Here is a 48,785-nt window from a genome sequence, read left to right on the forward strand (position 1 = left end):
GCCAGAAGGCTGCGGCCCGGCTACGACAAAGGTCGGAAATCGGGAGACATTGGCGCAAGCCAGGGCCGAAGGAGCAACCGCCCCGGTAAACTCTCAGGCAAGCAGAACCGTTTCCGAAGAACGCTCTGGAGAGTGGCGGCCGCCCCCTGGGCCAGGCCGCCCGCCGAAGGGATAACGATCTCAGGCGCCCCGTTTCGGGGTAGGGACAGAGGGGGCATCGCAGCGGCCGGGTTGGTCCGTCCGCAGGAAAGGGGATGCCCATGGCCGATTTGCGGCGCACGACGCTATACGACCTGCACCTGGCGCGCGGCGCGAAGATGGTGCCCTTTGCCGGCTGGGAAATGCCGGTGCAATATCCGATGGGCGTGCTGAACGAGCACCTGCACACCCGCGCCCATGCCGGGCTGTTCGATGTCAGCCACATGGGCCAGGTGATCCTGCGCGGGCCGGCTGCTGCCCAGGCGCTGGAGGCGCTGGTTCCCGCCGATATCCTGGGCCTGGCCCAGGGGCGGCAGCGCTATGGGCTGTTCACCAACGACAGGGGCGGCATCCTGGACGACCTGATGATCGCCAACAAGGGCGACCACCTGCTGCTGGTGGTGAACGCCGCCTGCGCCGAACAGGACATCGCCCATCTGCGCCAGTTGGAGGCGCAGGGCATTTCGGTCGAGCCGGTGACGGATCGCGGGCTTCTGGCCTTGCAGGGACCCCAGGCCCAGGCGGTGCTGGAACGGCTGGTTCCGGGCGTGGCCGCGATGCGCTTCATGGACGTGGCCGAGTTCGACTGGCAGGGCGCGACACTATGGCTTAGCCGCTCGGGCTATTCCGGCGAGGACGGGTTCGAAATTTCCGTGCCGGGGGACCGGGCGGTCGCCCTGGCCGAGGCGCTGCTGGCCGAGCCAGAGGTCGCGCCCATCGGGCTGGGCGCCCGCGACAGCCTGCGGCTTGAGGCGGGATTGCCGCTTTACGGTCATGACATGGACGGTTCGACCCCGCCCGGCGAGGTCGGGCTTGGCTGGTCCATCCCCAAGGTCCGCCGCGCCGGCGGCGCGCGCGCGGGCGGCTTTCCCGGCGCCGACCTCATCCTGAAGGGGCTGGCCCAGGGCCCGGCCCGCAGCCGGATGGGCCTGCGCCCGGAAGGCCGCGCCCCGATCCGCGAAGGGGTCGAGATTTTCGACGCGGCCGAGGGCGGCGCCGGCTTGGGCAAGGTCTGCTCGGGCGGGTTCGGCCCCTCGGTCGGCGGGCCGATCGCCATGGCGATCCTGCCCGCAGCCCTGCGGCCCGGCGCCACCGTCTGGGCCGAATTGCGCGGCCGGCGGGTGCCGGTCACCATCGCCCCGCTTCCTTTCCACGAACCGAGCTACAAGCGCTGAGAGGCCAGGCATGCTGAAATATACCGAAGACCACGAATGGCTGAAGCAGGAGGGCGACGAGATCGTCGTCGGCATCACCGCCCATGCCAGCGAGCAATTGGGCGATGTCGTCTTCATCGAACTGCCCGAGGTGGGGCGCGAGGTCGAGGCCGGCGAGGAGATCGTGGTGATCGAATCGGTCAAGGCCGCCTCGGACATCGCCGCGCCGGTGGCGGGCGTCATCACCGCGGTGAACGAGGCGCTGACCGACGCGCCCGGCGCGGTGAACGACGACCCGATGGCGGCCTGGTTCTTTCGCATCAGGCCGGCCTCGGCCGATCTGTCCGGTTTCCTGGACGAGGCGGGCTATCAGGCGCTGATCGGGTGATGGCGCTGCCGGGCCTGCCGGCCCGGCGCAAGCCGGGGGCGCTTCGCCCCCCGGACCCCCCGAGAGTATTTGGAAAACGGAGAAAGCCGGCGCGGTGTCCGGGCCGCGGCTTTCCTCAACGGCAATGCAGTATCGAGGCCTGTGATGGGTGAATGGATTCCGACCGACTATAATCCCGACGATTTCGCCAATCGCCGCCATATCGGGCCGTCCCCGGCCGAGATGGCCGCGATGCTGAAGGTCGTGGGCGCCGAGTCGCTGGAGGCGCTGATCGGCCAGGCCGTCCCGGCAAGCATCCGGCAATCCGACGCGCTGGACTGGCCGGCCCTGTCCGAAGCGGCGCTGCTTCAGCGCATGCGCGCGGTGGCGGATCGCAACAAGGTCATGACCAGCCTGATCGGCCAGGGCTATTACGGCACCGTCACGCCGCCGGCGATCCAGCGCAACATCCTGGAAAATCCGGCCTGGTATACCGCCTATACCCCCTATCAGCCCGAGATCGCCCAGGGCCGGCTGGAGGCGCTGCTGAATTACCAGACCATGGTCGCGGACCTGACCGGGCTGCCGGTGGCCAATGCCAGCCTGTTGGACGAGGCGACCGCGGCGGCCGAGGCCATGGCCATGGCGCAGCGGGTGGCGAAATCCAAGGCGCGGGCGTTCTTCGTCAGCGAGAACCTGCATCCCCAGACCATCGCCGTGATCGAGACCCGCGCCGCACCGCTGGGGATCGAGATCGTCCGCGGCAGGGAATGCGATCCTTCGGCGGTGTTCGGGGCGATCTTCCAATATCCGGGCACCTTCGGCGAGGTCCGGGATTTTACGGCCGAGATCGCCGCGCTGCACGCCGCGGGGGCGGTGGCGATCCTGGCCACCGATCTTTTGGCGCTTTGCGTGCTGAAAGAGCCGGGCGCGATGAGGGCAGACATCGCCGTCGGCTCGGCCCAGCGATTCGGCGTGCCCATGGGCTATGGCGGTCCCCATGCCGGTTTCATGGCCTGCCGCGACGAGATGAAGCGGGCGATGCCGGGCCGCATCGTCGGCGTGTCCATCGACGCCAAGGGCAACCGCGCCTATCGGCTGTCCTTGCAGACCCGCGAGCAGCATATCCGGCGCGAGAAGGCCACCTCGAACGTCTGCACCGCCCAGGCGCTGCTGGCGGTCATGGCGAGCTTTTACGCGGTGTTCCATGGCCCTGTGGGGCTGCGAGCCATCGCCCAGCGGGTGCATCTGAACGCGGCCACCCTGGCCGAGGCGCTGCGCGCCGCCGGGGCCGAGATCCAGCCCGAGGCGTTTTTCGACACCATCACCGTGCGGGTCGGCGTGGGCCAGGCGGGCATCCTGGCCGCGGCGCGCCATCGCGGCATCAACCTGCGCCAGGTCGGCCGCGACCGGGTGGGTATCGCGGTTGACGAGACCACGGATGCGGGGGTGATCGCGCGGGTGCTGGACGCTTTCGGGATCACCGACCCGGCCCGGCCGGCCGAGGCCCCGGCGATCCCCCCGGCGCTGATCCGCGAAAGCGACTACCTGACGCATCCGGTCTTTCACATGAACCGGGCGGAATCCGAGATGATGCGCTATATGCGCCGCCTGTCGGACCGCGACCTGGCGCTGGACCGGGCGATGATCCCGCTGGGCAGTTGCACCATGAAGCTGAATGCCGCGGCCGAGATGATGCCGATCACCTGGCCGCAGTTCGCCGCCCTGCATCCCTTTGCCCCCGAGGACCAGGCGGCGGGCTATCACGAGGTCTTTGCCGACCTGACCGCGAAGCTGTGCGCCATCACCGGCTATGACGCGTTTTCCCTGCAACCGAACAGCGGCGCGCAGGGGGAATATGCGGGTCTGCTGACCATCGCCGCCTATCACCGCTCGCGCGGCGAGGATCGCGACATCTGCCTGATCCCGGTTTCCGCCCATGGCACCAACCCGGCTTCTGCGCAGATGGCGGGGATGAAGGTCGTGGTGGTGAAATCGGCCCCGAACGGCGATATCGACCTGGAGGATTTCGCCGAAAAAGCCGCCAAGGCCGGCGGCAGGCTGGCGGCGGCGATGATCACCTATCCCTCGACCCATGGCGTCTTCGAGGACACGCTGCGCGATGTCTGCCGCATCACCCATGACCATGGCGGCCAGGTCTATATCGACGGCGCCAACATGAATGCGCTGGTCGGGCTGGTGCGGCCGGGCGAGATCGGCGGCGATGTCAGCCACCTGAACCTGCACAAGACATTCGCCATCCCGCATGGCGGCGGCGGGCCCGGCATGGGGCCGATCGGGGTCAAGGCGCATCTGGCGCCGTTTTTGCCCGCCGATCCGCGGACGGGTGCGGGTGCGGTGTCGGCGGCGCCTTGGGGATCTGCCTCGATCCTGCTGATTTCCTGGGCCTATATCCTGATGATGGGCGGTGCGGGGCTGACGCAGGCGACCCGCGTGGCGATCCTGAACGCGAACTATATCGCCAGCCGACTGGCCGGGGCCTATCCGGTGCTGTTCATGGGCAATCGCGGCCGGGTGGCGCATGAATGCATCCTGGACATGCGCCCGTTCCAGGCCCATGGCGTGACGGTGGACGACATCGCCAAGCGGCTGATCGACAACGGCTTTCATGCCCCGACCATGAGCTGGCCGGTGGCCGGCACCCTGATGGTCGAGCCGACCGAATCGGAAACCAAGGCCGAGATCGACCGGCTGATCACCGCCTTCCTGGCGATCCGCGACGAGATCGGCGACATTGCCGAAGGCCGGATCGGTGCCGATTCCAGCCCGTTGCGCCACGCCCCGCATACGGTCGAGGATCTGGTCGCCGACTGGGACCGCGCCTATTCGCGCGAACAGGGCTGCTTCCCGCCCGGCGCCTTTCGGGTGGACAAATACTGGCCGCCGGTCGGGCGGGTGGACAATGCCTATGGCGACCGCAACCTGGTCTGCACCTGTCCCCCGGTCGAGGATTATGCCGACGAAACGGCCGCGTGAACCCTTGCCCCCGCCCGCATCGGCGGGGGTTTCGGGGCTTGCGAAAAGCCGCGAAAGCGCCTTGACAAGCCCCCCCGCTTGCGCGAGATAGCACGCCGATGGGGCCGTAGCTCAGTTGGTAGAGCGCATCGTTCGCAATGATGAGGTCAGGGGTTCGATTCCCCTCGGCTCCACCAGAAAATCCGCACAAGTTCATGATTAGGTCGGCTTTTTCCCTGCTCTTCCTTTGCCGGCGGGTCCAGGCGGGGCGTGCCTTCGGCCGCGATGGACCTGGCCATGCGGCCCCGGCGCCATCGCTGCCCGATCGCCCGAACAGGCATCCGGCCGGGCCTGGGCCGGCTGCGACGCCGCGCCGCCGCTCGCCCCTTCCCCCCGCCGCCGGGAAAGCCTAGATTGCCACCATGCGCTGGACCTTGCCCAATATCCTGACCGTTCTTCGCCTTGCGGCTGCGCCGCTGGTGCCGCTGATGTTCTTTTTCCTCAGCCGGCCCTTTGCCGACTTCGCGGCGCTGGCGCTGTTCCTGGTCGCGGCGGCGACCGACTGGTTCGACGGCTATCTGGCGCGCGCCTGGGGACAGGAAAGCCGCTTCGGCGCCGCCATGGACCCGATCGCCGACAAGGCCATGGTCATCATCGCCGTGGTGGTGATCACCGGCTATTCCGGCATGAATCCCTGGTTGATCCTGCCCTCGACCGTGATCCTGTTCCGCGAGGTCTTCGTTTCGGGGCTGCGCGAGTTTCTGGGCGACAAGGCCCGGCTGCTTAAGGTCACGAAGCTGGCCAAGTGGAAGACCACGGCGCAGATGGTGGCCATCGCCGTGCTTTTCCTGGGCACCGGGCTGAACTATTACGAGGTCGGCCACCCGCCCCTGGTGGGCGAAACCAGCCTGCCCTGGTCCGACAACTGGTCGGATATGGCGACGCAGGGGGGATTGCTTCTGATCTGGGTCGCGGCGGTGCTGACTGCCATCACCGGCTGGGACTATTTCACCAAGGCCCGGCCTTTCCTGAGGGATGATCATGGCGCTTGACGTGCTTTACTTTGCCTGGCTGCGCGAACGCATCGGCCAGCCCCGCGAGCGGATCGAGACGCAGGCCGCGACGGTGCGCGAATTGGTCGCGGAACTTTCCGCGATGGACGAATGGCACGCGGCGGCGCTGGCCGATCTGTCGGCGGTGCGCGTCGCCATCGACCAGGAACTGGCCGAACTGGACGCGCCGCTTGCAGGCGCGCGCGAGGTCGCCTTCTTTCCTCCGATGACCGGGGGCTAGGATGGCGGCCAGGGTCCAGAGCGCGCCCTTTGACCTGGGCGCCGAACTGGCGGGCTTCGGCGCGGGTTCGGGCGCGGTCGTCAGCTTCTCGGGCCTGGTGCGCGACGAAGGCGGCCGGCTGGTGGCGCTGGAGATCGAGCATTATCCCGGCATGACCGAAAAGGCGCTGGCCGCCTATGGCGAGCGGGCGGCGCAACGCTTTGGCCTGGACGACTGGCGCATCCTGCACCGCCACGGCCGGCTGGCGGTGGGTGAGCCGATCATGATGGTCGCCACCGCCGCGCGGCACCGCGCCGCGGCCTTCCAGGCGGCGGAATACCTGATGGATTGGCTGAAATCCCGCGCCCCCTTCTGGAAGCGCGAGATCGGCCCCGACGGGCCCGGCGCCTGGGTCGCGGCCCGCGCCGAGGACGAGGACGCGCTGTCGCGCTGGTAAGGCAAAAGTTGCAATCCCGCCCCGCGGCGATCATATAGGGCCGCGAACCAGACAGATCCCGACCGGATGACAGCGCGGAGCCCTGCATGACTTACCTGGAGTTCGAAAAGCCCCTTGCCGATCTTGAGGGCAAGGCCGAGGAACTGCGGGCATTGGCCCGAAAGGGCGAAGGCGTCGATCTGGAAAAAGAGGCCGCCGCGCTTGACCGTAAGGCCGAAGAAATGCTGCGCGATCTGTATAAGCAGCTCGATCCCTGGCGCAAGACGCAGGTCGCCCGCCACCCGGAACGGCCGCATTGCCGCGATTATGTCGACGCGCTGTTCAGCGAATACACCCCCTTGGCCGGCGACCGCGCCTTTGGCGAGGATCACGCGGTCATGGGCGGGCTGGCGCGGTTCAAGGACCAGCCCTGCGTGGTCATCGGCCATGAAAAGGGCAATGATACCAAGTCGCGCATCTTTCACAATTTCGGCATGGCCCGCCCCGAGGGCTATCGCAAGGCGATCCGGCTGATGGATATGGCCGACCGCTTCCGCCTGCCGGTGATCACGCTGGTCGATACGCCCGGCGCCTATCCCGGCAAGGGCGCCGAGGAACGCGGGCAAAGCGAGGCCATCGCCCGCTCGACCGAGAAATGCCTGCAAATCGGCGTGCCGCTGGTGTCGGTCGTGATCGGCGAGGGCGGATCGGGCGGGGCCGTGGCCTTTGCCACCGCGAACCGCATCGCCATGCTGGAACATTCGATCTATTCGGTGATCTCGCCCGAAGGCTGCGCCTCGATCCTGTGGAAAGACGCCGAGAAGATGCGCGAGGCCGCGCATGCGCTGAAGCTGACGGCGCAGGACCTCAAGAAGCTGGAAGTGATCGACCGCATCATCGCCGAGCCGGTGGGCGGCGCGCAGCGCGCCCCCGCCGAGGTCTTCGCCGCGGTGGGCGAGGCGATCGGCGCCATGCTGGGCGAACTGGCCGGCAAGAAGCCGGCCGAACTGATCCGGGACCGGCGGCAGAAATTCCTGGCCATGGGTTCCAAGGCCCTGGGCTGAGCACCCAGCCGCGCCCTCGCATTTAGGAAACGGAAAAAACCGAATGACGCTACCCGCGGCGGTTGTGTCAGGATCCGGGCCTTCACGTCTTCTCTGTTGCCGAAAATACCCCTGCGACGGTGCAAGTCGGCGCTGCCGCATGGGTATTTTCGGCAACGAAGAAGCGCCGGGGAAGAAACGCCGGGCGCGCCGCGGTTTGCGTGGCGGCTTTTTCCGTTTTCCAAATACCCAAGCGACACTGCCCCTGGGCGCGGCCGCGGGAGTATTTGCGAAACGGTGAAAGCGCGCGATCAGCCGCGGGCGGCCTGGATGGATGCCTCGATGATATCGAGCGCCTCGTCGAAGACCGCGTCCTGGATGGTCAGCGGCGCGAGGAAGCGGATCACGTTGCCGTGGACGCCGCAGGTCAGCAGGATCAGCTTGCGCGCCAGCGCCTCTTCGCGGACGCGGTTGGCGAAATCCGGGCTGGGCTTGTCGGTGCCGGCGGCATTGAACTCGATCGCATTCATGAAGCCGGGGCCGCGGATGTCGACGATTTCCGGCACGGTTTCCGCGATGCCGGCCAGGCGCTGCTTGAGCCGCTGGCCCAGCCGGGTGGCGCGGTCGCAAAGCCCCTCGTCCGCGATCACGTCCAGCACCGCATGGGCGGCGGCCACCGCCAGCGGGTTGCCGGCATAGGTGCCGCCCAGGCCGCCCGGCGCCGGGCTGTCCATGACATCGGCACGGCCGGTGACGGCGCTGATCGGCAGCCCGCCGCCCAGCCCCTTGGCCATGCAGGTCAGGTCGGCGGCGACGCCGTGATGTTCCATCGCGAACAGCTTGCCGGTGCGGGCGAAGCCGGTCTGCACCTCGTCGGCGATCAGCAGGATGGAATACTGGTCGCAGATCTGGCGCAGCCGCGGGATGAAGCCGGCCGGCGCTTCGTAGAAGCCGCCTTCGCCCTGCACCGGCTCGATGATGATGGCGGCGACGCGCGAGGGGTCGATGTCGGCCTTGAACAGCCGGTCCAGCGCCGCCAGCGCGTCCTCGGCCGAAACGCCGTGCAAGTCGTTGGGAAAGGGCAGGTGCCAGATGTCGTTCATCATCGGCCCGAACCCGGCCTTGTAGGGCTGGACCTTGCCGGTCAGCGACATGCCCAGGAAGGTGCGGCCGTGGAAGCCGCCGGCAAAGGCCACGATGCCGGCGCGGCCGGTGCGGTGGCGGGCGATCTTGACCGCGTTCTCGACCGCCTCGGCGCCGGTGGTGTAGAAGGCGGTCTTTCGCGGCCCGGCGCCGGGCACCAGCCGGTTCAGCCTTTCGGCCAGGGCGACATAGTTTTCGTAGGGCACGACCTGGTGGCAGGTATGGGTAAAGCGGTCGAGCTGCGCGCGGACCGCCTCGATCACCCGCGGATGGCGGTGGCCGGTATTGACCACGGCGATGCCGGCGGCGAAGTCGATATAGCGGGAGCCGTCCTTGTCCCAGATCTCGGCATTCTCGGCGCGTTCGGCGTAGATCTGGGTGGTCATGCCCACCCCGCGCGAGATGGCGGCGTTCTTGCGGTCGGTCAGGCTGGTCATCGACCCCTCCTCGGTGCGATTCGCAACCGATGCTATACGCGGCCCGGCCGCCCGAACAGGCCCGCTTGCGCGCGCCGATGCGATGCTTCAGGCTGCGGCCATGTTCCCGATCCGCGACCATAACCCGTCCGAGCGTACGCCCCATGTCACCCATGCGCTGATCGTGCTGAACGTGGCGATGTTCCTGATCACCATGCCCTGGGCGGGCGGGCAGGTCGGGCTGTGGAACCGGCTGGCGCTTTATCCGGTGGCCATCATGCATGGCGAATGGCTGTGGGGGCTGGCCACGCATATGTTCCTGCATGCCGGTATCCTGCACCTTGCCGGCAACATGCTGTTTCTGTGGGTCTTTGGCGACAACCTGGAGGACCAGATGGGAAGCCTGGGCTTTCTGGCCTTCTACCTTGCCAGCGGGCTGGCCGCGGCGGGGGCGCAGATCGCCGCGGTGCCGATGGACGACATTCCGATGGTCGGCGCCTCGGGGGCCATTGCCGGGGTGATGGGGGGATATCTGCTGATGTTTCCGCGCGCCCGCGTCGACGTGATCGCCATCATCATCGTGATCATCCGCCGCTTTAACATTCCGGCCTGGGTGCTGCTGCTGGCCTGGTTCGGCATTCAACTGGTGTCCAGCCTCGGCGTGTCGGATGACGGGGTGGCCTATGTTGCCCATGCCGCCGGCTTCCTGGCCGGGATCGTGCTGGCAGTGCCGGTCTTTCTGCGCCGGGGCGGGCCGGATTTCTGGCGCCGCACCCATGGCCGGCCGCCCCATGCCCCGAGCTATGCGCCTTCGCGCATTCAGCGGGTCGGACGCTAGAGGTGCCCGCGGCTCATGTGGCGCTTGCCGGCGAAGCCGGGGGCGCGGCTGACCGCAAAGCCCGCTGCCGCCAGCGCCCGGCGCACATGGCCCGCCGCGGTATAGGTGGCGAATGTGCCGCCCGGCGCGGTATGGCCGGCGACCTGGGCCATCAGCGCCTCGCCCCAAAGCTCGGGGTTCCGGGCCGGCGAGAAGCCATCCAGGAACCAGGCATCCGCGCGCCCCTGCCAGCGGGGCAGCGCCTCGCGCGCATCGGCGTGGATCACCTCGGCCTCGACCATGCCGATGCGAAAGCGCGGCTGCGGCCATTCGTCGCGCAATTGCCGGGCCAGCGGTTCCAGTTCGGGAAAGGCGCCATGGGCGCGGGCCAGTTCGTCCACGCTCATCGGGAAGGCTTCAAAGCTGGTAAAACGCACCGGCAGCGTGGCGACCTGCGCCAGCGCCAGCAGGTTCAGCCCGGTGCCAAAGCCCAGCTCGGCCACATGAAAGCTTGGCCGCAGCCGCTGGGGCAGGTCGTTGCCGGCCAGGAAGACGTGGCGGGTTTCGTCAAGCCCGCCGCCCAGGCTGAAATAGGGATCGTCGAAGCGGCGCGAGACCGGGACGGTCCCGTCGCGCCAGTCCAGATCGGCACGGCTCTGGTCGGATGGCTGCATTCGCGCTAACTCCTTGCCGGTGGCTGATGCGGCGAAAGGGGTGCGGATGACAAGCGAAATCACGGTGGCGGGCGGCGGCATTTCGGGGCTGGCCTGCGCCTGGGAACTGCTGCGGCGCGGCCGCAAGGTGCGGCTGTTCGAAACCCGCCACATCGGCGCCGGGGCTTCGGGCGGGCATGTCGGCGCGCTGGCGCCCCATGCGCCCGAAAACTGGAACGAAAAGAAGCAGGTGCAACTGGACGCCCTGATCGCGGCGCAGGATTGGTGGGCCGAGGTCAAGGCGGCGGGCGGCGCCGATCCGGGCTATGGCCGCACCGGGCGCATCCAGCCCGTGGCCCAGGGCGCCGAGGCCCGCATGGCCGCCCGTGTGGCCGCCGCCCGCGCCTATTGGCCGGACTGGGCGGGGATGGAACTGACCGACCGGCCGCAGGCCGCGCTGCTGCCCGTTTCGCCTTCTGGGCTTTGGCTGGTGGACCGGCTGACGGCACGGATCAGCCCACGCCGGGCCGGGGCGGCGCTGGCCGCCGCGATCCGTGCCCAGGGCGGCGAGATCGTCGAGGGCCAGGCGGCGCCCGCCGACGCCCCGGTGATCTGGGCGACGGGTGCGGCGGGGCTTGCGCCCTTTGGCGGCACCGGCGTCAAGGGCCAGTCGGCGATGCTGGCGCTGGACCTGGGCGATCAGCCGCAGGTCTTTGCCGATGGCATCCATATCATCCCCCATACCGACGGGACGGTCGCCATCGGCTCGACCACCGAGCGCGATGTGCTGGACGACCGCACGGACGAGCAGCTTGAGGCGGTGATCGACCGCGCGCGCGCGCTATGTCCGGCGCTGGCCGACGCGCCGGTGGTCGACCGCTGGGCCGGCATCCGGCCGCGCGCCAGGTCGCGGGCGCCGCTGGTCGGGCCCTGGCCGGGCCGGCCGGGCCATTACGTCGCCAATGGCGGTTTCAAGATCGGGTTGGCCATGGCCCCGGCCGTCGCCGCCATGCTGGCCGACCTGATCCTGGAGGGGCGCGACCGCGTGCCGCAGGCCTTTTGGCCCAAGCTCAAGGCAGGGGGCTGACGCCGATCACCGGCAGGTGCAGGTAAAGCAGCGCGGCCCAGGCCAGTGCCGCAACGGCCAGGCGCTGCCAGCTCAGCCGCAGCGCCACCCCCTGCCGCAGGCTCAGCGCCAGGCCGAAAAGCGCATAGGCCAGCAACAGCCCGAACAGGATGAGATGCGCCAGGTCGCCATTGGCCAGCAGATGCGCCCCGCCCCACAGGGCAAAGCCGGCCATCAGCCCCACCATGCCGCCCAGCACCGCCATCAGCACCGCCAGCGGCATGGCCAGGTTGACCAGCCAGCGCATCCAGGGCGCCTGCGGCCAGATCTCGACAAAGGGCGCCCGGCCCGCCGCCAGGATCAGCCAGTAAAGCAGCGCCAGCGACAGCAGGCTGTAGCCGACGATATAGCCGCGCTTGCCCAGCCGCGCGATCAGCGGCCCGCGCAGCCGCGCCGGGATCACATGCGAGCCCAGGAAAGCCGCCAGCGCCAATGCGAATTCGCCCCATTCCATGCCGCAAGCCTAGCCCTGCGCCCCCGCGACGGCAATCCGCGTTGACGCCGCGGGCCGCTGCGGCATGATGGCGCAAAACGAGAGATCCATGACCCGCCTTCAGTCCGCCTTTGACGCCATCGACGCGGCCAATGCCGCCGATCCGCAGCTCGACCCGCAGGGCCGGCCCCAGGCGCTGCTTTACGGCCAGCGCATGACGGCCGAGCAGCAGGCGCTTTATCCCGACGCGTCGGACCCCCTGCGCATCGCCTGCCGCGGCCAGCATGTCGAACGCTGGACGCTGCCGCGCGACAGCTATCCCATGGACCGCGCCGGCTACCTGGCCTGGCGCACGGAACAGGGCCGCCGCCACGCCGCCCGCGTCGCGGGCATCATGCGCCAGGCAGGCTATGGCGCGGCCGATACCGCCGATGCCGAAAGGATGCTGACCAAACAGGGCATCAAGCGCGACGATCAGGTGCAGGCGCTTGAAGACGTGGCCTGCTTTACCTTCCTGCGCTGGTATATGGGACCCTTTTCCCAGGGCCGGGACCCCCAGGACTTGCAGCGCATCGTGGACCGGACGGCCCGCAAGATGTCTGCCATGGCCCGCGTCCGCGCCCTGGCGGAATTCGCCATTCCCGAACCCTTTGCCGGGGCCTTCCGTGACTGACGCGCTGATCGTCGCCCATGGCCAGCCCGGCGACCCCGCCCCCCAGCAACGGGCCGTCGAGGCGCTGGCCGCCCACATCCATGTCCCCGGTGTCCAGGTCCGGGGCGCCACGCTTGCCATGCCCGGCGCGCTGGACCTGGCCGGGAACGGCACGCTGATCTATCCGCTGTTCATGGCGTCCGGCTGGTTCACCCGCAGCGAACTGCCCCGCCGCCTGCGGCTTGCCGGTGCGGCGAATGCCCGCATCCTGCCGCCCTTCGGAGCCGACCCCGGCCTGCCGGCGCTTTGCCTTGCCCTGGTCGCCGATGCGGCCCAGGCGGGGGGCTGGCCCCTGTCGCAAACCCACCTGCTTATCGCCGCCCATGGTTCGGGGCGCTCGCCCGCACCGGCCGCGGCCGCCCGGCAGATGGCCGCCGCCCTTGCCCCGCAATTCGGCGCCACGACCTGCGGCTTCATCGAGGAAACGCCCCTCATCGCCGACGCCGCCCGCGGGCTGCCCGCGCGCAGCATCTGCCTGCCGCTTTTCGCCACAAGGGCAGAGCATGTCACCGACGACCTGCCGCGCGCGCTGCATGCCGCGGGCTTCGGCGGCACGGTCCTGCCCCCCGTAGGACTTGCCGCCCAGGTCCCCGCGATGATCGCCGAAACCATCAAGGCCGCCCTGTCCGAGCGGCCCTGATCTTCACCGTTTTCCAAATACTCATGCGGCCGCGCCACCGGCACGGCGCAGAAACCGGGTCACATCGCTGCCAGTTGCGCCAGCGCCGCGCGAATGCGGCCCAGGTCGTCCTCCAGCGCGGCAAGCTTCGCGCGGGTTTCCTCGATGACCTCCGGCTCGGCATGTTCGACGAATTTCGGATTGGCCAGCCGTCCCCGCAGGCCCGAGGCGTCCTTTTCAGCCTTGGCCGCGGCCTTTTCCAGCCGCGCGGTCTCGGCGCCGACGTCGATCATCGCGCCCACGGGCAGGGCGAAGCTTGCCCCCAGCGCCGCGACCGCGATCATGCCCGGCCCCATGGCGCCGTCCTGCGGCGCATTCACCCGCGCCAGCCGTTCGATCAGCGGGGCGTTGGCGGCCAGGGCGGCGCGCGCCGCCTCGTCGGCCTCGGTCACGATCAGGTCGGGACGGGCGCCGGCCGGCACGCCGATCTGGGCGCGGGCCGAGCGGATGGCTTCGATAAGCTGGATCACCCAGTTCATCTGCCGGTCCGCATCCGCGTCGATCAGTTCGGCGCCATAGGCGGGCCAGTCGCCATGCACCAGCATCCCGGACCGTTCGCCGGTCAATGCCCACAATTCCTCGGTGACGAAAGGCATCACCGGATGCAGCAGCGTATAGCACTGGTCCAGCACCCAGCCCATGGTCGCGCGCGTCTCGTCCCCGAACTCGCCGTCGAACAGCGGCTTCGAAAATTCGACATACCAGTCGCAGACCTTGCCCCAGACAAAAGCGTAAAGCCCCGAGGCCGCGTCGTTGAAGCGATAGGTCTCCAGCGCCTCGTCGGTGGCCTGGCGGATGCGGGCGACCTCGCCGATGATCCAGCGGTTCACCACATGCCGGGGCTGGGGCCGCGGGACGCCGCCGCGAACGCCGTTCATCTCGGCAAAGCGGGTAGCGTTCCAGATCTTGGTGACGAAATTGCGGTTCGCCTCGACATGTTTCGGCCCCAGCTTGGGGTCGCGGCCCATGGCGGCCATGCTGGTCAGGGTAAAGCGCAGCGCGTCGGCGCCATATTCGTCGATCAGGGTCAGCGGGTCGATGACGTTGCCTTTCGACTTCGACATCTTGGCGCCCTTTTCGTCGCGCACCAGGCCATGGACATAGACGGTGCGGAACGGCACTTGGCCGACCACGGCCAACTGCATCATCATCATCCGGGCCACCCAGAAGAAGATGATGTCGAAACCCGTCACCAGCACCGAGGTCGGGAAATAGCGGCGCAGTTCGGCCGTATCCTCGGGCCAGCCCAGCGTGCCGATGGGCCACAGCCCCGAGGAAAACCAGGTATCCAGCACATCCGCATCGCGCCAGACCGGATAGACCAGCTTCGTCGGATCCTGCGTCAGGTTGTAATCGGCCAGCCCCTGGGCAAAGGCGTCGACGGCGGCTTCGCGGTCCGCGACCTCGACCACGCGGGCCATTTCCAGCGGCACCGGCAAGGCGGCGATGGAGTCGCGGAACCTCTCGACCACCTCGGGGAAACCGGCCGCGGCATGGTGGATCTCGTCGCGATGGACCAGGCCCTCTTCCAGCAGGGCGAAGATCTCGACCTCGTCCAGAACGCCGTCATGGTCGTCCTCGACCTGGCCTTCCAGCCGCAGGTCGAGCCCGTACCAGACCGGGATCTGGTGGCCCCACCAAAGCTGGCGGCTGATCGTCCAGGGCTCGATATTCTCCAGCCAGTGGAAATAGACCTTTTCGTGCTGCTGGGGCAGGATGCGGGTCGCGCCGCTGCGCACCGCCTCCAGCGCTGGGCCGACGATGCGGGCGGTGTCCACGAACCACTGGTCGGTCAGCATCGGCTCGATCACAACGCCCGAGCGGTCGCCAAAGGGCTGCATGATCGGCTTCTGATCGACCAGCGGCCGGCGTTCCAGATGCTCGGCGCCGGTTTCCTTGTCGATGGACTTGTGCAGATAGGTGACGGCCAGCCCTTCGGCGGTGATCGCCTCGACCACTCGCGCCCGCGCCTCATAGCGGTCCAGGCCGCGCAGTTCCTCGGGGACCAGGTTCACGGCCGAGACGTCGCCCACATCCTCGCCGCGCGCGGCGCGGGTGGCGATCTCGGCGCTTTCCTCATAGGACAGCCCGTCGGCGCGCATCCGGCCCTTGCCGTCCATCAGCACGTAAAGCGGGATGCCGTTGCGCATCGCCACCGCATAGTCGTTGAAGTCATGCGCGCCGGTGATCTTGACCGCGCCCGAGCCGAAATCGGGGTCCGGATATTCGTCGGTGATGATCGGGATCAGGCGGCGGTGCTGCTGGGGTCCGACTGGGATCTCGCACAGCTTGCCGATGATCGGGGCATAGCGCGCGTCGTCGGGGTGGACCGCCACCGCGCCGTCGCCCAGCATGGTTTCGGGCCGCGTCGTGGCGATGCTGATATAGTCGCGCATCTCGCGCAGGGTGACGTTGCCGTCGGCGTCGCGTTCCACGTATTCATAGGTCTGGCCACCGGCCAGCGGGTATTTGAAATGCCACATATGGCCGGGAACCTCGCGGTTCTCGACCTCCAGGTCGGAAATCGCTGTCTCGAAATGCGGGTCCCAGTTGACCAGCCGCTTGCCGCGATAGATCAGCCCCTTGTCGTGCATGTCGACAAAGACCTTGATGACGGCATCGTGGAAATTGCCGTCTTCGCCCTGGGGCGCGCCGGGGGCGCCGGACATGGTAAAGGCGTTCCTGGACCAGTCGCAACTGGCCCCCAGGCGCTTCAACTGCTCGATGATGGTGTCGCCGGATTCCTGTTTCCAGGCCCAGATCTTTTGCAGGAACGCCTCGCGCCCGATGTCGCGGCGGCCGGGCTCCTGCCGCTCGGCCATGCGGCGTTCGACGACCATCTGCGTGGCGATGCCGGCATGGTCCTGGCCGGGCTGCCACAGCGTGTCGAAACCGCGCATCCGGTGCCAGCGCACCAGGATGTCCTGCAAGGTGTTGTTCAGGGCGTGGCCGATATGCAGGCTGCCGGTCACGTTCGGGGGCGGGATCACCACCGAGAAGCTTTCCGTCCCCGGCTTCGCATTGGCGCCCGCGGCGAAGGCATTCGTTGCCGCCCATTCCCGCGCGATCCGCGCCTCGGCGGCCTTAGCGTCGAAATTCTTGTCCATGGCCATGTCGCTTACCCCTTCGATCGAAAAGGGGATAGCGAAGCGCGGGCCAAAGGCCAAGAGGCGGCTGTCCTGCGCCCGGCCGGGAATCCCGGCAGGGCAGGGACGCGGCGGGGCAGGGGGCCTTGCCCGCCGCGCCGCGTTCAGGCCGTTTCATCCTTGAGACCGACCACGGCGAAATGCGCGCCCTGCGTGTCGCGGGCCATGGCGACAAATGCGCCGCCGGGCACCTGGATCGGGCCATGCAGGACCGTGCCGCCGCCGTCGCGGATGCGGGCGATGGCCGCATCGACGCCGTTCACGCCGAAATAGGGCAGCCAGCAGGGGCTGGGCGCATCGCCCAAGCCCATCATCCCGCCGATATCGGACCCCTGCCAGGCGAAAAGCTGATAGGTGCCCATTTCTGCCATGTCCATGGCGGCGGACCTGGTCCAGCCCAGCAGCCCGGCATAAAAGTCGAAGCCGGCGCCGGGGTCGGTGGACATCAGTTCGATCCAGTTGCCGTGGCTTTCCTTGCGCTGGTTCCAGGCCCCCGACTCGGCGGGCGGCTGCGGGTCCATCGGCGCGGGCTGCAAGATGCCGAATGCCGCGCCCTGCGGGTCTGCGGCCACCGCAAAGCGCCCGGTGCCGGGAATGTCGGCCGGCTCGCGGAAGACCGAGCCGCCCAGGGCCTTGACCTTGGCCGCCGTGGCATCGGTATCGTCCACGTCGAAATAGACCATCCAGAAGGGCGGGACGCCGGCGCAATCGTCCGGCATCTCCATCAGCCCGGCGACCATGTCGCCGCCGTGGCTGGCCAGGTGATAGGCAAAGCCCTCCATCCCGGCATCGGCAATGGTCCAGCCCAGCACCTTGCCATAGAAAGTTTCGGCCGCGGCCAGCCCGCCTTTGGCGGTGGACAGTTCGAACCAGCAGGGTTTTCCGTGATACATGGTCCCTCCGTCAGGCTTTCACGTCCACGATCGGCTCGAACCCGCCCCACATCATGCGCATCCCGTCAAAGGGCATTTCCGGCGGCTTCTGCATCTCGGGGTCGGCCATCATCTTTTCATAGCTGGCATCGGCGGTCGCCTTGTCGGGCCATTCGACCCAGGAAAACACGACGGTTTCGTCGTCCTTGGCCTGGGTGGCCATGTAAAAGTCGCTTACCTTGCCGCGGGGCACGTCCACGCCCCAGGCCTCGACCATGCTCAGCGCGCCGTAACGCTGGAACATGGGCCAGGCGGCATTCGCCATGTCGATGTATTTCTGCTTGTTCGCGGTCGGGACCGCCAGCAGGAAACCGGAGTAATAGGCCATTCTCGCTTCCTCCTCATCGGGCGCGTCATGCGCCAATGAGTCGCAGGCTGGCAGTTGAAGTATTAAAAAGCAACTGATAATAGTAAATCATGACTGACACCGGCAAGATCTCGCGACCGCGCTATGACGAAGGCTGCCTTGGCGCCCATGCGCTGAACTTCATCGGCGATCGCTGGGCGCTGCTTGTGGTGCGCGAATTGATGTTCGCGCCCAAGCGCTTTCAGATGATCCGCGCCGGGCTGCCGGGCATCACCGCCAGCGTGCTGACCCAGCGGCTGGGCCAATTGGTGCAGGCGGGGGTGGTGGCGCATGACGATGCGCTGGGGCTTTACGCGCTGACCGATGCGGGCCGGGCGCTGCATCCGGTGCTGCGCGAGCTGTGCCGCTGGGCGCTGGTCATGCCGGGACATGACCCGACCCGGTTCATCAGCATTTCCGCGCTGATGATTTCGATTTCGGCCACGGTGGACACGGCGCGGGCCGCGGGCCTGCCGCTGCGCGCCGGCTTTGTTTCCGGCAAGGAGGGGTTCGAGGTCGCGCTGTCCGCGCAGGGTATGCCGCTGGTCCGGGCAGCCCGCGCCCCGGCGGGCGATTTCGTGCTGGAAGGTTCGGGCAACGCGCTGGCGGCGGCGATCTATGGTCCCGGCCCGCAGGCGCTGGCCGCGGCCGGGCTTGTGGGGCTGCGCGGCGACCGTGCCGCCGCGCAACAGTTCAGCGCATTGTTCCGCCTGATCCCTCAGACCAGATCCAGCAGCGATTCGCCCGACGAAACCGAACAGGCGCTGGGCGCTTCTTCGACCTGAAGCGCTTCGACCTTGCCGTCATTGACCAGCATGGCATAGCGTTTCGAGCGGCCGTTGATCCAGCCCGCGCCGTCGATGTTCATCCCCAGCGCCCTGGTGAAGCTGCCATCGGCATCGGCCAGGACCTCGATCCCCGCTGCGGCGGCGCCGGTGTCCTTGGCCCAGTTGCCGGCGACGAAGGGGTCGTTCACGGTGATGCAGACCAGCCGCGACACGCCCTTGTCGCGGAAATTGCCGACATTCTTGACGAAACTGGGCATATGGGCGTTGGTGCAGGTCGGCGTATAGGCGCCCGGCACGGCGAAGATCGCCACAAGCCCCTGGGCCAGGTCGGCGGCCGCCACCTCTTCGGGGCCATTGTCGCCCAGTTTCAGCAGCTTGCCTTGGGGCAGGGTGTCGCCTTTTGCGATGGACATGTCGGTTCCTCTGTCAATTGCATCGTTGCGAGGGCGAATATAGGCTTTGCGCCGCAGGCAAACCAGCGAGGGCGCAGAATGAATATCGTGATCCTGGGCGCGGGGCAGGCGGCGGCCTCGCTGGCGGCAAAGTTGCGCGCGCTGGGGCACCGGGGCGGCATCGCCGTCATCGGCGACGAACCCGCGCCGCCCTATCAGCGCCCGCCCCTGTCCAAGGCTTATCTGCTGGGCCAGATGGGGCTGGACCGGCTGACGCTGCGCGCCGCCGACTGGTGGCAGGACCAGGGCATTGCGCTGCACCTGGGGGAACGTGCCACAGGCATCGACCGCGACCGCCGGGTGGTGGCGACGGAGCGCGGCGAATATCCCTATGACCAGCTTGCCCTGACGCTGGGCGCGGCCCCGCGCCGCCTGCCCGCCGCGATGGGCGGGGACCTGCCCGGCGTGCATGTGGTCAGGAACCTGGCCGATATCGCAGGCGTCAAGCCGGCGCTGGTCGCCGGGCGGCGGCTGGTGGTGATCGGCGGCGGCTATATCGGGCTGGAGGCCGCGGCGGTCGCCCGCAAGCTGGGGCTGGAGGTCACGCTGGTCGAGGCCGCGCCGCGCATCCTGGGCCGCGTCGCCGCGCCCGAGACTGCGGAGATGATCCGCGCCCTGCACCGCGCCCATGGGGTCGAGATCGTCGAGGGGACCGGCATCGCCCGCATCACCGGCACGGCGGCCGCGGACGGGGTCGAACTGGCCGACGGCCGCCACCTGCCGGCCGATCTGGTGATCTGCGGCATCGGCGTCGCGCCCGAAACCGCGCTGGCCCAGGCGGCGGGGCTGGCCGTCGACAACGGCATCGCCACCGATGCGTTCGGTCGCAGCTCGGACCCGGCGATCTGGGCGGCGGGGGATTGCGCCAGCTTTCCCTGGGCCGATAGCCGGCTGCGGCTGGAAAGCGTCGGCAATGCCATCGACATGGCCGAGGCGGTGGCGGCGAACATGCTGGGCGCCGACATTCCCTATATGCCCAAGCCCTGGTTCTGGTCGGACCAGTTCGACGCGAAATTGCAGATCGCCGGGCTGAACCTGGGTTACGACCGGGTGGTGACGCGACCGGCGGCGAATGGCGGCTCGGTCTGGTATTACCGCGCGGGCCGGCTGATCGCGGTGGATGCGCTGAACGACGCCCGCGCCTATATGATCGGCAAGCGGCTGATCGAGGCCGGCCGCTCTCCCGAACCCCAGACCGTGGCCGAGGCCGCCGAACTGAAGGCGTTGATGGCATGAGGATCGTCGGCGGCACCCTGCGCGGGCTGAAGCTGGCCGAGGTCGGTTCGGGCGATCCGGCGGCGCATCTGCGCCCGACCACCGACCGGGTGCGCGAGGCGATCTTCAACCTGATCGTGAACGGCACCCATGGCAATCCGATCCCCGGCGCCCGCGTGCTGGACCTGTTCGCCGGCACCGGCGCGCTGGGGCTGGAGGCGCTGTCGCGCGGCGCCGCCCGCGTGGCCTTTGTCGATGAAGGCGTGGCGGCGCGGGCGCTGCTGCGCGCCAATATCGACAAGGCCCGCGCCATGGGGACGACCGATGTCTGGCGCCGGGACGCCACCCGGATGGGGCAGAATCGCGGCGCCGCCTATGACCTGGTCTTCCTGGACCCGCCCTATGGCCAAAGGCTGGGGGAACGGGCGCTCGAATCAGCGCTGGCAGGCGGCTGGATCGCCCCCGCCGGCCTGGTGGTGTGGGAGGAATCGGCCCCACCCGGCCCGGTCGCCGGGCTGGAGCAGATCGACCAGCGCAAATATGGCGACACCACCGTCACCTTGTTGCGCGCCGGCCACGATCAGCTTGCCCGGTCCAGCTTGGTGGACAGGTGAATCAGGCTCTCGCTGGAGCGGACGCCGGTCAAACCGCCGATCTGATCCAGCACATCGTCAAGCTGGCTGGTCGATATGGCAGCGAGTTGCAGCAAAAGGTCGACCCGGCCGCTGGTGGTATGGATGCGTTCGACCTCGGGCAGGCTGCGCAGCCGGGCCAGGATCGCCGCCTGGGCGCGCGGCTCGATGGTCAGCAGGCAGGTGGCGCGGATGCGATGTTCGCGCGCGAAATCGCCCAGCCGCAGCGTGTAACCGGCGATGGCGCCGGATGTTTCCAGCCGTTCAAGCCGCGCCTGCACGGTCGAGCGCGCCACCTTGAGCCGGCGGGCAAGAACCGCGACCGACATGCGCGCGTCCTGGGACAGGTGGGCCAGAATCCCACGATCAAGTTCATCCACGCGCCACCTGTCGATTTGTCAAAAGTTTTGGCATATTAACGAAGCCGCAGCCCGTTTCCACCCTTTTCATTGCAGAAATCGGAACCCATAGGGCGCAGACTGGTTTCCACCCCGAACGCGCACAGGAAGGACATGCCGATGGGACTGACCGAGGGCCGAGGCCCCAAGACCATTTGGAACAATCCCGCCGAAATCATCCGCAGACTCGCGCCCGAGAACCCGGTGATGGCCTTTGCTCCTTCGGTCCTGCATGCCGCCGCGCAGCGGTTTCTGCGCGGTTTCCCCGGTCTTGTCACCTATGCGGTCAAGTCCAATCCCGACGAGGCGGTGATCCGCACGCTTTCGGCCGCCGGCGTCCGCGGTTTCGACGTGGCCTCGCCCTATGAGATCGACCTGATCGGGCGGCTGGCGCCCGATGCGGCGCGCCATTACCACAACCCGGTGCGTTCGCAGGCCGAGATCGCCCATGCGGTCCAGGCCGGGATCAGGGCGTGGTCGGTGGACAGCCGCTCGGAACTGGACAAGCTTTTCGCCCGCGTGGCGCCCGAGAATTGCGAGATTTCGCCGCGCTTCAAGCTGCCGGTTCTGGGCGCGGCCTATGATTTCGGCTCGAAATTCGGCGCCACGCCGGAACTGGCGGCAGAACTGCTGCGCGCGGTGGCCGATCGCGGCTATATCCCCTCGCTGACATTCCATCCCGGCACGCAATGCGTCGATCCGCATGCCTGGGAAAGCTATATCACCACCGCGGCCGAGATCTGCGCGGCGGCGGGCGTCAAGGCGCGGCGGCTGAACGTGGGCGGCGGCTTCCCGTCGCATCGCGTTGCGGGGGTGGACCCGGACCTGACGGCGATTTTCGCCCTGATCCGCCGCGTCACCGACGAGGCGTTCGGCCCCGACGCCCCGGCGCTGGTCTGCGAGCCGGGGCGGGCGCTTTGCGCCGATGCCTTTGCGCTGGTCACGCGCGTCAAGGCGGTGCGCGACGGGCAGAACGTCTTTCTGAACGACGGCGTCTATGGCGGGCTGTTCGAACTGCCCATCGTCGGCAATCTGGACCGGCTTCAGGTGCTGACCCCCGAAGGGACCCCGCGCGAAGGGGATCCGATGGCGCGCATCCTCTTTGGCCCGACCTGCGATTCGGTGGACCGGCTGCCGGGCGAACTTTCCCTGCCCGCCACCATAGAGGAGGGGGATTACGTGATCTTCCACGGCGCCGGCGCCTATTCGACCGTCACCAATACCCGTTTCAACGGATTCGGCCTGATGGCGCATCTGACGGTTAACGCGCTCGAATAGGATTGCGTGCTAGCGTCGCGGCATGGAATCGCTTCGCCCCCCGATATGCCAGGCTGTCCTGATCGACGGCACCTTCGCCTCGCTGAACCAGGGGCGAAGGTCGTCCATCGCCCGCATCCACGCCCTGCTGGCGGGCGAATACGGCGCCTTGCCAGCGCCGGTCCAGGTGCATTACGCCGCCGGCCAGCAATGGGACGCCTGGCGCACATTGCCGGAACTGGCGATGGGCGCGGCGCTGGAACGCCATATCTGCGATGCCTATGCCTGGCTTGCGCGAGAGTGGAGGCCGGGCAATCCGCTGTTCCTGTTCGGCTATTCCCGTGGGGCTTTTGCGGCGCGCTCGCTTGCCGGCATGATCGGGCGCGTCGGGCTGCTGACCCACGCCCATGCCACGCGCCGCAATGTGCAGCAGGCCTGGCAGCTTTACCGCCAGGGCCGTGACCGGATGGTGGGGCGGCTGGACCCGGACCTGTGCCACCCCGCCGTGCCGATCCGCATGATCGGGGTTTTCGACACGGTGATGGCGCTGGGGATCCGCCTGCCGCTGCTTTGGATGCTGACCGAGCCGCGCTTTCGCTTTCACGACGCGCATCTGGGCGCGGATGTGGATCACGCCCTCCAGGCCCTGGCGCTGGACGAGACGCGGGCGGCCTTCCAGCCGCTGATCTGGGACGGCGCCTCGGCACCGGGCCGGATCGAGCAGATGTGGTTTCGCGGCTGCCACCCGGATGTGGGCGGCCAGCTTTCCGGGCTGGAATACGCGCGGCCGCTGGCCAATATCCCGCTGGTCTGGATGATGTCGCGCGCCCAGGCCTTTGGCCTGCCGCTGCCGCCCGGCTGGCACGGCCATTTCCCCTGCGACGCAAGCGCGCCGTCGGTCGGGTCATGGCGTAGCTGGGGCAAGGCGTTCCTCGCGCGTGCGCCGCGCCTGGCCGGGGCGGACCCGACCGAGATGCTGCACCCTTCGGTGCCGCGGCCCTATACCGGGCCTGCCCTGCTGGCCGGGGCGCTGGCCGGTGCGGCGCCGCCGCGGCCGCGTCGCCGGCTGGTGCGGGCATGGCCGCCTGCGTCAGGTCCAGCCGGACCCGCGGAAGATGCCGGCGCCGCCCCCTTGGCCAAGTCGCCAGCCCCGGCCGGCAGCCGGGCGCGGCAGGACTGAAAGCCGGCGTCACGCCACGCGCGGAACGGCGTCCTTCGGCTTGATCCCCAAAGCGGCGCAGACCTTCAGCACCAGTTCCGGCTTGTTCAGCGTGTAGAAATGCAGCTTGTCCACGCCGCCTTCGACCAGCCGCTCGCATAGCGTGACGCAGACATCCAGCGCCAGTTGCGCCTCGCCCTGCTTTCCGGCGGCGGCAAAGGCGTCCTCGGCCCATTGCGGGACCGAGGTGCCGCAGCGTTCGGCAAAGCGCCGTGCACCGGCCCAGCTTTGGATCGGCAGGATGCCGGGGATGATCGGCGCCGCGATCCCGGCCGCGCGGCAGGCGTCGCGAAAGCGGAAGAAGGTGTCGGCGTCAAAGAAGAACTGGGTGATCGCCGATGACGCGCCCGCGTCCACCTTGCGCTTGAGCCAGGCCACGTCGGCGGCGGTGTCGGGGCTTTCGGGATGCGGTTCGGGATAGGCGCCGCAGCGGATGGTCATGTCGCCGCGCGCCGCGATCGCCTTTATCAGCTCGACCGAATCGGCGAAACCGTCGGGATGCGGGGCGAACCGCGCCTGCCCCTGCGGCGCGTCGCCGCGCAGCGCCACGATCTCGTGCACGCCGGCGGCGGCATAGTCCTGGACGATTTGCAGCGTTTCTTCGCGCGTGGCATCGACGCAGGTCAGATGCGCCGCAACGTTCAGCCCGTAATGGCTGGCCAGCGCCGTCACCGCCTCATGCGTCAACTGGCGGGTGGTGCCGCCCGCGCCGTAAGTGACGGAAACGAAATCCGGTTCCAGCGGCGCCAGGGCCCGCGCCGTGTCCCACAGCCGGAACGACTGGTCCAGGTTCCGGGGCGGGAAGAATTCAAAGCTGATCGAGGGCGTCGGCATGGTTGCTGGTCCTTTTGTCGCGGGTCTTGTGACATGGCCCCCGACGTGAGACAAATTCATAATCTTCAAGATCGTCATGAGCGGCAATCAAGATGCACCTTGAACTTCGCCATCTGCGCAGCCTGCGCGCCATCCATGAACAGGGCGGCCTGGCCCGCGCGGCCGAGCTGCTGAACCTGACGCAATCGGCGTTGTCGCACCAGATCAAGGCGCTGGAACAGCAGGCCGGGGTCGAACTGTTCCTGCGCCGCACCAAGCCCTTGCGCCTGTCTGCGGCGGGGATGCGGCTTTTGCGCACCGCCGAACAGGTGCTGCCGCTGGTCGAAGCCGCCGAGGCCGAGTTCCGCGCCGTCGAGATGGGCCGTGCCGGGCGGCTGCACATGGCGATGGAATGCCATCATTGCTTTGACTGGCTGCTGCCGGTGCTGGACCAGTTCCGCCGCGCCTGGCCCGAGGTCGACCTGGACATCCGCTCCAGCTTGGCGCTGAAGGCGCTGCCGGCGCTGGAACGGGGACAGGTCGATATGGTGATTTCCTCGGACCCCGACGAAATGGACGGCATCACCTTCCAGCCGCTGTTCGACTATGCGCCGACCATGGTCGTCGCCGCCAGCCATCCGCTGGCCGCCAAGGGCTATGCCGAGCCGGCCGACATGGCGGGCGAGACGTTGATCACCTATCCGATGGAGCGGGCGCGGCTGGACGTGTTTTCGCAATTCCTGGACCCGGCCGGGGTCGAGCCCGCCCATGTCCGCCAGGTCGAGCAGACGGCCATCGCGCTGATGCTGATCGCGTCCGGGCGCGGGGTGGCGGTGATGCCCGACTGGGTGCTGCGCGCCCAGGCCGGAAATCCCGAACTGGCGCTGCTGCCCCTGGGCCGCCAGGGCATGTTGCGCAGGCTTTACGCCGCGCTGCGGACCGAGGATCTGCAACAGCCCTATATGGCGCATGTGCTGCGCCTGGCCCGGACCGAGCCGGTCAGGATGATGCGTGCCTTGGCGCAGGGCTGATCCGCGGGGGCGGTCATCCTCGGGATCATGGTCAAAATGATACTCGTTCAGTCGATCCCGAGGAGCCCTTCCTCGGCATGGCCCTGGGCCGCGATGGGCCGCGGGCAATGCCGCAAGCAAAGTTACTCATTTGGGCCGGGCACTTGCGGGCCACGACCCCGCAGCGCGCCCGCGCCAGGCGGCGCGTGCCGGCCGCAGAAACCGAACACCTATTTACTAAACCAGAGCGGGCAGTTCAGTCAATATGCACAATTGTGAATTCTTCTTGCGGCTTTGTCGGGCCACATCGGGCGGATGGCGGCCCGGCGGCCACAGCGCGCGGCGGAATGGCCGGGCAGATTTGACAAAGCCGCGCAATCCCTGAATGAATCCCACCTGACCCTGCGATCAGGACCGCCATGGCCAGCCTTTCCGCCGATCCCAAGCTTCGCTCCACCGTCCTGGCCGACGGGCTGCGGCTGGCGGGCGAGTTCACCGTCTGGACGTTGGGCCAGTTGCCGCCCGAAGCCAGGACGGCGCGCCTGCTGGACCTGTCGGAACTGACCCGGCTGGACACCGCCGCCGCCTGGTATCTGGTCGGGCGCCAGGCCGAAGGCGTCCGCCTTGACGGCCTGGACCAATCGCGGGCGCGGCTGCTTGAGACCGTGCGCCGCGCGCTGCCCCGGCCCGATGCCGAGACCGCAGGCCCCGCCGGCTGGCGGCTGATGCTGGAACAGACCGGGCGGCGCATGGCCGCGGCGCTGGTCTTCCTGCGCGAGATTGCCGAATACTTGGGCCGGTTCCTGGCCGCCCTGGCGCGCGCCATCCGCCATCCGGGCGATTTCCGCCTGACTTCGCTGGTCTGGCACATTCAGGAAACAGGCTTGCGCGCGGTGCCCATCGTGGCGCTGATGTCCTTCCTGATCGGCGTCGTGCTGGCCTTTCAGGGCGCGGCGCAGTTGCGCCAGTTCGGGGCCGAGGTGTTCGTGATCGACCTGATCGCGATTTCCGTCCTGCGCGAATTGGGCATCCTGCTGACCGCGATCATCGTCGCCGGGCGCACCGCCTCGGCCCTGACCGCCTCGATCGGGTCGATGAAGATGAACGAGGAAATCGACGCCATGCGCACGCTGGGGCTGGACCCGGACATGGTGCTGATCCTGCCGCGGGTGCTGGCGCTGGTCATCACCCTGCCGATCCTGGGGCTGATCGCCAATCTGGCCGGGCTGGCCGGTGGCGCGCTGATGTCCTGGATCGAGCTTGGCATCTCGCCCTCGATGTTCCGCTATCGGCTGCTGGCGGATACCAGCGTGGACCATGTCATCGTCGGCCTGTCCAAGGCGCCGGTCTTTGCGCTGATCATCGGCATCATCGGCTGCCATGCCGGGATGAAGGTCGGCAAGGACGCGGAATCGCTGGGCGCCGAGACCTCGCGCGCCGTGGTCAATGCCATCTTTGCGGTGATCGTTGCCGATGCGCTGTTCTCGATCTTCTTTGCCGAGGTGGGGCTGTGAGCGACGCGATCATCGAGGTCCGGGGCTTGCGCACCCAGTTCGGCCGCCATGTCGTGCATGACGGGCTGGACCTGGACCTGCGGCGGGGCGAGATCCTGGGCGTGGTCGGCGGCTCGGGCACCGGGAAATCGGTGCTCTTGCGCACCATCGTCGGGCTGAACCGCCCCACGGCTGGCACGGTGCGGGTCCTGGGCCAGGACGTGGGCGCGCTGGCCGGCCCCGCGCGCGAGGCGATGGAGCGGCGCTGGGGCGTGATGTTCCAGGGCGGCGCGCTGTTTTCGTCGCTGACCGTGCGCGAGAATGTCGAGGTGCCGCTGCGCGCCGTGCCCGGCCTGTCGCCCCAGACGCGGCGGGGGCTGGCGGAACTCAAGGTCTCGATGGCCGGGCTGCCGTGGAGCGCCAATGACAAATACCCCTCGGACCTGTCGGGCGGCATGAGAAAGCGCGCCGGGCTGGCGCGCGCGCTGGCGCTGGACCCCGAGATCCTGTTTCTGGACGAACCGACGGCCGGGCTGGATCCGATCGGCGCCGATGCCTTTGACCGGCTGATCGTCGAGCTGCGCGATGCGCTGGACCTGTCGGTGTTCCTGGTCACGCATGACCTGGATACGCTGCATGCCTGTTGCGACCGCATCGCGGTGCTGGCGGAAAACAAGGTGCTGGTCAGCGGCACCATGGCCCAGATGCTGCGGGTCGATCACCCTTGGGTGCATGAATATTTCCACGGGCCCCGCGCCCGCGCCGCCATGGCCACCGGCCGCGCAAAGGAGTGAAGGGATGGAGACCAAGGCCAATTACGTGCTGATCGGCGCCTTTACCATCGCGGGCTTCCTGGGGATGCTGCTGTTCCTGATGTGGTTCGCCAAGCTGCAACTGGACCGGCAATTCGCCTGGTACGACATCTATTTCCCGGAAGTGTCGGGCCTGGGCGTGTCATCCGAGGTGCTGTTCGCCGGGCTTTCCGTCGGCAAGGTGGTGGACATGCAGCTATCGCAAAGCGTGAACGGCGCGGTCCGGGTCCGGGTCGAGATGGCCGAGGATACGCCGGTGCGCACCGATTCCCGCGCCGCCATCGAGATCCAGGGCGTCACCGGCGTCGCCAATGTGGCGATCACCTCGGGCCGGCCCGATTCGCCCCTGCTGCGCGACGTGGACCCGGATTCGATCCCGGTCATCGCCGCCAACCGTTCGGCCCTGCAAACGCTGTCGGACCAGGGTCCCGAGATGATTTCGCGGCTGAACACCGTGGCCGAGCAGTTGACCAAGCTGCTGGGCGACGAAAACCAGAACCGGGTGCGCAATATCCTGGACAATGTCGAACGCTCCAGCGCCAACCTGGACAAGGCATTGGCCGACGTGACCACGGCCACCGATTCCATTGCCGCGGCAGCCGGCGACATCTCGGCTTTCGGCGCGCGGCTGGACGGGCTTTCCGCCGCGGCCGAAACCACGCTGGGCAATGCCGACACGGCGCTGGCCAAGTTCACCGAAAGCGCGGCCAAGGTCGATACGGCGCTGGATTCCGGCACCGCCACGCTGGACGAGCTGCGCGCCTATGTCTCGGGCGACCTCAAGGGGCTGACGCAGCGGCTGGACCAGACCGCCGCCACGCTGCAAACCGACCTGGCCCGGCTGACCGATCGGGCGGATAAAAGCCTGGACGGGCTGGACGCGGCGCTGGAGGTGGGCAGCCGCACGCTCGCCTCGGCCGAGCGGGCCTTTGACGGGGCCGAGCGGGTCATCAACAGCGATGTCGCGCCGGTGGCGGCCGACCTGCGCGTGACGCTGGGCAAGGCGAACGAGGCCATCGACCGCGTCGCCGCCGACCTGCCCCAGATCACCGAACGGCTGCGCAATGCCGCCGACAGCGCCGAGACCGCCTTTGCCAGCCTGCGCGGCATGCTGGACAGCGCCCGCGCCCCGGTGCAGGCTTTCACCCGCGACGGGCTGCCGCAATTCACCCGCATGGCCAGCGATCTGCGCGGGCTGGTGGGCAATCTGAACGAGCTGGTCTCGGCGCTGCGGCGCAACCCATCGCAAATCTTCTCGGGGCCGCGCGCGCCCGAGTTCCGCCGCTGAAAGGTCCGCCATGCGTCTTGCCGCCGCCTTGCTTGTCCTGACCCTGACCCTGCCGGGCTGCGCCGCCCTGCGCGCGCTGGAGGGAGAGCCGGATCGCGACGTGTTCGAGCTGCGCCCGCCTTCGGACGTGCCCCGGACCTGCGGCCGCGGCCGGTTGGCCGAACTGGTGATCGAGCCGCCCAAGGCACGCGGCACGCTGGACACCGACCGCATCATGATCCGGCCGAACCAGTTGCAGACGCAATACCTGCCCGATGCGCGCTGGGGCGACACGGTGCCGGTGGCGCTGCAAACCCTGCTGGTGCGCGGCTTTGGCGTCTATGACGCCTTTACCCATGTCGGCCGCGCGCCGCTGGGCGCGGCGGGCGATTACGCGCTGATTTCCGAGATCAACGATTTCAACGCCGAGGTCGCGGGGCAGGGGGCCGTCATCAAGCTGTCCGTCGATGCGCAGATGGTGCGCGAGATGGACGCCCGCGTCGTCTCGCGCGGGCATTTCACCGCCACGGCCCAGGCGCCGACGACCAAGACCGCCGACCTGATCCCGGCCTTTGACGCGGCCGGCCAGCAGCTTGTGGCGCAGATGACCGATTGGGGGCTTGGCGCTGTGGGGGTCGATCCCGCGCGCTGCCGTTAGCGGTCCGCGTTCTAGCCCTTGTGGAAATGATCGACGATCTTCCGCGCCATGGATTCGCTGATCCCTTCCACCGCGACCAGGTCGGCCAGGCCGGCGCGGCTGACCGCCTTGGCGCTGCCGAAATGCTGAAGCAGCGCGCGCTTGCGGGCCGCGCCGATGCCGGCGATCTCATCCAGCGGATTGGCCATCGCGGCCTTGGCCCGCTTGGCGCGATGCGTGCCGATAGCCCAGCGATGCGCCTCGTCCCGCAGGCGCTGGATGAAATACAAGACCGGGTCGTTCATGCGCAGGGCGAAGGGACGCTGGCCATGACGGTGGAATTCCTCCTTGCCGTGGTCGCGGTCCTCGCCCTTGGCGACGCCGATCATCGGGATGTCCTCGACCCCCATCTCGGCCATGATCTCGTGCACCGCGCTGACCTGCCCGGCGCCGCCGTCGATCAGCAGCAGGTCCGGCCAGGTGTCGGTCTGGCGGTCCGGGTCCTCTTTCAGCAGGCGGGCAAAGCGGCGGGTCAGCAGCTCTTTCATCATGCCGAAATCGTCGCCCGGCGTGATCTCGGTGCCCTTGATGTTGAACTTGCGATACTGGCTCTTGATCCAGCCTTCGGGGCCGGCGACGACCATGCCGCCGACGGCATTGGTGCCCTGGATATGGCTGTTGTCATAGACCTCGATGCGTTGCGGCACGGCGGGCAGGTCCAGGGCCTCGGCCAGCCCCTCCAGCAGGCGCTGCTGCGCGGCGCTTTCCGACATGCGCCGCGCCAGGCTTTCGCGGGCGTTGCGCAGGGCGTTTTCCACCAGTTCGGCCTTTTCGCCGCGCCGGGGAACGCCCAGCACGACCTTGCGCCCGGCCTTTTCCGACAGCGCATCGGTCATCAGGTCGGGATCCTCGATGCCATGCGACAACAGGATCAGCCGCGGCGGCACCTTGCCGTCGTAGAACTGCGCCAGGAACGCCTGCATCACCTCGTCCGCCGATTCCACGCCATTGAGCCGCGGGTAGAAATCGCGGTTGCCCCAGCTTTGGTTGCCGCGGATGAAGAACACCTGCACGCAGGCCTGCCCGCCCTCCATATGCAGGGCGATCACGTCGGCCTCGGGGACGCCGCGCGGGTTGATGGCCTGCACCGATTGCACGGCGGTCAGCGCCTTGATGCGGTCGCGCAGCGCGGCGGCGCGTTCGTATTCCATCGCCTCGGCCGCCGCGGCCATCTCGGCCGCCAGGTCGGCCTGGATGCGCGTGGTCTTGCCTTGCAGGAACAGTTCGGCATCGGCGACCAGGCTGTCATATTCCTCTTGCCCGATGCGGCCGACACAGGGGGCGCTGCACCGTTTGATCTGGTAAAGCAGGCAGGGCCGGGTGCGGCTGGAAAAGGTCGCGTCGGTGCAGGACCGCAGCAAAAACACCCGCTGCAACTGGTTCAGCGTCCGGTTCACCGCCCCGGCGCTGGCAAAGGGGCCGTAATAGTTGCCCTTTTCCGCCTTGGCGCCGCGATGCTTCTTGATCTGGGCAAAGGGATGCGACTTGGCGACCAGGATGTTCGGAAAGCTTTTGTCGTCGCGCAAGAGCACGTTGTAGCGCGGCTTGAGCTGCTTGATGAGGTTTTGCTCCAAGAGCAGCGCCTCGGTCTCGGTGCGCGTGGTCAGGAACATCATCGAGCAGGTCTCGCGGATCATCCGCGCGATCCGCGCCGAATGCCCGCTGCCGCGCGCATAGTTCGAAACCCTGGCCCGCAGGTTCCGCGCCTTGCCGACGTAAAGCACCGCGCCTTGCGCATCCAGCATGCGATAGACCCCCGGCGAGCCGTCGAGGGTGCGCAGGTAGTCCTGGATCAGCGCATGGCCGGACTTGGCGGGGCGCGTTTCTGGAATGGAATCGGTCATGCGGTTAACCAAATGATTCTCGGGCCGGGCTGCAAGTTCGGGAGGCAAAATTCAAGCTGAATCCTGTCCACGGAATCTGTGGATAACTCTGTGAATCAGCATGGGAGGAGCGCAGCTTCCATGAGCGTTTCTTGGGGTTTCCTCGCTTTGCCTGATTTATAGGCATTATTGGAAACGATTGATATTGCGTGATATTTTTTGTCCTATGTGCAATCCCATGAATTTCTTGCCAGAATCGTGAAGATTGCGTGAAGGCCGGTCGCAAGGTGGACAACTTGCCGCGGAACGGCGGTTTTCTGCCCTATTCCACGCCCAGTACGTCGGGGGTGCGCCAAGCCAGATGCTGGCCGCCATCGACGCAGATCAACTGGCCCGTGACCGAAGGCGCGTCCATCAGATAGCCAAGTGCAGCGCAGACATCGTCGGGGCCGGCACCGCGTTGCAGGACGGTCGCGGCGCGCTGCTGGGCGAAATGGCGGTCGGATTGGCGGACGCCCTGCACGGTCGGGCCTGGGCCGATGGCGTTGACGCGGATATCGGGCCCAAGCGCCTGGGCCGAGGTCCGCGTCAGCCACCACAGCCCCGCCTTGGCCAGCGAATAGGTCATGAACTCGGGCGTCGGCTTCAGCACGCGCTGGTCGATCATGTTGACCACCAGCCCCGCCGCCACCGGCTCGGCGCCGCCGCGGTCGGCCTTGGGTGCCTGACGGGCAAATGACTGCGTCAGGATGAAGGGCGCGCGCAGGTTCGATCCCAGGTGCCGGTCCCAGCTTTCGCGGCTGGCGCTGGCGATGTTGTCATATTCAAAGATCGAGGCGTTGTTCACCAGCAGGTCCAGCGGCCCCAGGGCGGCATGGGCGCGGTCCACCAGCGCCTCGGTCTGGTCCAGGTCCAGCAGGTCGGCCTGAAAGATCGCGGCGCGCACGCCCAGGGCGCGGGCTTCGGCGGCGGCCGATTCGGCCTCGGCCGCCGAGCTTTGGTAATGGATGGCCACGTCGATGCCGCGCCGTGCCAGATAGAGCGTGATGGCCCGGCCCAGCCGGCGAGCGCCCCCGGTGACAAGCGCGGTCATCTACGTCTGATTCCCAGCAACTTGGCGATCATGCGGCGCATGCCCGGACCGGCGACCAGCGCCAGCGCGATGATGATCAGCAGGCATAAAAGGACTAGCTTGATCATCCGCGCCCCGCCCCGAAACGCGCGAATGCGGCGCGTTCCTCGATCCCGTCGATGACATGATCGGCGGAAAGGCCGAAACGCCGCAACAGCGGCACGCGCTGGCCATAGGTCAGGAAGCGCGCCTCCTTGCCGTAAAGTTCGCGCATCTTGGGCACCAGATGGGCGATGCCGTCGGCCAGGCCCAGGTCCACCGCTTCGCGGCCGGTCCAGATCTCGCCGGTGAACAGGTCGCTGCCCTGGGGCAGGCGGCCGCCGCGCCGGGCCAGAACCTGCTGCTTGAAGGCGTCGTGGATCGGGCCCAACAGGCGGTTCAGCCGCGCGACATCCTCGGGCGTTTCCGGGCGGAACGGGTCCAGCATGGATTTCGAGCGTCCGGCGGTATGCACGCGCCGCTCGATCCCGTGACGGTGGATCAGCTCGGCAAAGCCGAAGCCTGCGGAAATGACCCCGATCGAGCCCAGCACCGAACTGTCATCCGCCCAGATGTAATCGGCCGCACTGGCCAGCCAATAGCCGCCCGAGGCCGCCACGTCCTCGACAAAGGCATGGACGGGGATCTGGCGTTCCTCGGCCAGGCGGCGGATGCGGGCGCCGATCAGGCTGGACTGCACCGGCGAGCCGCCGGGCGAATTCACCACCAAGGCCACGGCGACCGGCCGGCGCCGCTTGAAGGCGCGCTCCAGCAGCGGGGCCAGGGCGGCGTCGGAAAGGCCGGGGCCGCCGCGGCCGGCAACCCCGATGGCGCCTTGCAGGCGGATGACGGCGACAGCGGCCGGGCGGTTCAGGAACGGTATTCTCATGGGTTTCCAGATAGGGGGCAGCGGGGCTGCCGGCAAGCGTTCAGCCATGCGCTTTCAGAAAGGCAAGCACTTCGGCGCGGTTGGGCATGGCGTCGCCCGCGCCCTGGCGGGTCACTTGCAGCGCGGCGGCGGCCGCCGCATGGCGCAGGGCGGTGGGGATATCCTGGCCCCGCGACAGGCCCGCGGCGAACCAGCCGGTGAAACAGTCGCCGGCCCCGGTCGTGTCGACCGGCTGCACCCGGAACGCCGGCTGCCGCCAGGTCGGCCCGCTGCGCAGGTCGCGAAACTCGGCGCCTTCTGCGCCGCGGGTGACAAGCAGGCCCTCGACCGGCAGGTCCTGGCCAAAGGCGGCAAAGGTGTCGCGCGCCTCGACCTCGTTCACCGCCAGGATCGAGACATGCGGCAGCACCTCGCGCAGCGCCGCGATGTTGAAGGGGGCGGCGGAATAGATCACCCGCGCCCCCGCAGCGCGCGCCGCCGCCGCTGTTTCGGCTTGCAGGCTGGTTTCGTTCTGCATCAGCAGGATGTCGCCCGCGGCAAAGTCGGGACGGCGGGCCAGGCCCGGCGGAAGCGCCCGATTGGCGCCGCCATGCAGGATGATCGAGTTTTCGCCGCCCGCATCGACCAGGATCACCGCATGGCCGGTGGCGATGTCCGGCAGCCGGGCGATGGCCGAAATGTCCACCCCGGCCGCGGCCAGCCGTCGCGGCACCCAGTCGTCGCCGGTGCCCATCGCGCCCAGGTGGATCACCTGGGCCCCGGCGCGGGCGGCGGCGACCGACTGGTTCGCGCCCTTGCCGCCCAGCCCCTGGGAATAGGACAGCGCGGGCAGCGTCTCGCCCCGCCGGGGCAGCGCGGGCAGGTGGTAGACATGGTCGATATTGATCGAGCCGAGATTATAGATCCTCACGCCGCCCCCCCCTTGCCGATACCGCCCGCCCATCTGACCGCGGCCGGGCCGGCTTGTCCATATCTGTCGCCGCAAACCCTTTGGTGCAAAAGAAAAACGCGCCCCTGGGGGCGCGTTTCCAGAACTTGGGGCCGGGAGGGATCACCCAGGCTTGCGCGGATGCTTGATCGGCTGCCACAGCTTCTTGTTGGTCAGGTAGAGCAGCACCGAAAGCAGGACCAGGAAAAGCACCGAGACGAAGCCCACCTGCTTGCGGTCCATCATCTTCGGCTCGGCTGTCCACATCAGGAAGGCAGCGACGTCGGTCGCCATCTGGTCCACGGTCGCCGGGGTTCCGTCCTCATAGGTCACCTGGTCGTCGAACAGCGGCGGCGCCATCTGGATCCAGTTCCCCGAGAAGGCGGCGTTGTGATAAAGCACGGTGCCCGCCTCTTCCTTTTCCTCGCCATCATAGCCGGTCAGGATGGCATGGATGTATTCCGGGCCGCCAATGCCGTTGACCAGCTGCGACAAGCCGGTGCCATAGGGGCCGTGGAAGCCGGCCCGCGCCTTGGCCATCAGCGACAGATCCGGACCCATGCCGTCGCCGGTGACGGTCGGGAAGTGGTCGGTGGGCACGCGCGGCCGATCCTCGCCGGTGTCCGCGTCGGTGATGTCCATGTTCGCGGCATAGGCGCGGACCTGATCCTCGGGCAGCTGCGGGCCACCTGCGTCGCCCAGGGTGCGCAGCGGCACATAGCGCAGCCCGTGGCAGGCCGAGCAGACTTCGGTATAGACCTGCAAGCCGCGTTGCAACTGGTGCTGATCGAAGGTGCCGAACGGCCCTTCGAAGCTGAAAGCCACGTCCTCGATATGGGCGGCAGCATGGTCGGCGGCCTCTTCGGCCACGACATCGCCCTGTTCCTCGGCGGCGGGTTCTTCGGCGGCTGCCTCCTCCTCGGCGGGAGCTTCCTCCTCGACGGCTGCCTCATCGGCTGCCGGCTCGTCCGCAGGGGCTTCCTCGACGGCTTCCTCGGCCGGGGCGGCCTCTGCCGCAGGCTCTTCGGTCGCAGCTTCCTCTTCGACGGCGGGTTCCGCGGCCTCTTGCTCCGCAGGTTCCTCGGCGGCGGGTTCTTCGGCCGCAGCCTCTTCTGCCGGTGCCTCCTCGGCCTGTTCTTCGACAGCCGGTGCCTCGACCGCCGGCGCTTCGTCGACGGTTTCGGCGGCAGGTTCTTCCGCGGCCGGCTCGGCCGCGGGTTCCTCGGCCGCGGGTTCCTCGGCCGGCGCGTCCACGGCTTCCGGTTCGTCCGGTTCTACGACCGCTTCCGGTTCAGCCGGCGCTTCGGCCTCGGGGGCTTGCGCCAGTTCGGTGGCCGCCCCCGCCGCCGGAGCGGTTTCGCTGGACTGATAGCTTGAACCTGCTGGGGCCGAGGTGCCGGGCGCGAGGCTCGTGTCCTGCGCCACGGCGCCGCCAGCCAGAGCAACCGTCAGGGCCGCAACAGCCGTGAGCGATGCGTTTCTCATGGTCATTGTTGCCTCTCCTTACTCGGCCGGATGGGTTTCGGGCCCATAATGGGCGTTGAAATCGTCCTCGATCGTCTGCGGCATGGGGTCGGGCTTCTCGATGATGCCCAGAAGCGGCAGGATGATGAGGAAATAGGCGAACCAATAGGCCGCCCCGGCCAGCGCGATCAGGGGATAGATGCCCTCGGTCGGCATGGCGCCCACCCAGGTCAGGACCACGAAGTCAACCGCCAGCAGCCAGAACCACCACTTGAACAGGGGCCGATACTGACCCGAACGCACCCGCGACGTATCCAGCCAGGGCACCAGCGCCATGACCAGGATGGCGCCGAACATGGCGATCACGCCGAAGAACTTGGCGTCGATGATGCCAAAGGACAGCCATTCGACCAGAATCACCACCCAGACATCGGCGGTAAAGGCGCGCAGGATGGCGTAGAAGGGCAGGAAATACCATTCCGGGACGATATGCGCCGGCGTCACCAGCGGGTTCGCCTCGGTATAGTTGTCGGGGTGGCCCAGGTAGTTCGGCATGAAGCCCACCACCGCGAAGAACACCACCAGGATCACGGCCAGCGCAAACAGGTCCTTGATCACGAAATAGGGCCAGAAGGGCAGGGTGTCCCGCTCTGCCTCTTCCTTCGAGGTGCGGCGGACCTCGACGCCGGTCGGGTTGTTGTTCCCGGTGGTGTGGAAGGCCCAGATATGGACGATCACCAACGCGGCGATGACGAAGGGCAGCAGATAATGCAGCGAGAAGAAGCGGTTCAGCGTGGCATTGTCCACCGCCGGGCCGCCCAGCAGCCAGGTCTGGATCGAATGGCCAATGCCGGGAATGGCGCCGAACAGCCCGGTGATGACGGTGGCGCCCCAGAAGGACATCTGGCCCCAGGGCAGCACATAGCCCATGAAGGCCGTGCCCATCATCATCAGATAGATCAGCATGCCGACGATCCAGGTCACTTCGCGCGGGGCCTTGTAAGAGCCGTAGTAGAGGCCGCGGAAGATGTGGATATAGACGGCAAGGAAGAACAGCGAGGCGCCGTTCGCATGCAGATAGCGCAGCATGTAGCCGCCGTTCACGTCGCGCATGATATGTTCGACGCTGGCAAAGGCCAGGTCGACATGCGGGGTGTAATGCATCACCAGCACGATGCCGGTGGCGATCTGCAACACCAGGCAGAATGCCAGCACGATACCCCAGATCCACCACCAGTTCAGGTTCCTGGGGGTGGGGATCATGATGGTGTCGTAGACCAGCCCGACGATGGGCAGGCGGCGATGCAGCCAGCGCTCGAAACCCGTCTTGGGCTCGTAGTGGTCATGGGGAATACCGGCCATGTGCGCCTCCTCAGCCCAGCTTGATGGTTGTTTCGTCAAGGAATTCGGCGACGGGGATCCACATGTTCTCGGGCGCGGGGCCCTTGCGGATACGACCCGCCTGGTCGTAATGCGAGCCGTGGCAGGGGCAGAACCAGCCGCCGAAATCGCCCGCGCCGTCGCCGATCGGAACGCAGCCCAGATGGGTGCAGACGCCGATCATCACCAGCCATTCGCCGGCTTCGTCCAGCGTGCGGTTTTCATCCGAAGCGTCGGCGTCGGGACGGTTGGGGTTCTGGGCGTTCTGGTCGATCAGCTGCCCAAGTTCGACCGCGCGGCCGGCCTGGATCTCTTCCTCGGTGCGGCGGCGGATGAACACGGGCTTGCCGAGCCATTTCACCGTCAACTGCGTGCCTGTCTCGATGCCGCTGACATCGACCTGGATCGAAGCGAGGGCCTGGACGTCCGCCGACGGGTTCATCTGGTTGATAAGGGTCCAACCGGCGGCGCCCGTCGCGATCGCGCCGGCACCGGCGGTCGCGTAATAGAGAAAATCTCTGCGGGTGGCGCCGTGGTCGCCTGCGTGTTCGTCTGCGTGGGACACGGTTCTGATCTCCATTTATGCCCCGGAACCGGGGCGATACGACGGAACGGGTCGTGTTTGCTGCACAGCCCTCGCCGCGCGGTTCTAGCGATCAAATTCCCGGCAGTCCAGCGGCCCCGGCCCCGGCCCGCGCCGCAAAACGACGCAGGTGTGGGATTTTGGTTGCGCAACGGCCGCGCATTTGCAGCCCCTGCGCCGGCCCGGCCCTTTGCCGCGAAAGCCCAGTTCGCGCGGTCCGCCGATGATCGGTGGGCCAAAGGGGGCGATTCCCCTCAGTCCTGCCAGGCGGCGATACAGCCAGCCAGGGAAATCCCGCCTGCGACAGGCGATTCTTGGTTATCCGGCGCGGGACGAGGGCGGGGCTTGCCTGCGGCTACCTGGACGACCCCGCGAATTTGCGCCCGTCCGGCTTGCGGCCGAGGGGATCCTTGCCCCCGGCATACGCCACGACGGGCCGATTGTTTTTCATCAGGCGATCGGCCAGCCGTCGCGCCTTTGCCCCCCGGATCATCGGGCGCGCAGGGATTATGGAGAATGCTGCAAAGCGGCAGACTGGGCCCCAGAATGGCGGAATGGCCGGGCCTGTTGGCAGGCGAAGGGCCGCAACGATAGCGGTCTGGCCCAGAATATCATGGTAATCGAGCAGCAAGGTTTGTTGAAGCTACAGATATCCTGATGACCGAAGGCTGGTTTCCGTCGACTTGCCGATGATCAGATGGTCGTGCAGGGTGATCCCAAGGGCTTGGCAGGCGCTTTCTATCTGAAGCGTCATTGAAATATCCGCCTGGGACGGGGTGGGGTCGCCGCTTGGGTGGTTGTGGACGAGAATGAGGGCGCTGGCCGCCAGTTCCAGGGCGCGGCGCATGATCTCTCGGGGGTAGACCGGGACGTGGTCGACCGTGCCGCGGGCCTGTTCTTCGTCGGCGATCAGCACGTTCTTGCGATCCAGGTAAAGCACGCGGAACTGTTCGATTTCGCCATGCGCCATGGCGGTGTGGCAATAATCCAGCAGCGCGTCCCAACTGGTCAAGACCGGCCGGTGCATGACGCGCGAACGCGCCAGGCGCTGTGCCGCGGCCTCGACAAGCTTCAGCTCTTGCACGACGGCGGGGCCGATCCCCGCAATCTGGGCCAGCCGCGTCGGCGGGGCCGAAATCACCCGGTTGAAATCGCCGAAAGCATCCAGCAGCCGCCGCGCGAGGGGCTTTACATCCTGGCGGGGGATGGCGCGGAACAGCAGCAGTTCCAGCAATTCATAATCAGGAAGGGCGGCGGCACCGCCCTGCATGAAGCGTTCGCGCAGTCTTGCGCGGTGATCGGCCAGATAGCTGGGCAGCCTGCCGGCCGGAACGGACGGGACAGGTCCGGTCTGCACCGCCTCGTCCCCCGGCGGGCCAGACTGGGGCCGGCTGACAGCGGCGGCGGCTGAGAACAGCGGCAATGCGGCATCGTGAAAGGCGCGATTCGGGTCCATGCCGCCAGCTTGGCATGCAAGGATGAACGGACGGTTAACGCCGGATCAGCCTTTCATCTCGTCCCAGAATCCTTTGATCTTGTGGAAAAAGCCTTGGGTCTGGGGGTTGTTGTCGGCGCTGGTCGCCTCGAATTCGCGCAAGAGTTCCTTTTGGCGCGACGTCAGGTTTACCGGCGTTTCGACGGCAAGTTCGATCAGCATGTCGCCCGCCTCGCCGTTCAGCCCCGGCCCGTGACGCAGCGGTGGCATGCCCTTGCCGCGCAGCCGCAACTGCTTGCCCGATTGGGTGCCGGCAGGAACCTTGACGCGCGAGCGCCCGCCGTCGATGGTCGGCACCTCGATCTCGCCGCCAAGCGCGGCGGTGGCCATGCTGACCGGAACCTGGCAGGCCAGCATCCGACCGTCCCGCAGGAAGATCGGATGATCCTTGACCTCGATGAAGATATAAAGGTCGCCCGCCGGACCGCCCCGCGTCCCGGCATCCCCTTCGCCCGCCAGGCGGATGCGGGTGCCGGTTTCGACCCCGGCGGGGATATTCACCGAAAGGGTGCGTTCCTTCTGGACGCGGCCGGCGCCGCGGCATTCCGTGCAGGGATTCTTGACGATCTGGCCCTGGCCGTTGCAGGTCGGACAGGTGCGCTCGACGGTAAAGAAACCCTGTGTCGCCCGGACTTTGCCCATGCCCGAACAGGTGGGGCAGGTGGCCGGCTCGACCGCGCCCTCGGCGCCGGTGCCGTTACAGGCCGCGCAGGCGACTGAACCGGGCACGGTGATCGCCTTTTGCACGCCGTTGTAAGCTTCTTCCAACGAGACGCGAAGGTTGTAGCGCAGATCCTGCCCGCGGCTGGCGCGCGAACGCCCCGCACCGCCGGCGCGACGGCCCATCATGTCGCCGAACAGATCCTCGAACACATCGGCAAAGGCCGAGCCGAAATCGCCCTGGCCGTTGCCCCGGCCAAAACCCCCGCCGCCATTTTCAAAGGCGGCATGGCCGAAACGATCATAGGCGGCCTTTTTCTGGTCGTCCTTCAGGCACTCATAGGCCTCGTTCACCTCCTTGAAGGCGGCTTCCGAGACCTTGCAGTCCTTGTTGCGGTCGGGGTGCAACTGCTTTGCCTTGGAGCGGTAGGCCTTCTTGATCTCATCGGCCGAGGCACCCGGAGCAACGCCCAGAACCTCGTAATAATCACGTTTCGCCATGTTGATCGCGTCCGGGGTCTTTCAAGAAATGACCGGCCCGTGCGGGTCTGCATCGGGCCGGCCGGGTGGTTCACATCGCGCTTACTTGCGCTTGTCTTCGCCGAGATCCTCGAAATCGGCATCGACGATCTCGTCATCCACGTCGCGCGGCCCAGGCTCGGCACCGGCATCGCCGGCTTCGGCCTGGCTGGCCTTGTAGATGGCCTCGCCCAGCTTCATCGAGGCATCCATCAGGTTCTGGATGCCGCCCTTGATCTTGCCGGCATCCTCGGACTTGAGGGCTTCTTCCAGCGCGCCGACGGCCAGTTCGATCACCTCGACGGTCGAGCCGTCCACCTTGTCGCCATGCTCTTCCAGCGACTTCTTGGTGGTGTGGATCAGGCTCTCGGCCTGGTTCTTGGCCTCGACCAGCTCCTTGCGGCCCTTGTCCGCCTCGGCATTGGCTTCGGCGTCCTTGACCATCTTTTCGATCTCGTCATCCGACAGCCCGCCCGAGGCCTGGATGGTGATCTTCTGCTCTTTGCCGGTGCCCTTGTCCTTGGCGGAAACCGACACGATGCCGTTGGCGTCGATGTCGAAGGTCACTTCGATCTGCGGCATGCCGCGCGGCGCCGGCGGGATGTTTTCCAGGTTGAACTGGCCCAAGAGCTTGTTGTCCGCGGCCATTTCCCGCTCGCCCTGGAACACCCGGATGGTCACGGCGTTTTGGTTGTCCTCGGCAGTCGAGAAGATCTGCGACTTCTTGGTCGGGATGGTGGTGTTGCGGTCGATCAGCCGGGTGAACACGCCGCCCAGCGTCTCGATGCCCAGGGACAGCGGGGTCACGTCCAGCAGGACCACGTCCTTGACGTCGCCTTGCAGAACGCCGGCCTGGATGGCGGCGCCCAGGGCCACGACCTCGTCGGGGTTCACGCCCTTATGCGGTTCCTTGCCGAAGAAGCTGGTCACTTCTTCGACCACCTTGGGCATCCGGGTCATGCCGCCGACCAGCACGATCTCGTCGATGTCGCCCTTGGACATGCCGGCATCCTTCAGCGCGTCCTGGACCGGCTTCATCGTGCGCTTGATCAGGTCGCCGACCAGGCTTTCCAGCTTGGCGCGGGTCAGTTTCATGACCATGTGCAGCGGCGTGCCCGAATCCTTGTCCATCGAGATGAACGGCTGGTTGATCTCGGTCTGGCTGGAGCTCGACAGCTCGATCTTGGCCTTCTCGGCGGCTTCCTTGAGCCGTTGCAGCGCCATCTTGTCCTTGGTCAGGTCGACGCCGTGTTCCTTTTTGAACTCGTCGGCCAGGTAGTTGACGATGCGCATGTCGAAGTCTTCGCCGCCCAGGAACGTGTCCCCGTTGGTCGATTTCACCTCGAACAAGCCGTCGTCGATTTCCAGGATGGTGATGTCGAAAGTGCCGCCGCCAAGGTCATAGACCGCGATGGTCTTGCTGTCCTTCTTGTCCAGGCCATAGGCCAGCGCGGCCGCGGTCGGCTCGTTGATGATGCGCAGCACTTCCAGGCCGGCGATCTTGCCGGCATCCTTGGTGGCCTGGCGCTGGGCGTCGTTGAAATAGGCGGGGACCGTGATCACGGCCTGGCTGACGCTTTCGCCCAGATAGGATTCGGCGGTCTCTTTCATCTTTTGCAGGATGAAAGCGGAAATCTGGCTGGGCGAATACTTGTCGCCGCGCACCTCGACCCAGGCGTCGCCATTGCCGCCGTCGACGATGGCATAGGGGACCAGGTTCTTGTCCTTCTCGACCTCGGCGTCGGTGGTGCGGCGGCCGATCAGGCGCTTCACGGCGAAAACGGTGTTCGACGGGTTGGTGACGGCCTGGCGCTTGGCCGGCTGGCCGACCAGGCGTTCGCTGTCGGTGAAGCCGACGATCGAGGGCGTCGTGCGCGCCCCTTCCGAGTTCTCGATGACCTTGGGCTGGCTGCCGTCCATGATGGCGACGCAGCTATTGGTGGTTCCGAGGTCGATGCCGATGACTTTGGACATGCAATAACCTTTCTTGCGGCGATATTCTGGGCCTTGGGTCCACAAGCGGCCCCCGAAGCCCGATCCCTGGATTGACCGAAGGGCGCCTGGTTCAGGAACCCCTCGAACTTCATGGGGCTATATAGGAAGGGGGCTGGCGGGCTGCAAGCGGACTGGGCGGCAGAAAACATGCGCCCCGCCCCGGTCCCCCAGGCGGTGCCTGGGCCGCCCGGCGCGGTGCCGCGCGGCGCGGGCGGCGGCGCGCGCGATCACCGTCCCGCGGACCAGCTGAGCGAGACCGCCTTGCGTGTCGCATATTCCGCCATCAGCCCGATCATCAGCAATGTCAGCGTGGCATAAAGCGGATAGTCCAGCGAGGAATTGCGCGGCGAATAGTTGATGAAGGCAAAGCCCCGCGTCTGGTCGATGACATGGAACAGCGGGTTCCACGAAAACATGTGCAGGATGGCGCTGGGCATCAGGTTGGCCACGAACATCTTGCCGGAAAACACCATGTTCAGCCGCTGGTAAAGCTGCGACATCACCTGCGCCCCCTGTGGCCACCAGGGGCGGATGGACAGGAAGATCAGCCCGATGCAGCAGCCCGAGAACCAGGCCAGCAGCAGCATGGCATAGCAGGCCAGCGGGTTGTCGATATGGATCGGCTTGATCAGGTAATGATAGCCGCTCAGCACCACGATGCTGGAAAAGGTCTGCCGGTAAAGCGCCGCCAGTGCCGCGGCCGCGATCATCACCACCGTATTCATCGGCCCGTGCTTCATCATCTGGTTGCTGGGATTGCCGGCCGATGCGACCGAGCCCAGGCCCTGGGAATGGGCCATGAACATGAAGATCCCGGACATGATATAGACGATGTAATCGCCGCGGATCGGCGCCTGGCGCACACCCATGATCGCGAAGATCAGATAAAAGCCCACGATCATCGCGATGGACTGCATCACCGTCATGATCAGCCCCACCAGGGCGTTGCGCTGGCTCTTGCGCAGATTGTTGACGGTAAGGTGATAGATCAGCGACAGCGTGGTGAACGCGGCCTCGACCATGTTGCGGCTACGGCGCTGGATGAACATCGGCGGGTCGGCTCTGCCTGCGGTTTGGGGCGGGGCTCTTGCGGGGCGCTTGCCCTGCGCGATCAGGGGCATCATAAGGAAGCCGACCGCCGTATTCAATCGCCGCCGCTGCCGCAGGGCCGCGGACCGGAAAGGAAAAGCCATGCAATTTGATCTAATGATTGCCGAGATGCGACGCCTGGCCCTGGCGGCGGGCGACCGGATCATGCAGATCTATGGCGCCGAGGATTTCGAGGTGCGCGCCAAATCCGACGCTTCGCCCGTGACCGAGGCCGACGAGGCCGCCGATGCGCTGATCTCGGCCGGGCTGCGCGCCGCATTCCCCGACATCGCGCTCGTGACCGAGGAACAGGCCGAGACCCATGGCCAGAGCCTGTCGACCTTTCTGATCGTGGACCCGCTGGACGGCACCAAGGAATTCGTGCAGCGCCGCGGCGATTTCACCGTCAACATCGCCTATGTCGAAAACGGCGTGCCGCGGCTGGGTGTGGTCTATGCCCCGGCGCGGGGCCGGCTGTTCTATACCACCGCCCAGGGCGGCTCGGTCGAGGAAAAGGGTCCCTTCGGCGACCAGCCGGGCGAGGTCGTGCCCATCGGCGTCAACTCGATGCCCGACAACCGGGCGCTGATGGTCGTCGCCTCGAAATCGCATCGCGACGCGGCGACGGACGACTATATCGGCCGCTACGGGGTGCGCGACATGACCTCGGCGGGCAGTTCGCTGAAATTCTGCCTGGTGGCGACCGGCGAGGCCGATCTTTACCCGCGCCTGGGCCGCACCATGGAATGGGACACCGCCGCGGGCGACGCGGTGCTGCGCGGCGCGGGCGGCGAAGTGGTGCGCTTTGACGACCACACCGCGCTGCAATACGGCAAGCCGGGATTCGAGAACCCGTTCTTCATCGCCTTCGCCCCCGGCGTGCTGCTGGTCAAGGACTGAGTCCCATGTCCGTGGTCATCGTCATTCCCGCCCGCCACGCCTCGACCCGCTATCCAGGCAAGCCGCTGGTCCAGCTTCGCGGCGCGACCGGCGAGGGGCTTTCCCTTATCCGCCGCAGTTGGGAGGCGGCGCGGGCCGTCCAGGGCGTGGACCGCGTGATCGTCGCCACCGATGACGCGCGCATCCGCGACCATGCCGCGGGCTTCGGGGCCGAGGTCGCCATGACCTCGACCGCCGCCTGCAACGGCACCGAGCGCTGCGCCGAGGCGGTGGCCAATCTGGGCCTTGCGCCCGAAATCGTGGTGAACCTGCAAGGCGACGCGCCCCTGACGCCCTCGTGGTTCGTCGAGGACCTGGTGGCCGGGCTGCGCGCCGATCCCGGCGCCGACGTGGCCACGCCGGTCTTGCGCTGTTCCGGCGCCATGCGCTCGGACCTGATCGCCGACCGGGTGGCGGGGCGCGTCGGCGGCACCACCGCCGTCTTTGGCCATGACCGGCGGGCGCTGTATTTCTCGAAGGAAGTGATCCCATTCGCCGCGGCGGATTTCGGTCCCAGCGAGCCGACGCCGGTCTTTCACCATGTCGGCGTCTATGCCTATCGCCCGGCGGCCCTGGCCGAATACCCGACCTGGGACGAAGGCCGGCTGGAGGCGCTGGAGGGGCTGGAGCAGCTACGCTTCCTGGAACGCGGCCGCCGCATCCTTTGCGTCGAGGTCGAGGCGAAGGGCCGCGAGTTCTGGGAGCTGAACAACCCCTCGGACGTGCCCAAGCTGGAAGCGATGATGAGCCGCATGGGCATCGCCTGATGCCCAAGGCCGGGGCGCCGTTGACCGGCCTGCCCTCGACCAGCATCATCGTCGTCTCGCGCCATCGGCCGCAGGCGCTGGCCCGCTGCCTGGCGGCGTTGGCCGGCCAGACCCATCCCGATTTCGAAGTCGTGCTAGTGGCCGACCCGGCTTCGGCGGGACTGCGGCCGGACCTGCCGCTCAAGCGGCTTGCCTTCGACCGCGCCAATGTCTCGGCCGCGCGCAACGAGGGGCTGGCGCTGGCGGCGGGCGAGGTGGTGTTGTTCATCGACGACGACGCGCTGGCCGAACCCGGCTGGGCCGAGGCGCTGGCCGCGCCCTTTGCCGATTCGCGGGTGATCGCTGCGGCGGGCTTTACCCGCGGGCCGGACGGGCTGCGCTGGCAGGTCCGGGCCGAGCGGATCACCCCTTCGGGCCGTGCCTTGCCGCTGGAGGTCGCCGGCACTGCGCTGCTGGCGGCGGAAAACGGCTGCCCGGTCAGCACCATCGGCACGAATTGCGGCTTTCGCCGCACGGCGCTGCTGGCCGTCGGCGGCTTCGATCCGGCCTTTGCCTATTACCTGGACGAAAGCGACGTGAACCTGCGCATGGCGGCGCGGTTTCCGGCCGGGCTGACGGCGGTGGTCCCGGCGGCGCAGGTGATCCACGGCGCGGCCCCCGGCGCCGGCCGGGGCGCGGCGGGGGTGCCCCATGACCTGGCCGCGATCGGCCGCTCGGCTGCGATCTTTGCCGCGCGGCACGGCGGCGATCCGGGCTGGCTGCGCGACAACCAGCGGCGGCGGCTTTTGCGGCATATGGTGGCGGGCCGGCTGGACCCCTTTGCCATCGCGCCGATCCTTGCCACGCTGGAACGCGGCCTGGCCGAGCCGCGGGGCGCGACACCCCCGCCGCCGGTCTGGAACCGGCCCGCGCCGCCGCCGCTGCGCCCGATGCCGCCCGGTCCGGCGGAACCGCTGCGGCTGGCCGGCTGGCACTGGCAGGCGCGCGGCCTGCGCGCCCGCGCCGCCCAGGCGGTGGCCCAGGGCCAGGCGGCCGTGCTGCTGCTGCTGACCCCCAGCGTGCTGCCGCATCGGCTGACCCTTGTTCCGGGCGGCTGGTGGGAGCAGCGGGGCGGGCTTTGGGGCGCCTCGTGCCCCGGTGATCCGCCTGTCATGTTTCTAAGCAAGAATGCGCGCATCCTGCGTGAGCAGGGAAATTTGCCTGGACGACGGAGGTGAACCGGCAGAAAATCGCTGCAAGCTGGATAATTGAATCGCTTTGACATTTTTGAAGGAACGACTGTGCCGGTCCGGCGCTTGTTGCGCAAGCGCCGACAAAAGGGGATAATATCCTGCGACGGCGCAGAAATCAGGAGACAGACTTCATGACTCGCAAAGTCACCAAGGCCATCTTTCCCGTGGCTGGACTGGGCACCCGCTTTCTTCCCGCAACGAAAAGCATCCCCAAGGAAATCATGACCTTGGTCGATCGCCCGCTGATCCAATACGCCATCGACGAGGCGCGGGCGGCGGGGATCGAAGAGTTCATCTTTGTCACCTCGCGCGGCAAGGGCGCGCTGGAGGACTATTTCGACCACGCGCATGAACTGGAATCGAGCCTGAAGAAATCCGGCAAGAACGAATTGCTGGACATCCTGCGCTCGACCAACATGGAATCGGGCGCCATCGCCTATGTCCGCCAGCACAAGGCGCTGGGGCTTGGCCATGCGGTCTGGTGCGCGCGCCGCCTGGTCGGCGACGAACCCTTTGCCGTCATCCTGACCGATGACGTGATCATGGGCGAGCCGCCCTGCCTGCAACAGATGATCGAGGCCTATCAGGAAACCGGCGGCAGCATGGTCGCGACCATGGAAGTGCCCGCCGACAAGACCCAGGCCTATGGCGTGCTGGACGTGTCCGAGGATATGGGCGCCATCGTCCGCGCCCGCGGCATGGTGGAAAAGCCCAAGGAAAACCCGCCCTCGAACCTGGCGGTGATCGGGCGCTACATCCTGGCCCCTTCGGTGCTGAACAACCTCAACAAGCTCAAGCAGGGCTCGGGCGGCGAGATCCAGTTGACCGACGCCATCGCCGACGAGATCGCCGAGGGGCGCGACGTGTTCGGCCTGCGCTTCCGCGGCCAGCGCTTCGACTGCGGTTCCAAGGCCGGCTTCCTGCAAGCGACCGTGGCCTTCGGCCTGGCGCGCGACGATCTCAAGGACGAGTTTGCGGGCTATCTTTCCGACCTCCTGGCGATGCGCAAGGCGGCGGAATAACCGGAAATGACGGACAAGGTTCTGGTGACGGGCGGCGCGGGCTATATCGGCTCGCACGCCTGCAAGGCATTGCGCGCGGCGGGTTTCGAACCCGTGACCTATGACAATCTGTGCACCGGCTGGCGGCAGGCGGTGAAATTCGGCCCCTTCGAACAGGGCGACCTGCTGGACCGCACCCGCCTGGACGAGGTCTTTGCCCGCCACCAGCCCGTCGCGGTGATGCATTTCGCCGCGCTGAGCCAGGTGGGCGAGGCGATGCGCGAACCGGGCAAGTATTGGCGGGGCAATGTCAGCGCCTCGCTAAGCCTGATCGAGGCGACGCTGGCGGCGGGGGTGCGGAACTTCGTCTTCAGCTCGACCTGCGCCACCTATGGCGACCATGACGGGGTGGTGCTGGACGAGACGACCGCCCAGACGCCGCTGAACGCCTATGGCGCCAGCAAGCGCGCGATCGAGGATATGCTGAAAGATTTCGGCGCCTCGGACGGGCTGCGCGCGGTAATCTTTCGCTATTTCAACGTGGCCGGCGCCGACCCGGATGCCGAGGTGGGCGAGTTCCACCAGCCCGAAACGCATCTGGTCCCGCTGATCCTGGACGCCATCGACGGCAAGCGCGCGGCGCTGACCATCCACGGCAGCGTTGTTGCAGAACTCATGAGCTTCCGGGATTCACGGCGTGAATCCGGTGGGTTAAGAGCCTGCCATGAGCAAGCCCGAACCTGCCCGCTACCGTACGACCAACTGGAAATCCTATAACGACGCGCTGAAGCGGCGCGGATCTCTGCTCGTCTGGCTAGACCGGGACATGGACTGGCTTGCGCCGAAGGCAGGCAAGCCCGGACGTCCGCCGGTCTTCTCCGACGCCGCCATCCAGTTCTGTCTGATGATCAAGGTGCTCTTCGGCCTGCCGCTTCGGCAAACGACCGGAATGGTCGCCAGCATCCTCGAGATGGCTGGTCTGGACTGGCCGGTCCCGGACTTCTCCAC

Annotated in this window: 46 protein-coding genes, 1 tRNA gene, 1 pseudogene and 1 riboswitch; of the genes and pseudogenes, 28 read left to right on the forward strand and 20 right to left on the reverse strand. The window is 67.5% G+C overall.

The window, feature by feature from the left end; all coding sequences use genetic code 11:
• The first annotated feature begins 30 nt into the window (after positions 1-30).
• Positions 31-120, forward strand: a riboswitch (glycine riboswitch).
• A 140-nt stretch (positions 121-260) separates the two neighbouring features.
• The 8 genes from gcvT (at position 261) to F3H32_RS04970 (ending at position 7,467) form a co-directional block, all read left to right on the forward strand.
• Entirely contained in the window at positions 261-1,373 is a 1,113-nt protein-coding gene (gene gcvT, locus F3H32_RS04935) for a glycine cleavage system aminomethyltransferase GcvT (protein ID WP_149764864.1), read from the forward strand.
• 13 nt (positions 1,374-1,386) lie between these two features.
• Complete coding sequence (gene gcvH / locus F3H32_RS04940; protein WP_188128592.1) at positions 1,387-1,740, forward strand: glycine cleavage system protein GcvH; 354 nt, start codon at positions 1,387-1,389, stop codon at positions 1,738-1,740.
• Between the two features lie 144 nt (positions 1,741-1,884).
• A complete protein-coding gene (gene gcvP, locus F3H32_RS04945; RefSeq protein ID WP_149764866.1) occupies positions 1,885-4,716 on the forward strand; it encodes an aminomethyl-transferring glycine dehydrogenase in 2,832 nt (943 codons plus the stop codon).
• 100 nt (positions 4,717-4,816) lie between these two features.
• Positions 4,817-4,892 (forward strand) — tRNA-Ala (locus F3H32_RS04950).
• Between the two features lie 225 nt (positions 4,893-5,117).
• Positions 5,118-5,747 carry a CDP-diacylglycerol--glycerol-3-phosphate 3-phosphatidyltransferase gene (pgsA, locus tag F3H32_RS04955; RefSeq protein ID WP_115756416.1) on the forward strand — a complete coding sequence of 210 codons (630 nt, stop codon included), beginning with the start codon at positions 5,118-5,120 and terminating at the stop codon, positions 5,745-5,747.
• Positions 5,737-5,988 (forward strand): molybdopterin converting factor subunit 1, encoded by a 252-nt coding sequence (gene moaD, locus F3H32_RS04960; RefSeq protein WP_115756422.1) that lies wholly within the window; start codon positions 5,737-5,739, stop codon positions 5,986-5,988. The genes pgsA and moaD overlap by 11 nt, the downstream gene beginning before the upstream one ends.
• Before the next feature lies 1 nt (position 5,989).
• On the forward strand, positions 5,990-6,424 hold the full coding sequence (locus F3H32_RS04965; RefSeq protein WP_149764867.1) for a molybdenum cofactor biosynthesis protein MoaE: 435 nt from the start codon (positions 5,990-5,992) through the stop codon (positions 6,422-6,424).
• 86 nt (positions 6,425-6,510) lie between these two features.
• On the forward strand, positions 6,511-7,467 hold the full coding sequence (locus F3H32_RS04970) for an acetyl-CoA carboxylase carboxyltransferase subunit alpha (RefSeq protein ID WP_149764868.1): 957 nt from the start codon (positions 6,511-6,513) through the stop codon (positions 7,465-7,467).
• A gap of 290 nt (positions 7,468-7,757) precedes the next feature.
• Here F3H32_RS04970 and F3H32_RS04975 read toward each other — a convergent pair whose 3' ends face one another.
• Positions 7,758-9,026: a 4-aminobutyrate--2-oxoglutarate transaminase gene (locus F3H32_RS04975; protein WP_149764869.1), complete on the reverse strand. Its 1,269-nt coding sequence runs from the start codon at positions 9,024-9,026 to the stop codon at positions 7,758-7,760.
• A 100-nt stretch (positions 9,027-9,126) separates the two neighbouring features.
• Between F3H32_RS04975 and F3H32_RS04980 the strand changes: the two genes are divergently transcribed.
• Complete coding sequence (locus tag F3H32_RS04980; RefSeq protein WP_149764870.1) at positions 9,127-9,843, forward strand: rhomboid family intramembrane serine protease; 717 nt, start codon at positions 9,127-9,129, stop codon at positions 9,841-9,843.
• Here F3H32_RS04980 and mnmD read toward each other — a convergent pair.
• Positions 9,840-10,496: a tRNA (5-methylaminomethyl-2-thiouridine)(34)-methyltransferase MnmD gene (gene mnmD / locus F3H32_RS04985; RefSeq protein WP_149764871.1), complete on the reverse strand. Its 657-nt coding sequence runs from the start codon at positions 10,494-10,496 to the stop codon at positions 9,840-9,842. The two genes, F3H32_RS04980 and mnmD, sit on opposite strands and share 4 nt — an antisense overlap.
• A gap of 46 nt (positions 10,497-10,542) precedes the next feature.
• Here mnmD and F3H32_RS04990 point away from each other — a divergent pair, with 46 nt between their 5' ends.
• A complete protein-coding gene (locus tag F3H32_RS04990; protein ID WP_149764872.1) occupies positions 10,543-11,562 on the forward strand; it encodes an NAD(P)/FAD-dependent oxidoreductase in 1,020 nt (339 codons plus the stop codon).
• Here F3H32_RS04990 and F3H32_RS04995 read toward each other — a convergent pair.
• Positions 11,546-12,055 carry an NnrU family protein gene (locus tag F3H32_RS04995; protein WP_149764873.1) on the reverse strand — a complete coding sequence of 170 codons (510 nt, stop codon included), beginning with the start codon at positions 12,053-12,055 and terminating at the stop codon, positions 11,546-11,548. The two genes, F3H32_RS04990 and F3H32_RS04995, sit on opposite strands and share 17 nt — an antisense overlap.
• Before the next feature lie 88 nt (positions 12,056-12,143).
• Here F3H32_RS04995 and F3H32_RS05000 point away from each other — a divergent pair, with 88 nt between their 5' ends.
• Entirely contained in the window at positions 12,144-12,707 is a 564-nt protein-coding gene (locus tag F3H32_RS05000) for a DUF4202 domain-containing protein (RefSeq protein ID WP_149764874.1), read from the forward strand.
• Positions 12,700-13,386, forward strand: a complete 687-nt coding sequence (locus tag F3H32_RS05005) for a sirohydrochlorin chelatase (protein WP_149764875.1) — start codon at positions 12,700-12,702, stop codon at positions 13,384-13,386. The genes F3H32_RS05000 and F3H32_RS05005 overlap by 8 nt, the downstream gene beginning before the upstream one ends.
• 59 nt (positions 13,387-13,445) lie before the next feature.
• Here the strand turns inward: F3H32_RS05005 and F3H32_RS05010 are convergent, their stop codons facing one another.
• The 3 genes from F3H32_RS05010 to F3H32_RS05020 all read right to left on the reverse strand — a co-directional run bounded on the left by F3H32_RS05010 (position 13,446) and on the right by F3H32_RS05020 (position 17,831).
• Positions 13,446-16,538, reverse strand: coding sequence for a valine--tRNA ligase (locus F3H32_RS05010; RefSeq protein WP_149764876.1), 3,093 nt, complete (start codon positions 16,536-16,538; stop codon positions 13,446-13,448).
• A gap of 137 nt (positions 16,539-16,675) precedes the next feature.
• Positions 16,676-17,464, reverse strand: coding sequence for a VOC family protein (locus F3H32_RS05015; RefSeq protein ID WP_149764877.1), 789 nt, complete (start codon positions 17,462-17,464; stop codon positions 16,676-16,678).
• 10 nt (positions 17,465-17,474) lie between these two features.
• Positions 17,475-17,831 carry a DUF1428 domain-containing protein gene (locus tag F3H32_RS05020; RefSeq protein WP_149764878.1) on the reverse strand — a complete coding sequence of 119 codons (357 nt, stop codon included), beginning with the start codon at positions 17,829-17,831 and terminating at the stop codon, positions 17,475-17,477.
• An 89-nt stretch (positions 17,832-17,920) separates the two neighbouring features.
• Here F3H32_RS05020 and F3H32_RS05025 point away from each other — a divergent pair, with 89 nt between their 5' ends.
• Positions 17,921-18,634, forward strand: a complete 714-nt coding sequence (locus F3H32_RS05025; RefSeq protein WP_149764879.1) for a winged helix-turn-helix transcriptional regulator — start codon at positions 17,921-17,923, stop codon at positions 18,632-18,634.
• Here F3H32_RS05025 and F3H32_RS05030 read toward each other — a convergent pair.
• Positions 18,568-19,050, reverse strand: coding sequence for a peroxiredoxin (locus F3H32_RS05030; protein ID WP_149764880.1), 483 nt, complete (start codon positions 19,048-19,050; stop codon positions 18,568-18,570). The genes F3H32_RS05025 and F3H32_RS05030 overlap by 67 nt on opposite strands.
• Positions 19,051-19,128: 78 nt before the next feature.
• On the opposite strand from F3H32_RS05030, the gene F3H32_RS05035 reads away from it, so the two are divergent.
• Together F3H32_RS05035 and rsmD are read left to right on the forward strand one after the other, a co-directional pair.
• Positions 19,129-20,325: an NAD(P)/FAD-dependent oxidoreductase gene (locus F3H32_RS05035; RefSeq protein ID WP_149764881.1), complete on the forward strand. Its 1,197-nt coding sequence runs from the start codon at positions 19,129-19,131 to the stop codon at positions 20,323-20,325.
• Positions 20,322-20,918, forward strand: coding sequence for a 16S rRNA (guanine(966)-N(2))-methyltransferase RsmD (gene rsmD / locus F3H32_RS05040; RefSeq protein WP_149764882.1), 597 nt, complete (start codon positions 20,322-20,324; stop codon positions 20,916-20,918). Before F3H32_RS05035 ends, rsmD begins: the two co-directional genes overlap by 4 nt.
• Here rsmD and F3H32_RS05045 read toward each other — a convergent pair.
• Positions 20,885-21,316 carry an Lrp/AsnC family transcriptional regulator gene (locus F3H32_RS05045; RefSeq protein ID WP_115755280.1) on the reverse strand — a complete coding sequence of 144 codons (432 nt, stop codon included), beginning with the start codon at positions 21,314-21,316 and terminating at the stop codon, positions 20,885-20,887. The two genes, rsmD and F3H32_RS05045, sit on opposite strands and share 34 nt — an antisense overlap.
• A gap of 138 nt (positions 21,317-21,454) precedes the next feature.
• Here F3H32_RS05045 and F3H32_RS05050 point away from each other — a divergent pair, with 138 nt between their 5' ends.
• Positions 21,455-22,612, forward strand: coding sequence for a type III PLP-dependent enzyme (locus tag F3H32_RS05050; protein WP_149764883.1), 1,158 nt, complete (start codon positions 21,455-21,457; stop codon positions 22,610-22,612).
• Between the two features lie 22 nt (positions 22,613-22,634).
• Positions 22,635-23,771: a DUF2235 domain-containing protein gene (locus F3H32_RS05055; RefSeq protein ID WP_149764884.1), complete on the forward strand. Its 1,137-nt coding sequence runs from the start codon at positions 22,635-22,637 to the stop codon at positions 23,769-23,771.
• Positions 23,772-23,780: 9 nt separating this feature from the next.
• Here the strand turns inward: F3H32_RS05055 and metF are convergent, their stop codons facing one another.
• Positions 23,781-24,644: a methylenetetrahydrofolate reductase [NAD(P)H] gene (gene metF / locus F3H32_RS05060; RefSeq protein ID WP_149764885.1), complete on the reverse strand. Its 864-nt coding sequence runs from the start codon at positions 24,642-24,644 to the stop codon at positions 23,781-23,783.
• 92 nt (positions 24,645-24,736) lie between these two features.
• Here metF and F3H32_RS05065 point away from each other — a divergent pair, with 92 nt between their 5' ends.
• The 5 genes from F3H32_RS05065 (at position 24,737) to F3H32_RS05085 (ending at position 29,863) form a co-directional block, all read left to right on the forward strand.
• The gene (locus F3H32_RS05065; protein ID WP_149764886.1) at positions 24,737-25,654 is read left to right on the forward strand and encodes a LysR family transcriptional regulator; all 918 of its coding nucleotides are present in this window, start codon (positions 24,737-24,739) and stop codon (positions 25,652-25,654) included.
• 398 nt (positions 25,655-26,052) lie between these two features.
• Positions 26,053-27,147 carry an MlaE family ABC transporter permease gene (locus F3H32_RS05070; protein WP_149764887.1) on the forward strand — a complete coding sequence of 365 codons (1,095 nt, stop codon included), beginning with the start codon at positions 26,053-26,055 and terminating at the stop codon, positions 27,145-27,147.
• Positions 27,144-27,920, forward strand: a complete 777-nt coding sequence (locus F3H32_RS05075) for an ABC transporter ATP-binding protein (RefSeq protein ID WP_149764888.1) — start codon at positions 27,144-27,146, stop codon at positions 27,918-27,920. The genes F3H32_RS05070 and F3H32_RS05075 overlap by 4 nt, the downstream gene beginning before the upstream one ends.
• Before the next feature lie 4 nt (positions 27,921-27,924).
• Positions 27,925-29,226, forward strand: a complete 1,302-nt coding sequence (locus F3H32_RS05080) for an MlaD family protein (RefSeq protein ID WP_149764889.1) — start codon at positions 27,925-27,927, stop codon at positions 29,224-29,226.
• A 10-nt stretch (positions 29,227-29,236) separates the two neighbouring features.
• Complete coding sequence (locus F3H32_RS05085) at positions 29,237-29,863, forward strand: ABC-type transport auxiliary lipoprotein family protein (RefSeq protein WP_149764890.1); 627 nt, start codon at positions 29,237-29,239, stop codon at positions 29,861-29,863.
• An 11-nt stretch (positions 29,864-29,874) separates the two neighbouring features.
• On the opposite strand, the gene uvrC is transcribed toward F3H32_RS05085, so the two are convergent.
• From uvrC to F3H32_RS05140, 11 genes are all read right to left on the reverse strand, one after another.
• On the reverse strand, positions 29,875-31,746 hold the full coding sequence (gene uvrC, locus F3H32_RS05090; protein ID WP_149764891.1) for an excinuclease ABC subunit UvrC: 1,872 nt from the start codon (positions 31,744-31,746) through the stop codon (positions 29,875-29,877).
• Positions 31,747-32,047: 301 nt separating this feature from the next.
• Entirely contained in the window at positions 32,048-32,818 is a 771-nt protein-coding gene (locus tag F3H32_RS05095; RefSeq protein ID WP_149764892.1) for an SDR family oxidoreductase, read from the reverse strand.
• Between the two features lie 103 nt (positions 32,819-32,921).
• Positions 32,922-33,725 carry a S49 family peptidase gene (locus F3H32_RS05100; protein ID WP_149764893.1) on the reverse strand — a complete coding sequence of 268 codons (804 nt, stop codon included), beginning with the start codon at positions 33,723-33,725 and terminating at the stop codon, positions 32,922-32,924.
• Between the two features lie 40 nt (positions 33,726-33,765).
• Positions 33,766-34,635, reverse strand: coding sequence for a ribokinase (locus tag F3H32_RS05105; protein ID WP_149764894.1), 870 nt, complete (start codon positions 34,633-34,635; stop codon positions 33,766-33,768).
• 141 nt (positions 34,636-34,776) lie between these two features.
• Positions 34,777-35,523 carry a cytochrome c1 gene (locus F3H32_RS17835; RefSeq protein ID WP_316701161.1) on the reverse strand — a complete coding sequence of 249 codons (747 nt, stop codon included), beginning with the start codon at positions 35,521-35,523 and terminating at the stop codon, positions 34,777-34,779.
• A 633-nt stretch (positions 35,524-36,156) separates the two neighbouring features.
• A complete protein-coding gene (petB, locus tag F3H32_RS05115) occupies positions 36,157-37,479 on the reverse strand; it encodes a cytochrome b (protein ID WP_149764896.1) in 1,323 nt (440 codons plus the stop codon).
• Positions 37,480-37,489: 10 nt separating this feature from the next.
• Positions 37,490-38,062: a ubiquinol-cytochrome c reductase iron-sulfur subunit gene (petA, locus tag F3H32_RS05120; RefSeq protein WP_181900566.1), complete on the reverse strand. Its 573-nt coding sequence runs from the start codon at positions 38,060-38,062 to the stop codon at positions 37,490-37,492.
• A gap of 661 nt (positions 38,063-38,723) precedes the next feature.
• A complete protein-coding gene (gene radC / locus F3H32_RS05125; RefSeq protein WP_149764897.1) occupies positions 38,724-39,536 on the reverse strand; it encodes a RadC family protein in 813 nt (270 codons plus the stop codon).
• A 45-nt stretch (positions 39,537-39,581) separates the two neighbouring features.
• Positions 39,582-40,736: a molecular chaperone DnaJ gene (dnaJ, locus tag F3H32_RS05130; RefSeq protein WP_149764898.1), complete on the reverse strand. Its 1,155-nt coding sequence runs from the start codon at positions 40,734-40,736 to the stop codon at positions 39,582-39,584.
• 81 nt (positions 40,737-40,817) lie between these two features.
• Positions 40,818-42,728, reverse strand: coding sequence for a molecular chaperone DnaK (gene dnaK, locus F3H32_RS05135; RefSeq protein ID WP_149764899.1), 1,911 nt, complete (start codon positions 42,726-42,728; stop codon positions 40,818-40,820).
• A 248-nt stretch (positions 42,729-42,976) separates the two neighbouring features.
• Complete coding sequence (locus F3H32_RS05140; RefSeq protein WP_149764900.1) at positions 42,977-43,798, reverse strand: ABC transporter permease; 822 nt, start codon at positions 43,796-43,798, stop codon at positions 42,977-42,979.
• A gap of 142 nt (positions 43,799-43,940) precedes the next feature.
• On the opposite strand from F3H32_RS05140, the gene cysQ reads away from it, so the two are divergent.
• From cysQ to F3H32_RS05170, 6 genes and pseudogenes are all read left to right on the forward strand, one after another.
• Positions 43,941-44,738 (forward strand): 3'(2'),5'-bisphosphate nucleotidase CysQ, encoded by a 798-nt coding sequence (gene cysQ, locus F3H32_RS05145; protein WP_149764901.1) that lies wholly within the window; start codon positions 43,941-43,943, stop codon positions 44,736-44,738.
• A gap of 5 nt (positions 44,739-44,743) precedes the next feature.
• Positions 44,744-45,544, forward strand: coding sequence for a 3-deoxy-manno-octulosonate cytidylyltransferase (locus F3H32_RS05150; RefSeq protein WP_149764902.1), 801 nt, complete (start codon positions 44,744-44,746; stop codon positions 45,542-45,544).
• Positions 45,544-46,761 carry a glycosyltransferase family 2 protein gene (locus tag F3H32_RS05155; protein ID WP_149764903.1) on the forward strand — a complete coding sequence of 406 codons (1,218 nt, stop codon included), beginning with the start codon at positions 45,544-45,546 and terminating at the stop codon, positions 46,759-46,761. The genes F3H32_RS05150 and F3H32_RS05155 overlap by 1 nt, the downstream gene beginning before the upstream one ends.
• A gap of 146 nt (positions 46,762-46,907) precedes the next feature.
• Positions 46,908-47,798, forward strand: a complete 891-nt coding sequence (locus F3H32_RS05160) for a UTP--glucose-1-phosphate uridylyltransferase (protein WP_149764904.1) — start codon at positions 46,908-46,910, stop codon at positions 47,796-47,798.
• A 6-nt stretch (positions 47,799-47,804) separates the two neighbouring features.
• Positions 47,805-48,437, forward strand: a pseudogene (locus F3H32_RS05165) (NAD-dependent epimerase/dehydratase family protein); the annotation flags it as partial.
• Between the two features lie 64 nt (positions 48,438-48,501).
• On the forward strand, positions 48,502-48,785 hold a 284-nt coding region (locus F3H32_RS05170), incomplete at its 3' end, for a transposase (protein ID WP_188128588.1).

The organism is Paracoccus thiocyanatus (genome assembly GCF_900156255.1).
Lineage (GTDB): Bacteria > Pseudomonadota > Alphaproteobacteria > Rhodobacterales > Rhodobacteraceae > Paracoccus > Paracoccus thiocyanatus.

Coding starts and splice junctions, on each gene's coding strand:
- radC (WP_149764897.1), bottom strand. CDS start 39,536: ATGGACCCGAATCGCGCCTTTCACGATGCCGCATTGCCGCTGTTCTCA.
- F3H32_RS05035 (WP_149764881.1), top strand. CDS start 19,129: ATGAATATCGTGATCCTGGGCGCGGGGCAGGCGGCGGCCTCGCTGGCG.
- F3H32_RS05095 (WP_149764892.1), bottom strand. CDS start 32,818: ATGACCGCGCTTGTCACCGGGGGCGCTCGCCGGCTGGGCCGGGCCATC.
- uvrC (WP_149764891.1), bottom strand. CDS start 31,746: ATGACCGATTCCATTCCAGAAACGCGCCCCGCCAAGTCCGGCCATGCG.
- F3H32_RS05085 (WP_149764890.1), top strand. CDS start 29,237: ATGCGTCTTGCCGCCGCCTTGCTTGTCCTGACCCTGACCCTGCCGGGC.
- dnaJ (WP_149764898.1), bottom strand. CDS start 40,736: ATGGCGAAACGTGATTATTACGAGGTTCTGGGCGTTGCTCCGGGTGCC.
- pgsA (WP_115756416.1), top strand. CDS start 5,118: ATGCGCTGGACCTTGCCCAATATCCTGACCGTTCTTCGCCTTGCGGCT.
- F3H32_RS05050 (WP_149764883.1), top strand. CDS start 21,455: ATGGGACTGACCGAGGGCCGAGGCCCCAAGACCATTTGGAACAATCCC.
- F3H32_RS05020 (WP_149764878.1), bottom strand. CDS start 17,831: ATGGCCTATTACTCCGGTTTCCTGCTGGCGGTCCCGACCGCGAACAAG.
- gcvP (WP_149764866.1), top strand. CDS start 1,885: ATGGGTGAATGGATTCCGACCGACTATAATCCCGACGATTTCGCCAAT.
- petB (WP_149764896.1), bottom strand. CDS start 37,479: ATGGCCGGTATTCCCCATGACCACTACGAGCCCAAGACGGGTTTCGAG.
- F3H32_RS05155 (WP_149764903.1), top strand. CDS start 45,544: ATGCCCAAGGCCGGGGCGCCGTTGACCGGCCTGCCCTCGACCAGCATC.
- F3H32_RS05010 (WP_149764876.1), bottom strand. CDS start 16,538: ATGGCCATGGACAAGAATTTCGACGCTAAGGCCGCCGAGGCGCGGATC.
- F3H32_RS05030 (WP_149764880.1), bottom strand. CDS start 19,050: ATGTCCATCGCAAAAGGCGACACCCTGCCCCAAGGCAAGCTGCTGAAA.
- dnaK (WP_149764899.1), bottom strand. CDS start 42,728: ATGTCCAAAGTCATCGGCATCGACCTCGGAACCACCAATAGCTGCGTC.
- F3H32_RS05080 (WP_149764889.1), top strand. CDS start 27,925: ATGGAGACCAAGGCCAATTACGTGCTGATCGGCGCCTTTACCATCGCG.
- F3H32_RS05025 (WP_149764879.1), top strand. CDS start 17,921: ATGACTGACACCGGCAAGATCTCGCGACCGCGCTATGACGAAGGCTGC.
- F3H32_RS05100 (WP_149764893.1), bottom strand. CDS start 33,725: ATGAGAATACCGTTCCTGAACCGCCCGGCCGCTGTCGCCGTCATCCGC.
- F3H32_RS04965 (WP_149764867.1), top strand. CDS start 5,990: ATGGCGGCCAGGGTCCAGAGCGCGCCCTTTGACCTGGGCGCCGAACTG.
- F3H32_RS05065 (WP_149764886.1), top strand. CDS start 24,737: ATGCACCTTGAACTTCGCCATCTGCGCAGCCTGCGCGCCATCCATGAA.
- F3H32_RS05055 (WP_149764884.1), top strand. CDS start 22,635: ATGGAATCGCTTCGCCCCCCGATATGCCAGGCTGTCCTGATCGACGGC.
- F3H32_RS04970 (WP_149764868.1), top strand. CDS start 6,511: ATGACTTACCTGGAGTTCGAAAAGCCCCTTGCCGATCTTGAGGGCAAG.
- F3H32_RS05000 (WP_149764874.1), top strand. CDS start 12,144: ATGACCCGCCTTCAGTCCGCCTTTGACGCCATCGACGCGGCCAATGCC.
- F3H32_RS05140 (WP_149764900.1), bottom strand. CDS start 43,798: ATGTTCATCCAGCGCCGTAGCCGCAACATGGTCGAGGCCGCGTTCACC.
- cysQ (WP_149764901.1), top strand. CDS start 43,941: ATGCAATTTGATCTAATGATTGCCGAGATGCGACGCCTGGCCCTGGCG.
- rsmD (WP_149764882.1), top strand. CDS start 20,322: ATGAGGATCGTCGGCGGCACCCTGCGCGGGCTGAAGCTGGCCGAGGTC.
- mnmD (WP_149764871.1), bottom strand. CDS start 10,496: ATGCAGCCATCCGACCAGAGCCGTGCCGATCTGGACTGGCGCGACGGG.
- F3H32_RS04995 (WP_149764873.1), bottom strand. CDS start 12,055: ATGGAATGGGGCGAATTCGCATTGGCGCTGGCGGCTTTCCTGGGCTCG.
- metF (WP_149764885.1), bottom strand. CDS start 24,644: ATGCCGACGCCCTCGATCAGCTTTGAATTCTTCCCGCCCCGGAACCTG.
- F3H32_RS04975 (WP_149764869.1), bottom strand. CDS start 9,026: ATGACCAGCCTGACCGACCGCAAGAACGCCGCCATCTCGCGCGGGGTG.
- F3H32_RS04980 (WP_149764870.1), top strand. CDS start 9,127: ATGTTCCCGATCCGCGACCATAACCCGTCCGAGCGTACGCCCCATGTC.
- F3H32_RS04990 (WP_149764872.1), top strand. CDS start 10,543: ATGACAAGCGAAATCACGGTGGCGGGCGGCGGCATTTCGGGGCTGGCC.
- gcvT (WP_149764864.1), top strand. CDS start 261: ATGGCCGATTTGCGGCGCACGACGCTATACGACCTGCACCTGGCGCGC.
- F3H32_RS05015 (WP_149764877.1), bottom strand. CDS start 17,464: ATGTATCACGGAAAACCCTGCTGGTTCGAACTGTCCACCGCCAAAGGC.
- moaD (WP_115756422.1), top strand. CDS start 5,737: ATGGCGCTTGACGTGCTTTACTTTGCCTGGCTGCGCGAACGCATCGGC.
- F3H32_RS05160 (WP_149764904.1), top strand. CDS start 46,908: ATGACTCGCAAAGTCACCAAGGCCATCTTTCCCGTGGCTGGACTGGGC.
- F3H32_RS05150 (WP_149764902.1), top strand. CDS start 44,744: ATGTCCGTGGTCATCGTCATTCCCGCCCGCCACGCCTCGACCCGCTAT.
- F3H32_RS05070 (WP_149764887.1), top strand. CDS start 26,053: ATGGCCAGCCTTTCCGCCGATCCCAAGCTTCGCTCCACCGTCCTGGCC.